The 41,051-nt window shown below is 73.4% G+C and carries 32 protein-coding genes and 1 pseudogene; 21 read left to right on the top strand and 12 right to left on the bottom strand.

Annotated features, from left to right (window positions below):
* Positions 1-739: pseudogene (locus tag VIB11_RS07340) on the top strand (hypothetical protein); the annotation flags it as partial.
* An 8-nt stretch (positions 740-747) separates the two neighbouring features.
* On the opposite strand, the gene VIB11_RS07335 reads toward VIB11_RS07340, so the two are convergent.
* Positions 748-1,797: an NAD-dependent epimerase/dehydratase family protein gene (locus tag VIB11_RS07335; RefSeq protein ID WP_332029836.1), complete on the bottom strand. Its 1,050-nt coding sequence runs from the start codon at positions 1,795-1,797 to the stop codon at positions 748-750.
* A gap of 287 nt (positions 1,798-2,084) precedes the next feature.
* On the opposite strand from VIB11_RS07335, the gene VIB11_RS07330 reads away from it, so the two are divergent.
* Together VIB11_RS07330 and VIB11_RS07325 are read left to right on the top strand one after the other, a co-directional pair.
* On the top strand, positions 2,085-2,990 hold the full coding sequence (locus VIB11_RS07330) for a hypothetical protein (RefSeq protein WP_332029834.1): 906 nt from the start codon (positions 2,085-2,087) through the stop codon (positions 2,988-2,990).
* A gap of 56 nt (positions 2,991-3,046) precedes the next feature.
* Complete coding sequence (locus VIB11_RS07325) at positions 3,047-4,501, top strand: wax ester/triacylglycerol synthase domain-containing protein (RefSeq protein ID WP_332029832.1); 1,455 nt, start codon at positions 3,047-3,049, stop codon at positions 4,499-4,501.
* Positions 4,502-4,505: 4 nt separating this feature from the next.
* Here the strand turns inward: VIB11_RS07325 and VIB11_RS07320 are convergent, their stop codons facing one another.
* The 4 genes from VIB11_RS07320 to VIB11_RS07305 are packed head-to-tail and all read right to left on the bottom strand — an operon-like array spanning position 4,506 to position 9,232.
* Positions 4,506-5,084 carry an ATP/GTP-binding protein gene (locus VIB11_RS07320; RefSeq protein WP_332029830.1) on the bottom strand — a complete coding sequence of 193 codons (579 nt, stop codon included), beginning with the start codon at positions 5,082-5,084 and terminating at the stop codon, positions 4,506-4,508.
* Positions 5,065-5,436 carry a DUF742 domain-containing protein gene (locus VIB11_RS07315; RefSeq protein ID WP_332029828.1) on the bottom strand — a complete coding sequence of 124 codons (372 nt, stop codon included), beginning with the start codon at positions 5,434-5,436 and terminating at the stop codon, positions 5,065-5,067. Before VIB11_RS07315 ends, VIB11_RS07320 begins: the two co-directional genes overlap by 20 nt.
* 3 nt (positions 5,437-5,439) lie before the next feature.
* Positions 5,440-5,841, bottom strand: coding sequence for a roadblock/LC7 domain-containing protein (locus tag VIB11_RS07310; protein ID WP_332029826.1), 402 nt, complete (start codon positions 5,839-5,841; stop codon positions 5,440-5,442).
* A gap of 4 nt (positions 5,842-5,845) precedes the next feature.
* Positions 5,846-9,232, bottom strand: coding sequence for a sensor histidine kinase (locus VIB11_RS07305; RefSeq protein ID WP_332029824.1), 3,387 nt, complete (start codon positions 9,230-9,232; stop codon positions 5,846-5,848).
* Positions 9,233-9,702: 470 nt separating this feature from the next.
* On the opposite strand from VIB11_RS07305, the gene VIB11_RS07300 reads away from it, so the two are divergent.
* The 11 genes from VIB11_RS07300 (at position 9,703) to VIB11_RS07250 (ending at position 25,559) form a co-directional block, all read left to right on the top strand.
* Positions 9,703-10,683, top strand: a complete 981-nt coding sequence (locus tag VIB11_RS07300; protein WP_332029823.1) for an NAD-dependent epimerase/dehydratase family protein — start codon at positions 9,703-9,705, stop codon at positions 10,681-10,683.
* A gap of 1 nt (position 10,684) precedes the next feature.
* On the top strand, positions 10,685-11,938 hold the full coding sequence (locus VIB11_RS07295) for a glycosyltransferase family protein (protein ID WP_332029821.1): 1,254 nt from the start codon (positions 10,685-10,687) through the stop codon (positions 11,936-11,938).
* A 2-nt stretch (positions 11,939-11,940) separates the two neighbouring features.
* Positions 11,941-13,284: an aminoglycoside phosphotransferase family protein gene (locus VIB11_RS07290; RefSeq protein WP_332029819.1), complete on the top strand. Its 1,344-nt coding sequence runs from the start codon at positions 11,941-11,943 to the stop codon at positions 13,282-13,284.
* Complete coding sequence (locus VIB11_RS07285; protein ID WP_332029818.1) at positions 13,281-15,449, top strand: aminoglycoside phosphotransferase family protein; 2,169 nt, start codon at positions 13,281-13,283, stop codon at positions 15,447-15,449. The genes VIB11_RS07290 and VIB11_RS07285 overlap by 4 nt, the downstream gene beginning before the upstream one ends.
* Positions 15,434-16,711, top strand: coding sequence for a glycosyltransferase (locus VIB11_RS07280; RefSeq protein WP_332029816.1), 1,278 nt, complete (start codon positions 15,434-15,436; stop codon positions 16,709-16,711). Before VIB11_RS07285 ends, VIB11_RS07280 begins: the two co-directional genes overlap by 16 nt.
* A complete protein-coding gene (locus VIB11_RS07275; RefSeq protein WP_332029814.1) occupies positions 16,708-17,970 on the top strand; it encodes an aminoglycoside phosphotransferase family protein in 1,263 nt (420 codons plus the stop codon). Before VIB11_RS07280 ends, VIB11_RS07275 begins: the two co-directional genes overlap by 4 nt.
* A complete protein-coding gene (locus tag VIB11_RS07270) occupies positions 17,967-21,308 on the top strand; it encodes an ABC transporter transmembrane domain-containing protein (RefSeq protein WP_332029812.1) in 3,342 nt (1,113 codons plus the stop codon). The genes VIB11_RS07275 and VIB11_RS07270 overlap by 4 nt, the downstream gene beginning before the upstream one ends.
* A complete protein-coding gene (locus VIB11_RS07265) occupies positions 21,305-22,768 on the top strand; it encodes a phosphotransferase family protein (protein WP_332029809.1) in 1,464 nt (487 codons plus the stop codon). The genes VIB11_RS07270 and VIB11_RS07265 overlap by 4 nt, the downstream gene beginning before the upstream one ends.
* A 204-nt stretch (positions 22,769-22,972) precedes the next feature.
* Positions 22,973-23,245: a DUF2795 domain-containing protein gene (locus VIB11_RS07260; protein WP_332029808.1), complete on the top strand. Its 273-nt coding sequence runs from the start codon at positions 22,973-22,975 to the stop codon at positions 23,243-23,245.
* A gap of 73 nt (positions 23,246-23,318) precedes the next feature.
* A complete protein-coding gene (locus VIB11_RS07255; RefSeq protein WP_332029806.1) occupies positions 23,319-24,863 on the top strand; it encodes a CYTH and CHAD domain-containing protein in 1,545 nt (514 codons plus the stop codon).
* A gap of 24 nt (positions 24,864-24,887) precedes the next feature.
* The gene (locus VIB11_RS07250; protein WP_332029804.1) at positions 24,888-25,559 is read left to right on the top strand and encodes a DedA family protein; all 672 of its coding nucleotides are present in this window, start codon (positions 24,888-24,890) and stop codon (positions 25,557-25,559) included.
* A 49-nt stretch (positions 25,560-25,608) separates the two neighbouring features.
* Here VIB11_RS07250 and VIB11_RS07245 read toward each other — a convergent pair whose 3' ends face one another.
* Positions 25,609-26,976 carry a pyridoxal phosphate-dependent decarboxylase family protein gene (locus tag VIB11_RS07245; RefSeq protein ID WP_332029803.1) on the bottom strand — a complete coding sequence of 456 codons (1,368 nt, stop codon included), beginning with the start codon at positions 26,974-26,976 and terminating at the stop codon, positions 25,609-25,611.
* A 393-nt stretch (positions 26,977-27,369) separates the two neighbouring features.
* Here VIB11_RS07245 and VIB11_RS07240 point away from each other — a divergent pair, with 393 nt between their 5' ends.
* The gene (locus VIB11_RS07240; protein ID WP_332029800.1) at positions 27,370-28,167 is read left to right on the top strand and encodes a hypothetical protein; all 798 of its coding nucleotides are present in this window, start codon (positions 27,370-27,372) and stop codon (positions 28,165-28,167) included.
* A gap of 104 nt (positions 28,168-28,271) precedes the next feature.
* Positions 28,272-29,870 (top strand): FG-GAP-like repeat-containing protein, encoded by a 1,599-nt coding sequence (locus tag VIB11_RS07235; RefSeq protein ID WP_332029799.1) that lies wholly within the window; start codon positions 28,272-28,274, stop codon positions 29,868-29,870.
* On the opposite strand, the gene VIB11_RS07230 is transcribed toward VIB11_RS07235, so the two are convergent.
* Positions 29,867-30,079, bottom strand: a complete 213-nt coding sequence (locus tag VIB11_RS07230; RefSeq protein ID WP_332029797.1) for a hypothetical protein — start codon at positions 30,077-30,079, stop codon at positions 29,867-29,869. The two genes, VIB11_RS07235 and VIB11_RS07230, sit on opposite strands and share 4 nt — an antisense overlap.
* Positions 30,080-30,265: 186 nt before the next feature.
* On the opposite strand from VIB11_RS07230, the gene VIB11_RS07225 reads away from it, so the two are divergent.
* Positions 30,266-30,871, top strand: coding sequence for an ATP-dependent endonuclease (locus tag VIB11_RS07225; RefSeq protein WP_332029795.1), 606 nt, complete (start codon positions 30,266-30,268; stop codon positions 30,869-30,871).
* Between the two features lie 27 nt (positions 30,872-30,898).
* Here VIB11_RS07225 and VIB11_RS07220 read toward each other — a convergent pair whose 3' ends face one another.
* Positions 30,899-32,995 carry a phage holin family protein gene (locus VIB11_RS07220; protein WP_332029793.1) on the bottom strand — a complete coding sequence of 699 codons (2,097 nt, stop codon included), beginning with the start codon at positions 32,993-32,995 and terminating at the stop codon, positions 30,899-30,901.
* Between the two features lie 196 nt (positions 32,996-33,191).
* Here VIB11_RS07220 and VIB11_RS07215 point away from each other — a divergent pair, with 196 nt between their 5' ends.
* Both VIB11_RS07215 and VIB11_RS07210 read left to right on the top strand, forming a co-directional pair.
* Positions 33,192-33,647 carry a DUF6325 family protein gene (locus tag VIB11_RS07215; RefSeq protein WP_332029791.1) on the top strand — a complete coding sequence of 152 codons (456 nt, stop codon included), beginning with the start codon at positions 33,192-33,194 and terminating at the stop codon, positions 33,645-33,647.
* 24 nt (positions 33,648-33,671) lie between these two features.
* A complete protein-coding gene (locus tag VIB11_RS07210) occupies positions 33,672-33,995 on the top strand; it encodes an SHOCT domain-containing protein (RefSeq protein WP_332029789.1) in 324 nt (107 codons plus the stop codon).
* Between the two features lie 217 nt (positions 33,996-34,212).
* Here the strand turns inward: VIB11_RS07210 and VIB11_RS07205 are convergent, their stop codons facing one another.
* Complete coding sequence (locus VIB11_RS07205; protein ID WP_332029787.1) at positions 34,213-34,599, bottom strand: SHOCT domain-containing protein; 387 nt, start codon at positions 34,597-34,599, stop codon at positions 34,213-34,215.
* 98 nt (positions 34,600-34,697) lie between these two features.
* Positions 34,698-37,418, bottom strand: a complete 2,721-nt coding sequence (locus VIB11_RS07200; RefSeq protein WP_332029785.1) for a LuxR C-terminal-related transcriptional regulator — start codon at positions 37,416-37,418, stop codon at positions 34,698-34,700.
* Between the two features lie 290 nt (positions 37,419-37,708).
* Here VIB11_RS07200 and VIB11_RS07195 point away from each other — a divergent pair, with 290 nt between their 5' ends.
* A complete protein-coding gene (locus VIB11_RS07195) occupies positions 37,709-37,963 on the top strand; it encodes a hypothetical protein (RefSeq protein ID WP_332029783.1) in 255 nt (84 codons plus the stop codon).
* 306 nt (positions 37,964-38,269) lie between these two features.
* On the opposite strand, the gene VIB11_RS07190 is transcribed toward VIB11_RS07195, so the two are convergent.
* Positions 38,270-38,767, bottom strand: a complete 498-nt coding sequence (locus VIB11_RS07190) for an RDD family protein (protein ID WP_332029781.1) — start codon at positions 38,765-38,767, stop codon at positions 38,270-38,272.
* 22 nt (positions 38,768-38,789) lie between these two features.
* Positions 38,790-39,533 (bottom strand): hypothetical protein, encoded by a 744-nt coding sequence (locus tag VIB11_RS07185; protein WP_332029780.1) that lies wholly within the window; start codon positions 39,531-39,533, stop codon positions 38,790-38,792.
* A gap of 254 nt (positions 39,534-39,787) precedes the next feature.
* Here VIB11_RS07185 and VIB11_RS07180 point away from each other — a divergent pair.
* A partial coding sequence (locus VIB11_RS07180; protein ID WP_332029778.1) for an MFS transporter occupies positions 39,788-41,051 on the top strand: 1,264 nt, incomplete at its 3' end.

Genomic DNA, 41,051 nt, shown 5'->3' with positions numbered 1-41,051 from the left:
GGGCCCCGCGGCGTTGTGGCAGGGCGTCTCCGCCGACGCAGCCTTCGCCACAGTCGCGGCCTGGGGCGCCGCTGGCCTGGCCTTGGCTGTGACCGCCCGCGCCCTCCACGGGCAGGTGGGCTGGGCCGCCCTGTCGGGTCTGCTGCTGGCGGCCTGTGTCTTCCTGTCCTACGGCCTGGTGCTCCTCGCGCTGCTCGCTGGAGGCGTGCTGCTGGCCGCCCGCCGCTGGCGACCTCTGCCCGTCGTGGTCCCTGTGGGGCTGGCCGCGGGGTTGGGCGTCGTGGCGGTGTTCGCCGGGCTGGGCTTCGCGTGGTGGGAGGCCTTTCCGGTTCTGCGAGAGCGCTACTGGGCCGGGATCGCCAGTCAGCGCCCCGAGGCGTACTGGCTGTGGGGCAACATCGCTGCCCTGGTGCTGTGCGCCGGTCCAGCGGTCGCGGCCTCCGTGCCCGCCGCGCTCTCGGCGTACCGGCAGCCACGGCGACCCGCCGGCCTCGGGCGCCTGCTGCCACCAGCCGACGGAGGTGCCGTGCCCGTCCTCGTCACGTCGGCCGTGGCCATGGTCGTCGTCGCCGACCTCTCGCTGATGAGCAAGGCCGAGGTGGAGCGGATCTGGTTGCCGTTCGTGCCGTGGCTGGTCCTGGCAGTGGCCGCGCTCCCCCCTGGCTGGCGCCGCGGTGCGCTGGCGGCCCAGGCGGGGTCAGCGCTGGCCCTGCAGCACCTGCTCTGGACGCCCTGGTGACGCCCCCCTCACCCCCGAAGCGGGTCGGTCGCGAAGCGCGCGAGCCCCTCGTCCGGGTGTACCGAGGCGGAGAACCCCAGCTCGGCACGGGCCCGGGCCGGCGAGGCGACGACATGACGCACGTCGCCGGGGCGGTACTCGCCGGTCACGACGGGGCGCAGGCGTGGGGCCAGCCCGGCCGTGATGCGCTGGGCGACGCCGAGGAGGCTCACCGGCTCCCCCGAACAGATGTTGTATGCCGTGTGGCCGCCGCCCGGCGCGCGGTCACCCACCTCCTCGAGGGCCGCCACGTTCGCCGCGGCGACGTCGGACACGTGGATGAAGTCGCGCAGCTGGGCACCGTCCTCGAAGACCGACGGCGCCCGGCCGGCCTCGAGGGCCGATCGGAAGATGGCCGCCACACCCGCGTAGGACGTGTCACGGGGCATGCCCGGCCCGTAGACGTTGTGGTACCGCAGGGACACGGCCACGCTGCCCGACTGACGGGCCCAGGCTGCGGCGTAGTGCTCCTGGGCGACCTTGCTGGCGGCATAGGCGCTCCGTGGGTCGAGGGGGGCGTCCTCCTCGACCGCAAGCCACTGCAGAGGGCGGCTGCACCACGGGCAGTCGTGGTCGAACCGTCCCCGCGCGAGGGCGTCCGGGTCCCGGGGCCGCGCGGGTTGTGGTCCGTGCGTCGCGCAGGCGTACCGGCCCTCGCCGTACACCACCATGGACGAGGCCTGGACGAGCCGGCGCACGCCGGCAGCGTGCATCGCCGCCAGGAGGGAGGCCGTCCCGAGGTCGTTGTGCGCGGCATACAGCGGGAGGTCTGCGGGACTCACGCCGGCGCCGACCATGGCGGCCAGGTGGCACACCACGTCGACGCCTCGCAGCAGGTGGCCCCAGTCGGCGGCGTCGCGAACGTCCCTGACCACGATGCCGGGCGGGGTCGGTGCCCCGGCCCGGTGCGCGAGGGGCAGCAGCACGTCGACCCCCACGACCTCATGGCCCCGCCCGGCCAGCGACGCCGCAGTGACGGACCCGATGAAGCCGGCAGCGCCGGTCAGCAGCACCCTCATGCCGCGAGTCTGGCGCGGCCCGCGTCGACGAACCACCACTGGAGCACCTCCTGGGGGGCTCTGTCACGAATCGGTAAGACTCGTCGCATCTGCCTACTGCAAACCGCGGGTGGCCCCCGCATGGCTTCACCATTTCGGGCGAGGTACGTGCCGGGGCGGTGCTGCAGGGTGGTGGCTGGTGGGCTCGGGTTCAACGCCTGGGATCGGACGAGTCGGGAGGCACGATGATGCGACGGCGATGGGCGGTAGCAGCACTGTTGGCGGCACTGGTCGGCTCGGTGGTGAGCGTGGCGAGTGGGACCAGCGCGGTTGCGGTCAGCGACCCGGTGGTCATGGCTGCGGGCGACATCGCGTGTGCCCCGGGCAGCTCGCGCGGGCGCAAGTGCCGCGACGACCTGACAGCCGAGCTGCTCGCGGACGCCACCCACGTGGTCACGGTGGGCGACAACCAGTACAACTGCGGCCAGCTGAGCGCCTTCCAGAACGCCTACGACAAGACGTGGGGCCAGTGGTGGGACAAGACCTACCCCGTGGTCGGTGAGGACGACTACTCCGGTGGTGGCTGCTCGACACCCGGCGCGGAGGGCTTCTTCACGTACTTCGGCGAGAGGAACGGCCAGCCGGCACGCCACCAGCAGGGCTCCTGCACCAAGTCCTGCCAGGGTTGGTACAGCTACGACATCGGCGACAACTGGCACGTCGTCGCGCTCAACACCAACTGCACAGGCACCGGCGTGGGAGGGTGCAGCGCCTCCAGCCCGCAGGTGAAGTGGCTGAAGGCCGACCTGGCAGACAACAGCAAGAGCTGCGTGCTCGCCGTGATGCACCGGCCCTACTGGGCGAACGGCAACACCGTCAACAAGTACAAGGCCATCGTCGAGGCCCTCTACGCCGGTGACGTGGACGTGCTGCTCACGGGCAACAGCCACCTCTACGCGCGGTACGCGCAGCAGACCCCCAGCAGCAAGGTCGACACCCAGAACGGCATCCGCGCCTTCATCGTCGGCATGGGCGGCAAGAGCCACTCCAAGCTGGCGTCCCCGCGCCTGCCCAACTTCCAGGCCGGGAACGACACCGCGTTCGGCGTGCTGGCCCTGACGCTGCACCCCGACAGCTACGACTGGGAGTTCAAGCAGGCCTACCCGGTCACCTCCAACCCGTACACCGACACCGGCACGACCTCCTGCCACTGACGGACGCCACTGACGGACGCCACTGACCGGGCCACTGACCGGGCCACTCCGAGGCCATGACCGGCCACCGCCGACCCAGCTCCCCCGACCGGGGGGCTGGGTCGACGGCGGGCCGGCCGGAACGGGCCACGCCCGGCGACCTCGTGGTCCTCGTCAGCGACACCGGCCCGGCGCCGATGAACATCGGGGCGGTCCTGGTGCTCGACGACGCCGAAGGACTCGACCTCCCCACCCTGGCCGCCGTGCTCGGTCCGCGCGTCACGCGGGTACCCCGGCTGCGCCAGCGGCTCGTGCAGGCACCGCCCCTGTGCGGTCGCCCGGTCTGGCAGGACGACCCGGCCTTCACCCTCGCGGCACACCTGGAGCACGCAGACGTCTCAGACGCAGACCCGTCACACGCGGGTACCGAGGAGTCGGGAGGCCGCGACGCACTGCTCGGCCTGGCCGCAGACGCGTTCTGCCGCCACCTGCCCCGCGACCGGCCGCTGTGGTCGCTCCTGCTCGTGACCGGCCTGTCGGGACGACAGGCGGCCCTGGTGATCGTGCTCCACCACGTCGTCGCCGACGGCATCGGGGGCCTGGCCGTCCTCGCGGCCCTGGCCGACGCCCCGGCGACGGGCAGCCTGACAGACACCCGTGCGGCGGGCGGCGCGGCCGACACCCCTGCGCGGGAGGCATTCCCGCGCCCGCCAGCCACCCGGCGCGAGCTCGCGGCGGACGCCCTGCGCGGACGGCTGACGACAGCGCGCGGGCTGTGGCCCGCGCTGCGCAGGGCCCTGGGCGGGCTGCGTGAGCTGGGGGTGGGGGCAGGCCGTCCCGTCTTCGCCGGACGCACCTCACTGAACCGGCCGACCGGCGCGCGGCGTCGCCTGACGGCGGTCACCCTGGAACGCGGACGGCTCGTCGATGCGGCTCACCGGCGGGAGTGCACGGTCAACGACCTGCTGCTCGCAGCGGCCTCGGGCGCGATGGCCAGCACCCTCCGCCGGCGCGGCGACGACCTGCGCACCCTGATCGTCTCGGTGCCGGTGGCCGCTGCGCCGGGGGCCGGCGGCCCCGACGAGACCCGCACCGGAGCCGGCAACCGCACCGGGGTACGCCCCATCGCCATACCGATGGACCCGGACCCCCGGGCCCGGCTGCGGGCGGTCGCCGCGTGGTCACGGCAGTGGCAGGCCGCCGAGCGGGCCCAGTCGGCCGCACCCCTGTCGCTCGCCTTCCGCGGCCTCGGCCGGCTCGGGCTGCTCGGGCCGCTCCTCGCCCACCAGCGGCTCGTGCACACCTTCCTGTCCAACGTCCGAGGACCCGTCGAGCCCCTCACCCTGGCCGGGCTGCGGGTCGCCGAGGTGCTCCCGGTGTCCGTGTCGCCGGGCAACGTCGGCGTCGCCTTCGACGCGCTGTCCTACGCGGACCAGCTCGTCGTCACGGTCGTCGCCGACCCCGACCTGCTGCCAGAGCAGGAACAGCTGACCGAGGAGCTCCGTGCGGAGCTCCTCGGCCAGCTGGCGTGAGGTCCTAGACGGGCACCGCTGCGAGCTGCGTGAGCGCGAACTCGGTGATGCGGACGAGCGCGTGCTTGGCCGACTCCCGGTCGCGGGCGTCGACGTTCATCATCGGCACGGAGGCCGGGATGGCGAGGGCCTCGCGGATCTCCTCGAGCCCGAAGCGCTGGGCGTCCTCGAACTCGTTGATCGCCACGATGAAGGGCAGCCCCCGAGCCTCGAAGTAGTCGACGGCCGCGAAGCTGTCGTCGAGCCGGCGCGTGTCGACGAGGACCACCGCGCCGATCGCGCCCTTGACCAGGTCGTCCCACATGAACCAGAAGCGACGCTGCCCGGGGGTGCCGAACAGGTAGAGCACGAGGTCCTCGGCGAGGGTGATCCTGCCGAAGTCCATCGCCACCGTGGTGGAGGTCTTCGTCTGGACCTTGTCGATGTTGTCGACGCCCTCGGAGACGTCGGTGACGAGGGCTTCGGTGCGAAGGGGGTCGATCTCGGAGACGGCACCCACGAAGGTGGTCTTGCCGACTCCGAACCCGCCCGCCACGACGATTTTCGTCGAGGCGCTGTTGCGGTTAGAGGGCGCGTAGTCCACTGAGGGTCCTTTCGATGAGGTCACGGCGTTCGTCGGTGGTGGAGGATTCGGAGATGGTTGCCTGGGTCTTCAGGTGCCCTGCGGAGATCAGGTCCCCCAGGAGCACGCGGGTGACCCCGAGGGGCACGCTCAGCTTGGCGGACACCTCAGCGACGGACTGCGGGGTCTCGCAGAGCGCGATGATCTTGCTGGACATCTCCCCCGCAGGCCAGGTCGCCTTGCGGGCAGAAGGCTGGATCTGGACCGTGGCCTCGATGGGCAGCTCGACGTCGGCCTGGGTGCGGCCCTTGGTCAGGAAGTACGGCCTGACCAGGTTCGGGCCCTTCGGCGCGGTGGTTCCCTCGGCGTCCATCGACTACCCCGTCATGTGGGACCGGGCGCCGGCGTCGATGACCCGGCCAACCCGGTCGACGAGGACGGCCATCTCGTACCCGACCTGCCCGATGTCGGAGTCCGTGCCGGTCAGGGCCGCCAGGTGCGAGCCGTCACCGACACTCATGAGCAGCAGGTAGCCGAGCTCCATCTCGATCACCGACTGGAGCACTCCTCCGCCCTGGAAGAGACGGGCGGCCCCGGCAGCGAGGCTGGCCATGCCCGAGGCGACCGCGGCCATCTGCTCCGCGCGGTCCGGCGGCAGCTGCTCGCTGGAGGCCATCGGGAGGCCATCCGCCGACACGAGGATGGCGTGTGACACGCCTGGGGTCTCCGTGACGAACTTGGCGACAAGCCAGTCGAATTCGCCCTTGGGCTGCGTCATGGCGTCAGTGGACATCGGCTTCCTCTCGGTGGGTCCCGTTAAGGGCGTCGGCGCGAGCGGACCTCACGCCTCGGGTGTGGCTGTTCAGGTTGCGGCGGATCGTCTCGGGGTCACGGGCCGGGGCGGCGGTGGGCACGGGCTCGGACACGGTGTCCTCGATGGCGCCCGGGACGAGGTGGTCCCCCGGTCGACGGATGGGCAGGCCCGCGGTCGACTCCTCCAGCGGCTCGTCGGCCTCGAGGCGGGCGGCGGCGTTCCATCCCTCGTCGGCAGTGGTGGGCGACCAGGTCGGGTTCTCGCCCTGGGCTGCGCCCGCGGGGTCCGAGAGCCAGCGCGACATCATCGAGCGGAAGATCGGGGTCTCCTCGACCACCGTCGTCGCCGTGTCGGCCGTCGTCCCTGCCTCAGGGGAACCGACCGGGGCAGGGTCCGCGTCCGACTCGGGCTCGCGGGAGCGGCGAGCGCCGAGGTATGCCGTGGCGCCACTGCGCCCTGTCGCTGTCACCGGTGTGTGGACCGGCTCCGCCGGGGAGACGACCCCGGAGGCTCCCGGCGTGCGCACCGGCAGGCCAGAGGCCGAGGATGCGGTCGGCGAGATCCCCGAGGCGCCGGGCTGGCGGCGGGGCAGCCCGGCGGGCCCCTCCTCCACCAGCGCGTCCTGCGCGAGCTGCTGCTGGGTCACGTCACCACCTGTCTGCTCGGTGCCCCCACGGGCGGGCTCCGCCTCGGCGGCGGCGAACTCGACGCCATCGGCGGTCGCCGAGGCCTGCTCGAAGACTCCGGACGAACCCTCGGTTCCCTCCTCCGCCGAGGTGGCAGCCTCGGCCTCGGCCTTGGCGCGCACCGCGGCCAGCTTGGCCCGGTGGTCCAGCCACGCGGAGAGGTTCGCCGGCATGCGGTGCTCGGCCGGAGCCTCCTCGCTCGCCGGGGCCTCCTGGGGCCGGGTGACGGGTCCGCCCGTGTGCTCCGTGATCCGGGTGGCCATCGGCTTGCGGACCGGGAGCCCGAACCGGCGCCCGCCCTCCTTCGCCGGCGAGGGGGTCTCCTCGCCGGGCCCGGTCGGGGCAGCGGCCGCGCCCTGGGTGGGCGTGACGGGGTGCGCCGGGGCGCTGTCGGCATCCTTGGCCGCCGGGGCGTCCTTGGCCGCCGGGGCGTCCTTGGCCTCCGTGGCCGCCGGGGCGTCCTTGGTCTCCGGAACCGCCAGGCCCCCCGCGACGGGGGCGGCGTCCTGGGCCGGGGCACCGGCAGGGGCAGGTGCTGCCGCCCCGTCACGTGCCTGCGGGGTGCGGCGCACCGGCAGGGCTCCGCCGCCGGTGAGCTCGGTGATGCCGGTCGCCATCGGCTTGCGCACGGGCAGCCCGTTGACCGTCGGCGCACCGCCGCCCGCCGAAGCCGGCGAACCGTTCAGCGGCGTCCGTACGGTGTCCGCGACCGGCGCGGCTGCCGCGCCGTTGGGGGCAACCGGCACCTGCGGGGCCACGGCCGCCTGGGGCGCCTTGGCCGGCACGGGTGCGGCTCCCTTCGCCGCAGCCGGCTTCGCGGCGGCGGGACGGGCGGCCAGCAGGTGGGCGGGCAGGTGGAGCGAGACGGTGATGCCGTTCTTGTCCGCGTCGCCGTTGCGGCGCAGGCGCACCGAGATGCCATGGCGCTGCGCCAGGCTGCCCACCACGAACAGGCCCATCCGGCGCGCGGTGTCGGCGGTGATGTCGGTGCCGTCCGCGAGCCGCTCGTTCAGGGCGGCGAGCTCGTTCGGCGGCATACCGAGACCGGCGTCGCGCACCTCGACCAGCAGGCCGCCGTCGGGCGTGCGGGCGCCGTGGATCTTCACCCGGCTGCTCGGCGGAGAGTAGGCCAGGGCGTTGTCGACGACCTCGGCGATCATGTGGATGAGGTCGGAGCCGACGGACGCCAGGACCTGGTCGTCCGAGGTCTCGCCGATGTCGATCCGCTGGTAGTTCTCGACCTCGGACACGGCGGCCTGCACGGCGTCCGACACGGACACCGACCCCGAGAGCCCCCGACGGGTGGACGTGCCGGCGAGCACCAGCAGCGAGTCGCTGTTGCGGCGCATGCGGGCGGCCAGGTGGTCGAGGCGGAACAGGCTCTGCAGCCGCTGGGGGTCCTCCTCGTCGCGCTCGAGCCGCTCGATGAGGCTGAGCTGCTGGTCGATGAGCGACGTGCTGCGACGCGACAGCGTCTCGAACATGCTGCCGACCTGGACCCGGAGCCGGGCCTGCTCCCCGGCGAGGACGAGGGCCTGCTCGTGGAGGTCGTCGACCGCGCGGGCCAGCTGGCCCATCTCCTCGGTGGTGTGGATCGGGATCGGCTCGGCCTTCGGCGGCTCCTCACCGTCGCGGATCCGGCGGACGGCGTCCGGCAGCTTGTGCCGGGCCACGTCGAGGGCGCCCTGGCGCAGGACCTGGATCGGCGTGAGCAGCGAGCGGAGCAGTGCGAGAACGATGACCAGTGCGGCCAGCAGGGCGCCGGCGACCAGGGCGGAGCTGACGAACGCCTGGGCGCGGTGCTCGCTGGCACTGGTGCGCAGGGCGTTCTCGAGGTCGGAGAGCTGGCGGTCGAACAGGCCGGCGTACGCGACGTTGCTGCGCTGGTACCCGTCGCCCACCAGCTGGCGGGAGGCGTCGTCGAGGTTGCCGCCCTGCAGGAACAGGCCCCGCCGGTCGTTCTCGTTGATCAGCTGCCGGACGTAGCTGCCGCGCTCCCCGCTCGACTGGTCCTTGAGGCGGCTGACGAACGAGGCCTCGGCGCCGACCTGCTCGATGGCGGAGAGGCCACCGCTGGCGTCGTCGGTGTTGGCGAGGTTGAGCTGCTGGGCGGTCATCGCACGCTGGGCCGCGATCGCGTCCTGCATGGCGACGAGGGTCTGGACCGAGGAGACGTCGTTGAGACCGATCCCGCCGACGATGGTCGACACCAGGCTGGACGTGGTGGCGGACTTGTCCATGGCCACGGAGCCGGCACCCTGCTGGGCGGTGGCAACCCGGACGGCCTTGCCGAGGCCGAGGGCACTGGTGACCTGGCCCCGCACCTCCTCGGAGACGTCCGCGCCGTCGAGGGCCTTGGTCACCGCCGCAGCCGCCGCGTCGTAGGTCTTCGTGGCGTCCTGGAGCCCGTCGCCGCCGAGAGCCTTCGCTGCGGCGAGACGCTGCACCGCGAGGTTGTACTCGACCACCGGTCGCAGCAGGACGGTGAGGTCGGCCGCCCGCGCGAACTGCTGGGCCTGGTCGACGTCGCTCTTCACGCGCAGGCCGCCGAGGGCGAAGGCGAGCAGGACGGGGAAGATGAGTGCTGCTGCCAGTTTGCGCCGGAGCGGCCACTGGCCGAAGGACCAGCTCCGAGAGGCGCGGCTCGCCGCTGACTGCCCTGTGGTCACAGCGTCACCTTCCTAGTGGGGGAATCCTCAAGCGATCGGCAACATACGAGTGATCAGGGTGACAATCCGGGCACCTGAACCCACTTCACACGTTCGGCGGGGAGGAATCGGCCGAAAGGACTAACCCGGTCACATGCGCCCAGGACGGCCGGAGCGACACGCGGAAGCCGCCCCCGTGGCCTCCCCCTGCGGTCCGCCAAATGCACACTCACGCTCCCGCCGTTTGACGCATCCCGGGAGGGGTGCGCTTACGCCAGAAGCCCGATGACCCCCGGGCTTGCTTTTGGTTGCCTTAACGGGAGGTAAATGGCCGTCTGTTCTTCACCTGCTGGACAGATGGGACGGGGAGGAAACGTCATGAAGACCTGCTGTGTCATGCCCACTGCGAGCGCGGAGTCCGACGCCGACGCGCCCGGTCACCCATCGACCCCGGTCGCGTCCCCCGGGGGGACGCCATGAGGTGCGTTCTCGTGACCGGAGCCGCCGGCTTCATCGGCAGCCACCTCTGCGAGGCGCTTCTCGCGCAGGGCGTCCTCGTGCGCGGGCTCGACGCCTTCACGACGTTCTACGAGCCGGGACGCAAGCGGGCCAACATCGCCCATCTGGTCAAGGACCCCCACTTCGAGCTCGTCGAGGGCGACCTCCTCCATGCGCGCCTCGACGCGGCCCTCGACGGCGTGGACGCCGTCGCCCACCTGGCGGGTGAACCGGGAGTGTCCACCTCGTGGGGACCCTCGTTCGACCGCTACGTCGACCGCAACGTCATGGCGACCCATCGCCTCCTCGAGGCGGCCGTCGCGCAGGGTGTCGGTCGCCTCGTCTACGCCTCGAGCTCCTCGGTCTACGGTGGCGAGGCGGATGCCCTGCGGGCGGAGGGCGAGCCCCGCCCCTACAGCCCCTACGGCGTCAGCAAGCTCGCCGCGGAGGCGCTGGTCGGCGCCTACGCCCTCAGCCACGGCTTGAGCACCGTCTCGCTGCGGTACTTCTCGGTGTACGGCCCGCGGCAGCGCCCGGACATGGCCGCGCACCGCTTCATCGAGGCGCTGCTGGACGGGCGTCCCCTGGAGGTCTACGGGGACGGCAGCCAGGTGCGCGACTTCACGTACGTCGGGGACGTCGTCAACGCCACCGTGCTGGCGCTCTCCGCCGACCTTCCCCGGGCTGCCGTGCTCGACGTCGCCAGCGGCCGGCCCACCTCCGTCGGGACCCTGATCGGCCTCCTCAACGAGCTGGTCGGCGCCGGGCCCTCGGCGATCGTGCAGTGCGACGAGCGCCTGGGCGACGTGCCGCGCACGGAGGGCAACACCCGCACCGCGCACACCCACCTGTCGTGGTCCGCCGACACCTCACTGCGCACCGGGCTGCAGCGCCAGGTGGAGTGGCACACGGGACTGCGCAGCCGCCTCGCGTCGGACGACGACCTCGTGCTGATGCCGTCGGCGGGGAGCTGACATGCCGGCCACGCGTGCGGGGGCGCGTCTGCTGATCTACTCCCAGGACGGCCTGGGTCTGGGCCACCTGCGGCGCACGACCCTGCTCGCCGCGGAGTTCCTCGCGGCCGAGCCCGGCTCGAGCGTCCTCACCATCTGCGACTCGCCGGTCGGCCAGTTCTTCTCCACGGCCGCGGGGCACGAGCACCTCAAGCTGCCCTCGATCCGCAAGCGGGGTCCGGGCGACTGGCAGCCCGTCTCGCTCTCGATGCCGTTCACCGACGTCCTGGCCGTGCGCAAGGAGATCATCCGGGCTGCCGCCCAGAGCTTCCGGCCGGACGTGCTGCTCGTCGACCACATGCCGCACGGTGCGATGGGCGAGCTCGTGCCGGCGCTCGAGAGCCTGCAGCGGCGGCGGGTGCGCATGGTGCTCGGCCTGCGCGACATCCTCGACGCCCCGGCCACCATCCGACAGCGGTGGCACCTCGAGGGGGCGTTCGAGGCCGTGGAGCACCACTACGACGACGTGCTCGTCTACGGCTCGCGCGACGTCTTCGACGTCGCAGCCCACTACGGGTGGCCCGCGGCGATCAGCAGCCGCCTGAGGTACTGCGGGTACGTCTGCTCCTCGGCGCCCGTGACCTCGCGCAAGCGGCTGCGCCGCAAGCTCCTGCGCGACAACCCCGAGGCGTCCCTGGTCGTGGCCATGGCCGGCGGCGGCGCGGACGGGGAACGCCTCTTCCGGACGCTGGTCGAGGCCGTCCCGCAGCTGCACGCCGAGCACCCCTGCGTGGTGCTGGTCGTCACCGGCCCCTTCCTCCCCCCTGCGGAGCGAGCACGGCTGAGGGAGCTGGCCAGCGGGCTGCCGGTGGTCGTGCGGCGAAGCGTGCCGGACTCGCTCAACTACCTCAACGCCGCCGACCTGGTCGTGGCGATGGCGGGCTACAACACGACGGCCGAGATCCTCAGCCTGGGCCGGCGGGCGCTGCTGGTGCCCCGATCCGGCCCCAGCGCCGAGCAGAGGCTGCGGGCCAGCGGCTTCGCCGAGCGCGGATGGGTGAACTGGCTCTCCCCCGACGTCCTGGCCCCCGACGCCCTCGCCGAGGCGATGGTGCGGGCGCTGCGCGCGGCCCCCGTGCAGCCGGAGGAGCCCCCGGACCTCCGCGGACGCGAGCGCGCAGTGCAGCACCTGCTGGCCCGGGGTGCCGACGTCGTGCGGATCCCCTCCAGCGACGGCGAACGGGCCAGCGCCAACGGGTTGGTGAGCGAGGCCTAGCCGTGACGTCGGGAACGGTGCGCGTGACGCACCGCCACGACCCGCCGAGTGAGCCCCTCCGCGCGGTCCTGAGCGGGTCACTGGGCGTCGAGGCGGTGCGCGGTGTGGCCCTGGCCCCGTGGCGACACGGCCTGGAGGTGACGCCCACCAAGGGAGCGCGCAGCCCCGGCGAGGATCTGGAGCTGCTGCGGACCAAGTTCAAGCCCCACCGCAAGCTGACCGCGTACTACCGCCGCGGCCGGCCCGACGGCACCCCTGCCGAGCACCTGGCGGTCAGCTGGCAGGCGGGCGCCTCCGTGGCCGACGCACCCCGCGTCTCGGTCACCACCTCACCGGCGGACCCCGCGATGCCGCACCTCTCCCGGCTGACGAGCCCCTCCTATCTCGCAGCCCTCCTCGCCCGGCTGGACCCGGGCCGCGGCCTGGCGACCGCCCGGCTGCAGGTCTCCACCATCCGTTACCGGCCGGGCCAGCGGCACGTCCTGCGCGTCACCGACCCCGACCGGGGCCGCGGCTTCGTCGTGAAGACGGACCGCGACCACTCGGGTCCGCGAGCCATCAGCGCCGCGCGCAGCCTGCGCCCGATGCTCGCCTCGCACTGCCCCGGGGCAGACGTCGTCGAGCCGCTCGGCCACTCCGCACTGGAGTGGGCCGCCGTGTGGCGGCTCTCCGGCGGCAGCCCGCTCTCCCAGCTGCTGGCCGGGCGCGGTGACGCCACGGAAGGAGCCGCCACGGTGGGTGACGCCACGGCATACGTCTCGCTCGCCGGGCGGGCGGCCCGGGCGCTGCACGACCACGGCCGCTCCGCCCTCGACCTGACGGGGCTGGCGCTCCTGCCGGAGCAGGGCCTCGACGCCGAGGCTGCGTCCACGCTGCGGGCCGGCGACCACCTGCGGGTGCTGCTGCCGGCGCTCGGCCGGCAGTACGACGAGCTGGTGACGGCCGTGTCGCAGACCGTGGCCACGATGCCCGCAGCCACACCGACGTTGCTCCACGGCGACCTGAAGTCCGACAACCTCCTGGTCGAGGACGGCAGAGTGCGCCTCCTCGACCTCGACCGGGTGTGCGTGGGCGACCCCGCCGTCGACCTCGGCAAGTTCCTCGCCGACCTGCGCTGGTGGTCGGGTGACGACGCCCGCGCCGCCGAGCTCGCCGCCTCCTTCCGCGCCGGCTACGGCGCCGGAGCCGACCACCGCTGGGCCCGCGCGGGGCTGCTGGCGGCGCTGTTCGAGGCGAAGTTCGCGGCGCGCCGGTGCGCGGTGCACGACCCTGCGTGGGAGCAGCGCGTCCAGGACCAGGTGGAGCGTGCCTGGGCCAGCCTCGACTCCGACCGGCGGTCGGCATGACGCCCCCGCCGATCCTCGACCAGCGCGCCGCGACCCGGCTCGCCGGGCTCGACCCGGCCCTCTCGGCGCTCGGCGCGGCACTGCCGCACGACGCCGGCGCGCAGTCCTGGGTCCTGCACGACGCGCGGTGGACGCCCGGCCAGGGCGCGCGGCTCGCCTACCGGGTCCCGGCGCGACGCGGCTCCGCCACCTTCGTCGACATCAGCGTCACACCGACCGGCTGGACCCGCCACGACTACCGGGAGGACGAGCTGCTGCCGGGCCTCGCCACCGCCGCCCGGGCGGAGACCGTCGCCGCCCGGCTCGGCGCGGTGCTCGGCGAGCCGGTCCTGCACTGCTCGGTCGAGCCCGTCAGGTACCGCCCCGGGCTGCGGTGCGTGCTGCGCTACGACGTGCGTACCGCGACCCGGGGCCTGACGTGCTTCGCCAAGGTGCTCCGTCCCCACGAGTTCGACACCGTGGCCCCGCTCGTCGTGGCCCTCGCCGGGCTCCCGGGCGGCCGTGAGCTGGTGCCCACCCTCACGGCGGTCTGGCCGGAGGGCCAGACCATCGTGGTGGGAGCCGTGAACGGCCGGTCGGTGTCCTCTGTGCTGCGCGACCCCGGTGTCCCGGCGTCGGAGAAGACCTGGGTCGCCGCGCGGCTGGGGCAGCTGCTCGCGCGCTTCCACGCCCAGGACGGCATCGCGGCCCCCTCGTGGTCGGCGGCGGACCAGCTGGCCGCGATCGAGGAGTCCGTCGAGGCCGCACGGCGTGCGGACGGGGAGTTCGCGGCACGGCTGCGCCTGCTGACCGACCGGCTGCGGGACGGCGCGCCCGCCCGCGGGGTCGAGGTGCTGGCGCACGGAGCCTTCCGGGCCGGGCAGGTGGTGCTCGGCGCCGAAGGGCGCCTCGTGGTGCTGGATGTCGACGGCACCTGCCGGAGCGACCCCGCCCGCGACCTCGGCACGGCCCTGGCCCACCTGGTCTGGCAGGGCCGGTGCCAGCCTGCCCAGCAGGGCACCCTGACGGCGGCCGGCGCCGCCCTGCTCAACGCCTACGAGGCACAGGCCGGGCCCCTCGACGGCGAGACGCTCAGCTGGTGGCGCGCCGCCGGGCTGCTCCAGGTCGCGGTGCGGCGCTTCCGGCGGCTCGAGACCCGCGACTGGGGTCGCGTGCCTGCCCTCCTCGACGCCGCCGCCGAGCTCCTCACCGACCGGCGGCAGCCCCCGCGCAGCGCCGCGGTGGACCTCCTCGACGTCCGGCACATGTCCGGCGTCTTGGCCCGGGCCCTGGCGCCCACCACCCCTGGTCGCGCGGACGCCATCACCGTGGAGTCGGCCACCGAGCTCGCCAGCGCCTCCGGCCGTCGTGCGGTGGTGCGCTACCGGGTACGGGGCCTCGACGGCCCGACCCCCAGCCTGGTCGTGGGCAAGGTCTTCGTCGAGCCGCGACGGGCCGTGCTGCTGCACCAGCACCTGCTGCTGCTGTCGTCGGCACCGGTCGGCACCGCGCCCTCGGTGCCCGAGCCGCTCGCGCACGTCCCCGACCTGGGCCTGGTCGTCTACCGGCACCGTGAGGGCACACCGCTCAGCACGGTCACCGACCCCGTGCGGCTGCAGGCAGGTGTCCGCGGGGCGGCCCGGTGGCTGGCGTGCCTGCACTCGTGCGAGGTCGAGCTCCCCCGCAGCCTCAGCCTGGACACCGAGGTCGCCAGCACCCGGGCCTGGGCCGCCCTCATCGGCCGGCTGCACCCCGACCTCGCCGAGCCCGCCCAGCGCCTCGCCGACGGGTGGTCGGCGGGGGCCGTCGCGAATGGCCGCGCGGTGCCCCTGCACAAGGACTTCCACCCCGGCCACGTCCTGGTCGGCGACGGCCTGCACGTGATCGACCTGGACGAGGCGCGCCAAGGTGACCCGGCCTTCGACCTCGGTCACTTCAGCGCGTATGCCGCGCTCCTGGACCGCGGGAGGCCGGCGGTGCTCGCGTCGGCGTTCCTCGAGGAGTACGCCGCGGCCACCGGGTGGGTGGACCGAGGGTCCCTGGCGTCGTTCCGGGCGTACGCGTGGCTCAAGATCGCGCGGCAGTGGGCTTCGGGGGCGGCACCGTTCCGGGCAGCGACCGCGGCACGGCGCCGCGCGGGGGTCGAACAGGCACTGGCAGGGGGACTGAGATGTCTGAGCAGGTGATCTACGTCGTACGCAGCTGGCCTCGGCTGTCCCAGACGTTCATCGTCAATGAGGTGCTGGCGCTCGAGCAGCAGGGCGTCGAACTGGCGATCTTCAGCCTCGCGCGGTCCGGCGAGACGCTGGTGCAGCCACAGGTCGCCCGGGTGCACGCGCCGGTGGTCTACCTGGAGGACCGCGCCCGGCTCCGCGGGCGGGCTCGCCTGTGGCCGTACCTCGAGGTGCTGGCCGACTCCCCCACCCGGTTCGTGAGGACCGCGCTGTTCGCGCTGCGCCACCGCGGGCTGGCCGACGGGTACGGCGAGTGCACCACCCGCGAGTGCTTCGCGCAGGCCGTCCTGATCGCCCGTGCGGTGACGCGGCGGAGGGCCTCCGGCGACCGGGTCGCGCACCTCCACGCCCACTTCGCGCACGACCCCGCACTGGTGGGCCTCTTCGCGTCCCGGCTCGCGGGGCTGACGTTCAGCTTCACCGCCCACGCACGCGACCTGCTGCAGATCCCTCCATCGAGCCTGGCTGCGCGAGCCGCCGGTGCGGTCGCCGTGGTGACCTGCTGCGAGGCCAACGCCGGCTACATCAGCTCGGCCGTGCCTGCAGCCGACCGGCCACCGGTCAGCGTGGTCCACCACGGCGTGGACCTGCGCCGTTTCGCCCCGGTGGAGCGCCGCTCCACGGGCGACGACCGCGCCCCGGCGATCACGTCCATCGGCCGGCTGGTGGAGAAGAAGGGGTTCGACGACCTGCTCCGGGCGCTGGCGCTGCTGGCCACCGGCGGCCTGCGCTTCACGTGCCGGATCTACGGCGACGGCCCGCTGCTGGAGCCCCTGACGCGGCTGCGCGACGAGCTCGACCTGGCCCCGTGTGTCGAGTTCATGGGGGCCCGGGACAGCGACGAGGTGGTGGCGGCGCTGGCCCACACCGACGTCTTCGCGCTCACGCCCAGGGTCACCGAGGACGGCGACCGGGACGGCATCCCGAACGTGCTGGTCGAGGCGATGGCGTCGGCCGTCCCCGTGGTCACCACGTCCGTCGGGGGCGTGCCGGAGCTGGTGCAGGACGGTGTCAACGGCGCCATGGTGCCCCCCGGCGACCCCTCCCTGATCGCCCAGGGCCTGGCCACCCTCCTCGCCGACCCCGACCTGAGGGCACGGATGGGAACCTCAGCCCGGGCCACGGTGGAGGACGACTACGACGTCAACGCCGCCGCGCTGCGACTCGCCGGCATCTTCGGGACCCGAACCGCAGCGGTGGGGGTGGCCCCATGAGGACGGCGCCACGGCAGACCGACGCCGACCGCTTCACCGAGGCCCTGAGCCCGCGGCTCATGGGTCCCCGGCTGGCGGCGGCGCTCGGCGCCGATGGGCCGACCCATGTGCTCGACGCGAAGTTCGAGCCCGGGCTGCGGGCCGAGCTGCTCTACGAGCACGCAGGGCAGCTCGTCCGTGGTGACCTGCTCTCCCCGGACGTGCTGCCCCCCGGCGGCGCCGGCGTCGTCGAGCCGGGGGTGGTGCTCTCCCCCTTCCCGCACGACCCCGACCTCCCCGGGCTGCCGACGGTGATGGACCCGGCGGCTCTGGCGGACGCGCTGGCCGGTGCCCTCCCCCTGACCGCGACGGGCCGACCGGCGCCCCGCTGCCGGGTCCGGTTGCTGCGCTACCGGCCCGGGAAGAGGGCGACGGTGCTGGTCACGATCGGGGGCGCACGCTACGTCGCCAAGGTGTACCACCAGGAGCGCAAGGCGGCGGCGGTCGCCGAGGAGGCACCCCGCCTGCTCGGTGCGGCACCACGCCACGGCGAGCTGGCGTTCGCCCCGGTGGCCGGGGTGGTTCCCGGGCTGCGCGTCGTCGTGCAGGACGTGGTGGCGGGCGCTCCCCTCGACTCCCTGATCGGCTGCCGGGGCACGACCGCGGCGGGACTGGCCAGGGGCGTGCAGCGAGCCGCGCAGGCCCTGGCCGAGCTCCACTCCCTGCCGCTGGTGTCCGGGCGAGCGCGACCCGTCGACGCCGAGCTGCACCGGTTCACGCTGCGGGCCGACCGCATCGCCACCGTGGACCCCGTCGTGGGCCGGGCCGCCATGCGGCTGGCGCACCGGCTCATGCGCGTCCACGACCGCCTCCCCGCCCAACGGACCGGCACCGTGCACGGCGACTGCAAGCCCAGCCAGTTCCTGCTCTCCGCCGACCGCGTCCACCTGCTCGACCTCGACCACTGCGGCACCTCGGACCAGGCCGGCGACGTCGGGACGTTCCTGGCGACCCTGCGCCAGCTCGAGCTCCGCCACGGCCTCGCCGGCCGGTTCCCCTCCGGCGCAACGGCGTTCGCGGACGCCGCCGAGCTGTTCCTGTTCGCCTACCTGCGCAGTGCCGGGCCGGGCCACGACCTCGCGCGGATCCGCTGGCAGGAGGCCGTCGCCCTGGAGCGCAAGTCCCTGCGCGCCTTTGCGCGGGCGCCACGGTCCCCCTTGGCGGGGGCCCTCATCAGCGAGGCAGAGCGGTGCCTCGACAACCTCAGGGAGGCAGCGTGACCACGCCACGCGGACAGCATCGGCGGCACCGGACCCCGCCCGGGGACCTGCGACGAACCGTCCAGCTCTTCCGGCGGTTCAGGGGGGACCGCAAGGTGTACGTCCTCGGTGTGCTGTTCCTGCTCATCGAGGCGGTGAGCGCGGTCTTCGAGGCCTACCCCATCGCCGTGCTCATCGACTTCCTCCAGGGTGCCCACCCCGGCGTACGCGATCTCGGGTTCCCCTCCCTCCTGGACTCCGAGCGCATCGAGACCATCCTCGTGCTCACGACCGCGATCATCCTCATCGCCGCGGTCAACAGCGCGGCGGACTCCTTCACCGAGGTCTGCATGGCCCGTGGCGGACGGTCGCTGGGCTACAGCATCCGGGTCGCGATGTACTCCCACCTGCAGCGGCTGCCCCTGGGCTACCACGACAAGAAGCGGACCGGCGACGTCCTGACCCGGGTCACCGGCGACGTGCTGGTGGTCGAGGACTTCGTCGTGAAGTCCGTCAGCAACATCCTGGGCAGCCTCATGGTGCTGGTCGGCAGCTTCGTGTTCCTGCTGTTCAAGTCCTGGAGTGTGGCGCTGGTGGCGATCATCGTCGTCCCGGTGCTCTCCGTGGTGTCGAACCACTTCTCGCGGCGCATCAAGACGGCGTCGAAGACGCAGCGTGACCGTGAGGGCGACCTCGCCTCGACGGCACAGGAGATGCTCGCCTCGATCCGGCTCGTGCAGAGCTACGGGCGCGGCACCGTCGACCTCGAGAAGTTCTCCGACCAGACCGGCAAGAGCATGTTCGCCTCCCTGCGGGCCGCGAACATCCAGGCGCAGTTCAGCTTCGTCATCGCGATCGTCGAGGCGCTCTCCATCGCCGCGGTGATCTGGCTCGGTGTGTGGCTCGTCGACCACGGCACGATCACGGTCGGCACGCTGGTCCTGTTCGTGCTGCTGCTGCAGAACATGTTCAAGCCGGCGCGCAAGATCGTCAGCGAGTGGTACAAGATCGGCAAGGTCTTCGCGAGCGTGGAGCGCATCGACGACCTCCTCGACCGCGAGGTGGTCGTCCAGGACCTCCCGGGGGCGCTGCCGGCCCCGCCCCTCAAGGGCCGCCTGACCTTCCAGCACGTCAGCTTCACCTACCCGGCCGAGCACGAGGACGGCACCCGGCAGGAGCAGCGGCCGGCTGCGCTGCGGGACATCGACTTCGACGTGGCACCCGGAGAGGTCGTGGCGCTGGTCGGCTTCAGCGGCGCGGGCAAGAGCACCATCGCCCAGCTGGTGCCGCGGCTCTACGACCCGGACCAGGGCACCGTCCTCGTGGACGGGCTCGACCTGCGCAGCCTCACGCTCGCGTCGCTCCGGCGCCAGATCAGCCTGGTGCTCCAGGAGACCGTGCTGCTCAGTGGGAGCGTGGCGGAGAACATCGGCTACGGCGTGGAGGACCCCACCCGGGAGCAGATCGAGGCGGCCGCGCGGATGGCCAACGCCCACGACTTCATCATGGACCTCCCCGACGGCTACGAGACCGCGCTCGGGGAGCGCGGGTCCACCCTCTCCGGGGGCCAGCGCCAGCGCCTGGCCATCGCCCGCGCCTTCATCCGCCGAGCGCCGATCCTCATCCTGGACGAGCCGACGACGGGGCTCGACGCCGAGTCCGCCGCGACGGTCGTCAACGCCCTGAGGGACCTGATGCGCGGGACGACCACGGTGGTCATCTCCCACGACCCCGGGCTGGTCAAGAGCGCCGACCGGGTGATGGTCGTGGCGGGTGGGCAGATCGTGGAGTCCGGCACGCACGACGACCTCGTGGCAGCGGGCGGGGCGTATGCCGCGCTCTACCAGACCGACCTCGCCGCCGGTGCCGCGGCACGCGCCACCGCCGCCGACGTGGCCGACGAGCGCCCCTCCCTCACCGCGGCCCCGCCGACGGCGGCACACGCCGACGTGCCGGGGGGCCTCGGCCTCGCCGAGCGCCTGGCGGACCGACTCCCCGGACTCGCGTCAGTCCTGGACGACACGCAGGCTCGCGACCACGTGGGCCACCTGCTTCCCGCCGACGGCCCGGCCGTGGAGAGCGCCCGCGCCGGGACGTTCTGGCTGCGCGCCGACGGCTCGTGCAGCCTGCGCTACCGGGTGCACGTCGAGGACGACCCTGCTGAGCGCATCGTCCTCGGCCGCCTGTTCGAGAACGACGACTCCGCACAGCGGTACCTGGCCGAGCGCGTGGGCCGGGCGGAGGCGGCACGCCCGCGGCACACCGGCCCCTGGTCCACGACCAGCGCGGTGGTGCCGGGCGCGGCGCTGGCCCTGCACTCGTTCCCCATCGACCCAGACCTGCCGACGCTCGAGCGCGCCATGAACCCTGCCACGGTGTCGCTGCTGGCGTGCTCACCACGCACCGGGGTCCCGCCGGTCGTCGAGGTCGTGCACCACCCCCGGGAGGGTGCCTGCGTCCTCCGGTACACGTTCCCCGAGCCCGCGCAGGACGCATCGGCCGGGCCCGCGAAGATGTTCTACGCCAAGGTCTACCCCGACTCCGGTGGAGACGTCGTCGAGGTGTTCCTGGAGGCCCTCGCCGCGCAGCAGGCCGGCCTCGAGGACGGGGTGGCGCCGTGGTTCCCCCGGCCGGTCCTCTACGCGCCGTCGCTGCGGCTGCTCGTCACCCAGGCCCTGCCCGGCCGGCCGCTGATCCCCGATCTGCTGCGGACGGTCCTCCAGGCACCGCCCGACCGGGTGCTGGAGGACGAGCGGGCTGCGCTCCGCGAGGCCGTCCGTGCCGCGGGCATGGCTCTCGCCTCACTGCACGGCAGCGACCTGGCCACCGCCCCGGTGCGCTCGCTGGTCAAGGAGCAGGCGACCCTGCGCCGCGAGCTCGCCCTGGTCGGGTCCTACTGGCCCGAGGTGGCCCTCACCGTCGGGAGTGCGGTCGACGGGGCGCTGGCCGCGGCCCCCACGGCGCCGGACCTGGTCCTGTCACACGGGGACTTCACCCCGTCGCAGGTGCTCCTCGACGCCGGCGGAACCGCGGTCGTCGACCTCGACACCCTGTGCTGGGCCGACCCGGCCCTGGACCTCGGCCGCTTCCTGGCCCACCTGGAGCTGCTGGCGGTCAAGCAGGGTGGCGCGGCGGCCACGCCGGTGGTCCACGACCTCTCCCGAGCGTTCCTCGACGGCTATGGCGACGCCAGCCCCCGGACCGCCGCCGCGGCCGAGGCCACCGAGCGGGTGGCGCTCTACCGCGGCACGACGCTCGCCCGTACCGCGCTGCGCGCCTGCCGCCAGCTCAAGGAGTACCGCGTCGGCCTGGCGCTGTCCCTGCTCGACTCGATCACCACCCGGAGGGTTGACCTATGACACTCATCTCGGACACCGACCCCGTCGTCGCCTCGCTGGACCCCTTTGCAGAGCTGCCGCGCTGGCTCGCCGAGCCGATGGACGGTGCCCGGGTGGGCGCCAGCCTCACCCAGCAGGTGCCGGAGCTCGCCGACGGCCGGCTGGAGCTCCTGTCCTGCCGACCGGAACGCCTGCGCGCCAAGGAGTCCGAGTGGCTGGCGCGCTACCGGCTGAGCGTGCGGGGTCCGGATGGGGAGCCCCGCGACGTGGTCCTGGTCGGGACCCTCTGGGCTCCCACGCAGGACCACCCGGGCCCGGACGCGAGCAGCTCGGCCGGCGCGGCGTTCGGCGAGGAGGGGTGGTCGGGCTGGCTGCCCGACCTGCGCCTCGAGCTGCAGCACGAGGTGAGCGACGAGGCCCTCCCCGCCCTGCCGATGCTCACCGAGCCGGGTGCCGCGGCCGAGCTGCTGCAGCCGGTTCTGCGCGCGGCAGGCTACGACCGGGCCAGCATTGCCACCTGTGACCCGGTGGTGGTCCGCTACAAGCCGGGCAGCCGGTGCACGGTGGTCGTCGGGGTCACCTACGCCCAGCCCAGCACTCCCCCGCCGCCTCGCACGGTGGTCCTCAAGACGCACCAGGGCGACAAGGGGCAGACCGCCTGGGAGGCGATGACCGCCCTCTGGGAGACCCCGTCCTGGCGCGGGGTCCTGGACCTGGCCGAGCCGCTGGCCTTCCTCCCCGAGGAGCGCATCCTCGTGCAGGGCCCGATCCGGGAGGAGCTCACGCTCAAGGAGCTCGCCCGCCAGGCCTTCGCCGACGGCGGCCCCGAGGCGATGGACGCCCTCCGGGGGGCACTGTCGGACACCGGTCGGGCCCTGGCGACCCTGCACCAGACGGGCGCGGTGTACGGCCGGACGGCGACGTTCGAGGACGAGCTCGTCGAGGTGCGCGACGTCATCGACCGGCTGGGCCTGACCGTGCCACAGCTCCAGGGCGCCGCCGCTCCGCTGCTGCAGCGGCTGGAGGAGCTGGCGGCGGAGCACCCTGCCGACCCGATCGTCCCGGCACACCACGACTTCCGGCCCGCACAGGTGCTGCTGCACCCCGACGGGCTGGGCTTCATCGACTTCGACGGCGCCTCGATGGCCGAGCCCGCCCTGGACCTCGGCAGGTTCCGGGCCAAGCTGCGCGACATCGGGATCAGCTCCCTCCTCTACACCGGGCAGCCGTTGGTCGGTGAGCCACTGGCGGAGAACCTCGCGCTCCTCGACGACCTGTGCGAGCAGTTCCTCGCGTCGTACCTCGAGCACGCGACGGTGTCGCGCCAGCGCGTCCTGATGTGGGAGACGTGCGACCTGGTCACGGGCATGCTGCACGCGTGGACGAAGGTGCGGCTGGTCCGGCTGGAGCCGCGGCTGGCCATCCTGCGGCACCAGCTGCAGGCGAGCGGCCTGACGGGCTCAGCCGGGCGAGCGGCCTGACGGGCTGGGCTGGGCGAGCGGCGTGACGGGCTGGGCTGGGCTGGCCGGGTGTGCTGGTGGTGCGCAGCCCGCCGTGGCGGCCTCCGGCCCGTGGAGATGCGGAGCAGGCCGGGCAGGGGCATGGTGGTCCCACATCACCGTCGCGGCAGCCCGCAGCGCCTGACCGGCCCCGGGCGCGCCCGACCGTCGCAAGGGGGCTTCACCATGACTGCATCGGCTCCGTCCGGGCCTGCGACCCACACGCCGTCGCGCACCACCGCCGACTGGCGCGCAGAGCTCGCCACCCTGCTGCGTCCGCACGTGTTCCCGGCGAACCAGGACGAGCTCCTCGCCGCCCTGATCCGGCGGGGGGCGCCCAGCGAGCTGCTGTGGCGCCTGACGTGCCTGCCTCGCACACGCCGGTTCACGTCGGTCGAGGAAGTGTGTGGCTTCGTCGCCGCCCATGGCCCCGCCCCCGTCGTCGCCGAGCCCATGTGACCCGACGCCGGGCACCCGCCGCCGGCGTCCGCGAACGGACGTCACGGCGGGCCCGCGTGGAGGATGATGAGCCATGGTCACCGCGCACGTCGAGGTCGAGCGCAAGTACGACGTGCCGACCTCCACCACCGTGGAGTCCGTGACGGTGCCGGGTGGGCTCGTCCTGACCCAGCCGGGCGCCGAGGTCGGCCTGGTGGCCGTGTACCACGACACCGCGAACCTCGACCTCGCACGCCACGGAGTCACGCTTCGACGCCGCACCGGCGGCGCCGACGCCGGCTGGCACCTGAAGCTGCCCGCGGGCCCGGATGAGCGCACCGAGGCCCACCACCGGCTGGGCGACGACGACGAGCCCGTTCCCGACCCCCTGCTGGCGCCGATCCGCGCGCTGGTGCGCGACCGGCCCCTCGTGCCCGTGGCGCGGCTGAGCACCCGCCGGGTGGAGCACCCGCTGCGCGGCCCGGACGGGCAGGTCGTGGCCCAGCTCTGCGACGACCGAGTGACCGCCGAGCGACTGCTCGCCGGGGAGCCCGAGGTGCAGTGGCGAGAGTGGGAGGTGGAGCTCACCGACGGCGACCGCTCGGTGCTGGACGCGGTCGAGGCCGCGCTGCTCGCTGCCGGCGCGACCCCCGCCACGGCCCGCTCGAAGCTCCAGCGGGCACTCGGCCGCGAGGGCCCCACCGCGGCGGCCGTCGGCTCCGCGGCGGCGGCCGGTGCCACCGCGGGCGAGGTGCTCACCGCCTACGTCGCCGCACAGGTCGAGCGGCTGGTGACCAACGACAGGGGGGTGCGGGCCGACGCCCCGGACTCGGTCCACCAGATGAGGGTCGCCGCCCGACGCCTGCGCTCGGCCCTGGCGACCCACCGCCGCCTGCTCGTGGACCGGGCCCGCACCGAGCGCCTGCGCGCGGAGCTGAAGTGGTTCGGCCAGGCGCTCGGGCGCGCCCGGGACGCCCAGGTCCTCCAGGCCCACCTCGACGGGGTCCTCGGCGCCGAGCCGCCGGACCTCGTGATCGGACCGGTGGCCGAGCGCATCGACGCGGAGCTCACCGCTGAGTTCCGCGCCGGGCAGGCCGAGGCGCAGGCGGCGTTGGACTCCGAGCGCTACTTCCGCCTCCTCGACGCCCTGGACGACCTCGCGGACGCACCGGAGTACACCGAGGACGCAGGCCGTGCCGCGAGCGAGCTCGAGCCGCGGCTGCTGGCCAGGGACGCGAAACGGCTGCGCCACGCGGTGCAGGCGGTCGACCGTGCCGAGGACCCCGCCTCCCGGGACGCCGCGCTCCACGAGGCGAGGAAGAAGGCCAAGAGGCTCCGGTATGCCGCGGAGTGCGCCGAGCCTGCTCTCGGCCCCCGGGCCGCGAAGCTCGCGCGGCGTGCGGAGGCCCTGCAGGAGGCGCTCGGCGAGTTCCAGGACTCCGTCGTCGCGCGCAGCCGGCTGCGCGAGCTCGGGGTGCAGGCCCACCTCAGCGGTGAGAACGCCTTCACCTACGGCCGCCTGCACGCCCTGGAGCAGCAGCGGGCCGACAGGTCGGAGCGGGTCTTCCGCAGCGCCTGGCGCAAGCTCCCGCACCGCCGGGTCAGGCGCTGGCTGGGTCGGGCGCGACCGCGTTCGTGAGGCTCGGTCCGTAGGCTGGGGCCCATGGACAGCGTGGTCGAGGCCGCCCTCGGCCTGATCGAGAGCATCGGCGAGGTGGGGGTCGGCCTCCTGATCGCCCTCGAGAGCGTGGTCCCGCCGATCCCGTCCGAGGTGGTGCTGCCCTTTGCGGGGTTCGCTGCGGCCCAGGGCCGGATCAACCCCTGGCTGGCCTGGCTGGCCGCCACCCTCGGTGCCCTCGCGGGCGCCTACCTGCTGTACGGACTCGGTGTCCTGCTGAGCTATGAGCGCCTCCACCACCTCGCGGGACGCCGGTGGTTCCTGCTGTTCGGGCAGCGCGACCTCGAGCGCGGGCACCGCCTGTTCCTCGAGCACGGCGAGGTGCTCGTGCTCGTCGGCCGCTGCGTCCCGCTCATCCGCTCCATCGTCTCGGTGCCGGCCGGGCTGACCGGCATGCCTCTCTGGCGCTTCACCCTGCTGACCGCCGTGGGCAGCGGGGTGTGGAACGGCGTGTTCATCTTCCTCGGGTACCGGCTGCAGGAGAACTACACCGCCGTGGAGCGGTATGCCGCGCCGGTCAGCCGGGCGGTGGTGGCAGTGGCACTGCTCGCGCTGGTCTGGCTGGCCGTGCGCAGGGTCCGGCAGCGCAGGCGGGGGGAGGACGAAGCGCCCCTGCCCGAGGAGACGCCCTCGTCCCCCGAGGGAGGCCACGGCTGACCGTCCCGCGGGCCGCTCGGGCGCGGGCTCGCGGCGGGGCCGGCTCGGCTCAGAGGGCCTCGGCGACCCGCCGGACCGCCTCCAGGGTGCGATCCACGTCGTCGGGGGTGGTCGCCCAGCTGGACACCGAGCACCGCTGCACCGCGCGCCCCCGCCAGCTGGCCGGGGTGAACGCCGCCGTGCCGTCGGCCAGCAGCCGGCGCCCGGCCTCGACCGTGCGCGCGTCGTCACCGAAGGCTGCGAGGACCTGGGTGAAGGCGACGTCGTTGACAACCTCCACCCCCGGGATCCGTGCCAGCCCCTTGGCCATCCGTGCGGCACGGTCGCAGAGCTGCTCGACCAGGGCCGCGAGGCCCTCCGTCCCGAGGCTCCTCAGGGCCGCCCAGACGGGGAACCCGCGTGCCCGGCGGGAGAGCTCCGGCACGCGCTCCATCGGGTCACCGGTGCCCCCGATGAGGTAGTCGGCCTCCACCCCGAAGGAGGCGACCAGCGCTGCCTCCTCGCGGACCAGGGCGAGCCCGCAGTCATAGGGCACGCTCAGCGTCTTGTGCGCGTCAGTCGCCCACGAGTCTGCCTCGGCCAGGCCGGACGTCAGGTGGCCGAACCGCGGACTGGCCGCGGCCCAGAGCCCGAAGGCGCCGTCGACGTGCACCCAGGCCCCGTGGCGGCGAGCGACCTCGATCGCCTCGTCGAAGGGATCGAAGGCCCCGGTGTGCACCTCCCCCGCCTGCAGGCACACGATCACGGGCCCGGACCCGTGGTCGAGCGCGGCGGCGAGTGACTCGGGCCGGAGCCTGCCCTGCTCGTCGCTGTCCACCTCGACGACGGCCTGCTGCCCGAGGCCGAGGTAGCGCACCGCGAGGTCGATCGTGTCGTGGCGGTCCCGGCCGACCGCGACCCGCACGGGAGGAGCCCCGCCCAGCCCGCGGCGGTTGACGTCCCAGCCCTGCCGCGCCAGCACCGCGTGGCGAGCGGCGGACAGACAGGTGAAGTTGGCCATCATCGCGCCGGTGACGAAGCCTGCCGTCGTGCCGGCGGGCAGGCCGAGCGCCTCGACGACCCACTGTCCGGCAACGCTTTCCGCGGCCGCCGCGGCGGGGGTCAGCGAGTTGAGCCCGGTGTTCTGGTCCCACACACCAGTCAGCCAGTCGGCCCCCAGCGCGGCAGGCAGCTCGCCCCCGATGACGAACCCGAAGAACCGGCCGCCGGGAATGCCGGCCAGCCCCGGGTCGGCTCGTCGCGCGAGCTCCGCCAGGACCTCGACCGGGTCCGACGGGGCCGCGGGAAGCGGACCGCCGAGCGCTTGGCACATCTGCTCGTAGCCGGCCCTCGGCCAGACGGGGCGACCGTCGAGCGAGTCGAGGAACGAGATCGCCAGGTCGTGCGCCGCGCCCAGCACCCTGCGTCGATCGTCCATGGCCGGCTCCCTTCTCCTACCCGGACCGTAGCCCCCGCGGCCCTTGGAGGACGACCCGTTGGACAGCACTCCACCAGCGGGGTTGCCTCGCCTCCTCCGGATGGAGGGGACCGGCTCCCACCGACTGCTGTCCATGTCCTAGAACCACGGTCGGTGTCGGCCCGACGCGCCGCTGCCTAGCCTCGAAACACTTTGAACGCCAGCCCCGTTCGTCGTCCGCGGACAGGGCGGAGGAGAGAGGGAACCCGGTGGCACGGACACCCGCCGGGCCCGAGTCCGGGCTGCGCCCACAGGCGGTGAGCTCGTCGGCGGCTGCCCCCCGGTCCGCCCTCGCGTGACCCGTCGGGCGCGGACGCCACCACCCAACGCCGGTTCTCCCCGAGAGGCTCGCCCGTGCTGCCGACCCTCCCCACGGACCGCCGCGCCGCAGCGGTGCTCGTCTCCGGTGCGGTGGCCGCTGGACTGGCCGTCGTCCTCACTCTCGGCGGGGACCCAGGTCCCGGCCAGGGGCTGGTGGCCGGCACGCCCACGGGCACGGCGCCACCGACGACGCCCAGGCCGCGCACCGCCCCTGCTCCACCGGTCAGCACGGCCGCCCCGGAGACTCCGGCGACGAGGTCGACGCCGACAGCGGCGACATCCCCGCCCCGGGCGACCACCACGCCCCGCGCCCCCGCCGCCACCAGGGCCCGACCACCGACGAGACCGACTGCGACCAGGCCTCCGGCCACGCGACGGGCTGCCCCCACGCCGAAGCCGGCACCGCGCCCACCCTCGGCCAGCCGGGGCCCCACGGGCTGGGCAGCCCTCAACGCGGCGATCAGCCGCATCCCGGGCTACCGGTCGTCGGGGATCACCTGGACCGTCACGTCGCGCTACGGGCACTACGGAACGACGGACCTGGCCACCAGCGACATCTACATCTCTCCCACCGTGCCGGTGTCCCTGCTGGACTCCGTCGTCCGCCACGAGTACGCCCACGTGGTGACCGTGCGCGTGTACGGGGGGCAGTGGCGACTGGCCAAGAGCGCCCTCAACGCGGCGTTCGGCGGCTCGGGGATGACGGGTGCGGAGCGGGCGGCGGACTGCATGGCGAGGTTGATGGGCGCCTCGTGGACCAACTACACCTCGTGCTCGAGCAGCGCGTGGCGCAACCACGCCCAGCGCCTCCTCGCCGGACGCCGGGTCTGAGCTCCTCCTGGGCCGAACGGACGCACTTCACCACAAACGCGGGACAGAAGGTGCGAATCGGCCCTACCGTGAGCGGGCCCGCACCGCTTCGCCTGGAGACCGACATGCCCTCCGCCCCCCGTTCCACTGCCCGCCTCGTGCTGCTGCGCCTGCTCGCGGCGGCCGTCACGGTGACGACCGCCGCGGCCACGGCGACGGCCTCGCCCGCCTCCGCTGCGCCGGTGCCGCCCACGCCCACGGGCCTGCCCGCCGGCGTCGAGGCCTTGGCCTCGTACGTGGGTGCCAACTCGTGCGACGCTGCCGCGAAGCCCGGGGCCACCGCGCTTGGCGCGCTCCTGACGAGCACGTACGCCGGCACCAGCTTCCACGTCGCCCGGCCCTGCGGGTCGGACTCGCTGGCGACGACGGAGCACTACGACGGCCGTGCCGTGGACTGGATGGTCAACGCCCGGAACACCACGCAGCGCGGCTACGCCTCGGCGGCGCTGAGCTGGATGCTGGCGAAGGACGCCCGCGGCAACGCCCACGCCGTGGCCAGGCGCCTGGGCGTCATGTACCTCATCTGGAACAACAAGACGTGGTCCGCCTACCGGCCTGAGGAAGGGTGGCGGGAGTACAGCGGCTGCCTCAGCACGGCGAAGGCGGGCACGGCCTACGACACCGCCTGCCACCGCAACCACGTGCACATCTCGCTCTCCTGGGCCGGTGCGATGAAGCGCTCGTCGTACTGGTCCAAGGCCGTCGCGCAGCCCGAGTACGGCCCCTGCCGCACGGCATACCTGAACTGGGCACCACCGCGGACCTCCGCGAACCTCACACGGTGCACCACTCCCGCCAAGGTGGTGGCGAAGCCCGGCGCCTCGTCGCTCGGCCGGCAGCTCGTGGGCTACTCGGGCATGTACCTGCGCCAGGGCTCGACCGGGCCGGCCGTCTCCGCGCTCCAGCGTGCGCTCGGCCTCTCTGCGTCCGGCTCGTTCTCCTCGACGACCCGCACGTCGCTGCTGTCGTGGCAGGGTCGCCAGGGCCTGCGGGGCACGGGGGTCACGGACGCCCTGACGTGGTACCGGATGACGCGGCCCCACTCGGCCGAGCCTGCGTCGAAGGGTCTTGACGGAGACGCCCGGCCCGACCTGCTGACCCGGCGGACCAACGGGGACCTGGCGCTCCACACCTCGGCCGCGGATCCGGGAGGACGGGTCGTCGGGCTGGGCTGGGACGTCTTCGACACGGTCATCGGCGCGGCGGACTTCTCCGGCGACGGGTCCGGCGACGTGCTGGCGCGCAAGCCCGACGGCACCCTGTGGCTCTACGCCGGGACGGGTGCTGGGACCTTCCGCGCCGGAGTCCGCATCGGCCTGGGCTGGCAGGTGTTCACGGAGATCCTCTCGCCGGGTGACTTCACCGGGGACGGCGCGGCCGACGTGCTGGCCCGCAAGCCGGACGGCACCCTCTGGCTGTACGCCGGCAACGGCCGGGGTGGCTGGGCCGCCGCGGGCCGGAGGGTCGGCCTGGGTTGGCACGTGTTCGCGCACGTCGTCCCGGGAGGCGACCGCACCGGGGACGGCCGTTCGGACGTGCTGGCGCTGCGGCCCGACGGCAGCCTGTTGGTCTACGCGGGCAACGGGCGCGGCGGCTGGGCGGCCGCCGGCCAGACCGTGGCCCGCGGCTGGGACGGCTCGGCCCCCGTGGTCGGCGTTCGCTAGGGCGCGGTGCCGTCGGCGGTCGCCACGCCCTCGAGCGCCGCCGACCCGGCCCGCGTCTCGTCATGGCCCACACCGAGCGCCGTGTCGAGCTGCTCGTCTGTCAGCGGCCGGTCGGCATCGGTCGCCGCTGTGATGATCTCCCCGAGGAGCTCGATCTCCGCACCCAGAGCCTCGTCGTTGATCTCGGGGTCGTCCGGCATGGTCACCATGCCGTGCCAACGTCTGGCCACGACCGGGGTCACGGCACCACGGCCGTTGGTCGCCGGTCAGGATCCACAAGCACCCGAACGACCCATGCGCCCCTCGGCCGTTCAGCCGATGTCGCAGACCCGGCCTGACCACTGATCGACGCGAAACCCGCTGCCTCGCCTCGGGCTGGTCTGCCATGATGCGCCATGGCCGCGTCACCCGAGCTGCGCGCCGCCGAGGCCCTTGCTGCCGCTCGCCTCGCCCACTCCGTCGTGCTGGTCGAGGGGCCCAGCGACCAGGTCGCCGTGGCGACCCTGGCTGTGCGCCGTGGGCGTGACCTCGAGGCGGAGGGCGTCGCGATCGTGCCGATCGGCGGGGCCACGAGCATCGGACGCTTCCTCGACCTGCTCGGGCCCGATGGTGCGGGGCTGCGCCTCGCCGGGCTCTGCGACGCCGCCGAGGAGCGCCACTTCCGGCGCGGTCTCGAGCGGGCCGGGCTCGGCCGGCACCTGACCCGCGAGCAGATGGAGCGCCGTGGCTTCCACCTGTGCGTGGCCGACCTCGAGGACGAGCTGATCCGGGCACTCGGTGTCGCCGCCGTCGAGGCGGTGGTCCACGACGCCGGTGAGCGGGCAGCGCTGCGCACGTTCCGCCAGCAGCCGGCGCAGCAGGGCCGCTCCCCCGAGCAGCAGCTGCACCGCTTCATCGGCACGCGGTCCGGCCGGAAGGTCGAGTACGCCCGGCTGCTCGTCGAGCGCCTCGACCTCGCCCGCGCGCCTCGCCCCCTCGACGGAGTCCTGTCCCACGTCTGATGACGCGCGGCCGCCGCGGTGTGCGCGCTACGCGACGTCGTCCGCCCGCGGCACACGCACCGAGGGCAGCTCGGCTCGGTGGCCGAGGTGCTCGAGCCACCCGACCAGGACCCGGTGCAGGGCGTCGGCGCCGACGATCGGGCCGCGCGGGTCGGGCAGGTCGGTGGGCCAGACGAGCATCGCGCGGTCCTGCCACCCCCCGAGGCCGCCGTGGCAGCCGACGAGCCCCTCGAACGCCGCCACCTCGCCGAGGTCGTCGAGCAGGCTGTTGACGTAGAGGTCCGGCGCCTCGGGCATCAGGGCCGCCCGCAGGACGAACTCCGGTGCGTGGGGTCCGAACCGGGCCAGCGGGTCGTCCCCCACGACGACGCCGTCCCGCACGCGGTGCTCGCCCGTGCGGCCGAGCGCCACGGGGCCGTGCTCCTCGGTGTCGACGACGACGAAGCCCACCCCGGGGTGGGCGACCAGCCCGGGTACCAGCGCGGGGAAGCGCGACGACAGCTCCGCGAGCGTCACGCGTCGGGTCTCGCCGGCGACATAGACCAGCCCGAGGTTGCCCGACCCGAAGACCACGAACCGCTCGTCCTCCGCCGACGGCTCGACGGCGGCACCGGCCCGGGCGTCCACCGTCCCCTCCACCGGCTCCGGGGGGGCCAGCCGCACGGAGGCTCCCGCCAGGGCGCGGGCCAGGACCGACTCGCTGCCGCCGGTGGACGCGAGGAAGGCACTGAGCTGGCTGGATCCCTCGGTGTTGCGCTCGGACGCGAGGACCTCGGTGTCCGAGAGGCGGCTGACGAGTCGCGCGAGGTCCTCGCCGTACCGGTCGGCGAACACCGCCCCCTGGGACTGCCCGTGGTCCGACAGGACGACGATGCGGTACGGGCGCGGAGCCACCTCGGCCACCTTCTCGAGCTGGGTGAGCACCGCGTCGATGCCCTCGAGTGCCGCCAGCGACTCTGGCTGCATGATGCCCGCGTGGTGGGCCACGGCGTCGTAGTCGACGTAGTCGACGTAGATGGCACGCCGCCCGCGCAGCATGGAGTCCGCCACCAGCATCGTGTTGAGGTCCCGCAGCACGCCGTTGAGCCCGGCGCGCTCGAGCGCGAAGCTCCAGCCGCGGTGCACACGCGGGCGGATGCCGCGACGGCGCGCCCGGCTCGCCTGGAAACGCTCGCGGACCACCTCGCTGAGGGTGCGCGACAGCCCTCGGGCCAGACCCTCCGGCCGGGCGAGGAACTGCGAGATCGCCAGCCGTGACTCGCGCCCCTCCTGCGAGCGACCCACGGCGCTCATGGTGGCGAAGACGGTCGGGGCGTCGCCGGTGAAGAGGTTGCTGATGGAGACGCCGTCGTCGGCGAGCAGGCCGTGCCCGGTCGTGCGTGCCGCCTCGATGGCGGCGGCGTCGCTGGGCCGGTTGGCCACGAAGATCTTGCCTGTCGCGCGGTCGATCCAGCGGAAGGCCGGGATGCCCTCGATCGTGCCGTGCAGGATCCCCATCTGGCTCACCGGAGTCGTGGCAGGCAGCTTGGGCGTCCACTCCACCATCCGGTGCGAACCGTCGCGCACCCAGCGCGAGAGGGTGGGGAGGGTCCCAGCACGCACTCCCCACTCGAGCAGGGGAAAGGGCACTCCGTCAGCCTGGACGAACACCACACCGGGCATTCCCGGATCCTCCACCCGGTCTCGCCCGACACGGCGCCGCCGGCGCAGCAGCGTCGCGGTCACGGCCTCGTCGGTGCCGGCGGTCCCCACCCACACGAACAGGGTGGACACCGCGGCGACGATCCAGGCGGCCAGGACCGAGGTCCACACGGTGACCTCGGCCTCGAGGGAGTAGCTGAGGATCAGCCAGACGACCAGCGCCTGGCCGAAGAGGCCCAGGAGGACAGCGCCGACCCACCCCAGCAGGACGGCTCCGTGGACCAGCAGGGGGCGCAGCACCGCCCCACCGACCATGATCAGGACGGCCGCGACGAGCGCCTGGACCCAGCCGCCGACGTCGAAACCCGGTAGGAGCCACGAGGCAATCTGGAGACCCAGGCTTGCCCCGAGCAGACCGAGCAGGGCCCGGCCGAGGTCGCCCCGCCGGAGCCGCGGGCGGAGGTCGGGCCGCCCCGCTTCCATGCCTCGGACTGTACCGGCCGGACGCACACCACCGGGGCGGGATCCGCGCATCACCCATGCCTAGGCCCTCGGCACGCCGCCAGCCTCATCCCGCGCGGGTGATGAACGCCGGCGCCTCTCGCGCAAGGCTGGTGGCCACTGGGGGACCGCCGGAGACCGGCGTGCGACCCCCGTCCTGAAGGAGGGTGAGAACCACATGAACGATGCATCCGGCGTCGATGTCCATGGCCCCATCGACTTCGTCGTGATCGAGTTCACCGGCAACCGCCTGACCGGCCGGACGGCGCAGGAGCTGGTGAACCTCGTGGAGCGCGGGATCATCTGGGTGTACGACCTCCTCATCGTGGGCAAGGCGGAGGACGGCTCGGTCTACGGCCTCGAAGTCGCCCCGGGCTCCCAGGACCAGGTCGGTGGTTTCGCCGACCTCTCCTGGGCCCGCTCCGGCCTGCTGAGCGAGGACGACATGCGTGAGGCCGCCGGCGCGATGCGCCCGGGCACGGTCGCCGCCCTCATCGTCTACGAGAACGCCTGGGCCATCCCGTTCGTGGCAGCCGCCAGGGAGGCCGGCGGCGAGCTCATCGCGGGTGGACGCATCCCCGCGCAGGACGTCATGGCTGCGCTGGAGTCCTTGGAGCTGGAAGCGACACCCTGAGAAGCCACATCCTGAGGAGGAGACATGCCAGGACTCATTCGAGGCATCGCCAGGACGGCGGCGATCGCCGGCACCGCCTCCGCGGTCAACGGCCGTGTGCAGCGGCGCCAGGCTGCCAAGTTCGCCGAGCAGGACGCGCAGACGGCAGCCGCGCGTCAGGAGGCCTACCAGCAGCAGTTCGCGCCGCCTCCACCCGCGCCGGCCCCCGCGGCGCCAGCGGCGCCAGCGGCGTCGGGCGGCACCAGCGACATGCTCGAGCAGCTCAAGGCCCTCGGTGACCTGAAGGCGCAGGGCGTCCTGACCGAAGAGGAGTTCGCGGCCCAGAAGGCCCGGATCCTCGCCGGGTGACGCATCGGGACGGCGAGCAGCTGACGCATCGGGACGGCGAACAGCGCGCCTGGACAACGCCGCCCGCGTGCGTGGGCTTCCGCCTGTGAGCCCGGCCTGCAGCGGCATGAGACGGCGATGCACGCACGCAACACTTGCCCGTACGCAACACTTGCCCGCACGCAACAAGGGTCTGGCCCTCCGTTGGCCGGAGGGCCAGACCCATCGCGAGCGGGCGTCAGACCAGGGCTTTGGCCTTGAGCTGATCGTACTCCGCCTGCGAGATCGCCCCGGAGTCGAGCAGCTTGCGGGCCTGGGCGATCTGGTCCGCGGGGGTGTTGGCCGATGATGAACCGGCGACCTCGCGGATGTAGGCGTCCTGCTGCTTCTTGATGAACTCGGCGTCCCTCTGTGCGCGCTCGGTCATGCCCTTGCCGCGGACGATGAGGTAGATCAGCGACGTCAGGAGGGGCAGGAAGATCAGGGCGATGATCCACACCGCCTTGACGAAGCCGGATGTCTCACTGTCGCGGAACAGGTCGGCCATGATGTGGAACAGCACCATGAGGTAGGCCATGAACGCGAACGTGATGATGATGAACCAGACGATGTCCCAGAATGACATTCCAGATCCTTCCCTTGTCGCAACCGCTTCAAGGGAAGTGTCATGGCCTCAATGCCCCACCACGTCATCTCCAGCGGATGACTCTGCGGGCCGGCTCCTCACGCGGCGTTCGGCGACGGGAGCAGCCGCAGCTCCCACGCGCGGCGCACCGCCTCGTTGCGCCGGGTCACCCCGAGCTTGCGCAGGATGCTGCGCACATGGCTCCGCACGGTGTTCACGGACACGAACATCGTGCTGGCGATCTCCTCGGTGGTGAGCAGCTCGGCCAGGTAGCCGAGCACCTCCTGCTCCTTCTTGGTCAACGGGATCACGATGGGGGCCTGTCCTGCCGCGACGTCGCTCTCCCTGGGCTGTCGGTGCTCGCCGGGCTCCGGTGCTGCCGACGAGGCAGACCCCGCCCGTGCCGCGGGGACCCTCACCTGGAGCCACCGGTGACCGGCTGCCAGCTTGCCGCGGTCGAGTAGCTGGCGGATCTCGTCCGGCGCCTCGAGGAAGGGCCTGCGGAGGTGCTCGGGAGCGGCCAGGTGAAGGGCCGACTCGAGGCAGCCCTGGGCAGCCGCTGCGTCCCCGTCGTGAAGCTCGCTCATCGCCCGGGCCAGCCAGCTGCCGACACGGACGGCGAGAGGGTCCGCCCTGCTCTGCGCCGGACGGGACGGCATCGCCACCTCCGCGCCACTGCCAGCAGCGAGCCACGCCCGGCGAACGGCGAGGGAGCACTCGATGTGGTCGCACCCGCCGATGTCGCCCAAGGTCGCCAGGGCGCCCTCGGCATCACCCTGGGCCATCAGGAGCGCTGCCAGGTCCGCCAGCAGCGAGCGGTCCAGCCAAGCCCTCACAGGGGCGTCGAACTGCCCGGGCAGCACTGCCTGGAGCTCGGCGCGCGCCAGGTCGAGCTCGTCCTGGGCTGCCAGCAGCCGTGCCTTCAGCAGAGTCTCGACCTGGTGCAGGACCTTCGCGTCGTAGGACGGCGCCAGCTCCTCAGCGCAGCGGAGCAGGTCGTGCGCAGCGGTCAGCTCGTACTCGTCCAGGCGGACCCACGCGAACGCGAGGGCAGCCGCGCGAGACGAGCAGACCAGTCCGTTCCCAGCACCGTCCGCGGTCGTGACAAGGCGCCGTACGACCCCCAGGGCCTCGCGCAGGTTCCCCGCCATCGCATTCACGAGGGCGGCCAGGCCCTGCAGCTCTGCGACCGCGCCGTCGAGGTCCTGCGCGTGTGCTGCCTTGACACCCGCGGCCAGGACGTCATGAGCCGGCCCGAAACGCCCCAGCTGCAGGAGCATCCGCGCCTTGCACCCGGCGACGATGGCGGCGAGCTCCGCATGGGCGACCGGGTCGTGGACGGGCTGGAGGTGGAGCGCCGACTCCGCCGCGACAGCAGCGGTCAGGCCTGCCTCCGGGTCCTCCCCCAGGCCGGCCACCACCGCGTCCAGCACCACCACGGCCAGTGCGCAGGGCTGCGGGAGGTGACGCCCGTCCCGTTCCAGCAGCTTCCCAGCCAGGGCGAGCTCGGAGGCCGCGCGGTCAGCGTCGAGCTCCCGCAGCGCGAACAGGGCGCGCGTCACCCCCGCCTCCGGCACCTCGAGGTCAGCGGGAAGGTGCGCGAGCACGGTGGGCAACGGCGTGGGCTGGCGACGCGACAGCTCGCTGGCGTAGCAGAACCCGTTGACCACGAACCGCGCCGCCATGGCCCAGTCCTCCCCCAGCGCCGCGTGGCTGATGGCCGAGGGCAGCTGTCCGTGCTGGGCGTACCACTCGGCCGCAGCGCGGTGGAGCTCCGGCACGAGCGCGGGCCTCTCGAAGGCCAGCTGGCTGCGGAGGAACTCCCTGAAGAGCGGCTGGTAGTGGTATCGGTCGTCACTCCCCTGCACCGGCTCGATGAACGAGTTGCCGTGCGCCAGGAAGCGGAGCACACGCGCGTCACAGTGGTCACCCGTGAGAGCCTCCACGACACCGGGCTGCAGCTCGTCCACGACACACGTCCGCAGCAGGAGCTCCCGCACCGCCGCCGGCTGCGTCGCCAGGACCTCGCTCATGAGGTACTCGGCGACGTTGTCGGTGTCCCCTCGGAACGCGTCGATGGCGTGCTCGATGTCGGCGCGGCCCGCCAAGCTCATGGCCGCGAACCTCAGGCCGGCAGGCCATCCGCCGGTGCGGGTACGCAGCTTGTCGACGTCCCTGGGCGCGAGGGCGAGCCCGGCCTGCTGCATCAGCGCGGACGTCTCGTCGGCGCTGAAGGCCAGGTCGGCCGCCCGGATCTCGGTGATGGCGTCGTCCAGCCGATAACGGTGGAGCGGCAGGAGCGGGTCGATCCGGGTCGTCAGCACCAGGTGCAGCGCACCGCCAGACAGCGACATGAGGCGGTCCAGACCGTCCGTGACTGCACGGGGCAGGGAGTGCTCGCCGCAGTCGAGAACCCAGACGAGGGGGCGCCCGTGGGCGCGGATGCGCTCGGCCACGCGGGCGAGCGTCCTCGGACCGCTCCGGTCCCCTGCTCCGGTGGCGCCGTCGCGCTGGAGGTCGACACCCGCGCGTCGCATCTCCTCGATCGCCATGGCCCAGAAGTACGCCGCGGACGAAGGCGCCTCTGTCAGTCGGGTGTGGACCACGCCGCTCGGCCGGTCCTCCGCTTCCCACGCGCGCACGAGCACGGACTTGCCGTAGCCGGCCGGTGCGGTCACCAGCGTGAAGGGCCCGCGAAGCCCACGACGCACGAGCTCGACCAGCCGGGGCCGCTCGACCACACCGGCGACCCCGGCCGACCCGGGCCCGCTGTGCACCGCCGGGATGCCGGCCGTCGGGGACGATGGTCCCCCGGTCATCCTGGTCGCTGATGTAGGTCGTGGTGACACGAATGTCCTCCCGAGCACGGACACAAAGACGCGCATCCCCACGCCACCACACGCCGCCGTTCCTCCAAAGGGTCGAAGGTCCTGAACAGGCAGGGCGGGTCTCGTCACAAGAGACGAGGCGACCGGTCTCGTCGACGCCGGTGGGCAGCTGTCCCGGCGATTCACCGCCGTGCCACGCGTGGTTCACCCCTCAGGGATGACGCTGCGAACCCGTCCCTTTGCGAGCGTTCGGGTACGACGCTTTTGAACGGAGTACCTCCATGGCTCAGTCGATGTACGAGATCCGCGTGGCGGGAACCGTACCGGAGGAGGACCTCAGGGACATGGGAGCCGTCAGGGTCGCCCAGGACCAGGTCAACACCGTCCTGTACGGAGTCGCCGACCAGACGGCGCTCTACGGCCTGCTCGAGCGGCTGCGGGCCCTGGGCCTCGATGTCGTCGAGGTCCGCCGCGTCCCCGATCTCTCCCTCGGCGTCGACGAGGCCCCAGAGCCCGAACGAGGAGACAGGGCATGAACCGTCGAACGGGCTTCTCCTACGAGGTTGCCCTGCCGGGCGAGTTCGGGCAGGCCTACCTCGCCACGTTCGCCGACCTGGGGGTCCGTCGCGCCACCGCCTCCAGCGTGTTCCTCCTCGCGGTGCACGGCGCCGAGGCCGTTCCCGAGATCGCAGCCATGCTCCAGGCACGAGGTCTGACGATCCTGGGCATTCGACGGGTGGGCACCCGGGACGACGAACCCGCCTCACGGACACGTGTCCTGACGACGCAGCCGTCGGACGCGCCTCGTCAGCCCGTGCTCGTCGACGACGGGCCGTGCCTGTTCACGGCGAGGAACCGGGTTGGGGCTCCTCTCGGTGCGCCGACCGTGGCTGCCAGTCATAGACCACCGAGGTGCGCAACAGCACGTCCTGCACCGACCGGTTCTCTTGGTTGACGGCGGCCCACAGCAGCCCGACCGGGAACACCGAGCAGCAGAGGGCGCGCAGCAGGGCCCCGACGAGGCGGAGGTTCTCTCCCTCGCGCCCCACGACTCGCAGACCCATGACCAGCCCCCCGTAGGTGCGCCCGCTGATCCACCAGGAGATCGTCAGGTAGATGACGAGCACCACGAACGCCGACGTGAGGCTGAGGAACAGACCCATCTCCGGGAAGCTGAACCCGCGCGGGTCGATGAGGAAGAGGAAGCCGGCGAAACCGGCATACCCGAGGAGCAGCACGAGGCCGACCAGCAGGCCGTCGATCCCCGCGGCCACGATGCGCGTGACGAGGCCCGCCCGCTGCCCCTGGTGGGCGCGCGCCTCAGGCGGGAGTGGGGACACCCCGCCCTGCGACATCGCCGCCTCAGCGGGTTCCGTCGGGCGGCCGGGGCGTCGCGCCCTCCACGGGCTCGTGGCCGCTCGGCCCCCCGAGGACGTGCGCCGGGTGCCTGCTCTTCCGTCGAAGGAGCAGCCGGTCCACCGCTCGTCCCACAGCCTCGTCCGCCGCGATCCCCTGCAGGCGGGCGCCCCGGACGGCGTCCGAGGCCATCGAGCCCGTCGACTCGCGGATGATCTCAGGCAGGTCCACCCCGTCGATGACCTCCTCCGCGAGGCCGATGAGGTCAACGTGCGCGATGACGGCGTTCACCAGCGCGTCGAGGTCCACCCGCTGCAGCACCACCGCGGTCAGGTCCACCCGGTCCAGCACCGCCTCGACGTCGACTGCGGCGACCACCGCGTCGAGGTCGACGTGCTCCAGCACCACGTCGGTCAACCTGAGGCGACGCAGCGCCTGGTCGGCGGCCCAGGGGACGACGGCATCGAGCACACGGGAGAGATCGGCCCCCAGGGCCGCACGGCGCGAGGCCCCCCGCGAGGTCACCGAGGACAGGAGCCGCTCCGGCTGGAACCGTGGTGGCACTCCGGGCGCCGCGCGGGCAGCCCGGCGGACGACGGGACGCGCCACCGAGCCCATGCGTCGCGCGGCCGTCGTCGCCAGGGCCACGGACAGCGCGGAGGCGCCGAGGACGAGGTCGACCGGCAGGGCGGACGGGTCTCGCCGGGCCGAGGGGTCCGGCGGTGCCGACGACGGCTCGATGGGCGCCACGACCACATCCTGTGCGGTGGCCTCCCCCCTGGCATCGCCTGCGGCGGATGAATCCCCCCGGCCTGCCACGGGCAGCCCGGGTGGCCCGGGTGGCCCCTACCCGTCATCCCCCGCGGTGGGTGAGGCAGGGCCCCTGCGGCAGGGTGCACTCTGGGTCGCAACCACCGCGTGCGCCTCGCACTCGAGCGGACCCTGCGACGCCTGGACGGTCGCTGCTCCTCGAGACGCGCGCACCGGTCGAGAGGAGCCTGGTCGTGGACACCGCCACTCCCCCGCCGGCCGCAGAGGTGGCCGCTGCCGCCGCGAGCACGGTCCTGGTGACGCTGGCCTCCGCCCAGTTCCTCATGACGCTGGACAGCTCGGTCATGAACGTGTCGATCGCGACGGTCGCCGAGGACGTCGGCACCACGGTGACGGGCATCCAGACAGCCATCACGCTGTACACGCTGGTGATGGCATCGCTGATGATCACCGGCGGGAAGATCGGGCAGATCCTCGGGCGCAAGAGAGCCTTCGCGATCGGCTGCGTCATCTACGGCGCCGGCTCGTTCACCACGGCGCTCGCCCCCAGCCTGCCGGTGCTGCTGCTCGGCTGGTCCCTTCTCGAGGGCATGGGCGCCGCGCTGATCATGCCGGCCATCGTGGCGCTGGTGGCGTCGAACTTCGGCCGCGCGGACCGGCCCCGCGCGTACGGCCTGGTCGCGGCCTCGGGCGCGATCGCCGTGGCAGCCGGGCCCTTGATCGGCGGCCTGATGACCACGTACGCCTCCTGGCGATGGGTCTTCGCCGGTGAGGTGGTCATCGTCCTGGGCATCCTGGTCCTGGCCCGGAGGATGGCGGACGTCGAGCCGGACCGCAGCGCGCACCTGGACCTCACCGGCACGGCGCTGTCGGCGGCCGGCCTCGGACTGGTCGTCTTCGGCATCCTCCAGGGCGGCAGCTGGGGCTTCGTCAACCCCAAGCCGTCCGCGCCGTCCTGGCTGGGCCTGTCGCCCGTGGTCTGGCTCGTCATCGCCGGCGGCCTCGTCCTGCGCGGGTTCCTCGCTTGGGAGCGCCGCCGACTCGCACGAGGTGAGGCAGCGCTGATCGACCCCGCGATGCTCGAGAACAAGCTGCTGCGCGGTGGCCTGACGTCGTTCTTCTTCCAGTACCTCCTGCAGGCGGGCCTGTTCTTCGCGGTGCCCCTCTTCCTCTCGGTGGCCCTCGGGCTCTCGGCCATCGAGACCGGACTGCGGATCATGCCCCTGTCCGTGACCCTGCTGCTGGCCGCGGTCGGAGTGCCGAAGTTCTTCCCCCTTGCCTCACCCCGGCGGGTCGTGCGACTGGGGTTCCTGTCGCTCTTCGCCGGGGTCGTGTCGCTCATGCTGGCCCTCGAGGTCGGCGTCGGGCCCGAGGTGGTCACGGGGCCGATGCTGCTGGCAGGCCTGGGGATCGGCGCCCTGGCGTCACAGCTGGGCGCGGTCACGGTGTCGGCAGTTCCTGACGAGCAGAGCGCCGAGGTGGGCGGTCTGCAGAACA

The organism is Pedococcus sp. (assembly GCF_036554925.1).
Taxonomy (GTDB): Bacteria; Actinomycetota; Actinomycetes; order Actinomycetales; family Dermatophilaceae; genus Pedococcus_A.
Note: the sequence above shows the minus strand (reverse complement) of the source record. Positions and strands in the feature narration are given on the sequence as shown.

Bases quoted from the DNA above. Each gene is read 5' to 3' on its own strand.
- VIB11_RS07335 (WP_332029836.1), bottom strand. From the start codon at position 1,797: ATGAGGGTGCTGCTGACCGGCGCTGCCGGCTTCATCGGGTCCGTCACT.
- VIB11_RS07325 (WP_332029832.1), top strand. From the start codon at position 3,047: ATGACCGGCCACCGCCGACCCAGCTCCCCCGACCGGGGGGCTGGGTCG.
- VIB11_RS07315 (WP_332029828.1), bottom strand. From the start codon at position 5,436: ATGGACGCCGAGGGAACCACCGCGCCGAAGGGCCCGAACCTGGTCAGG.
- VIB11_RS07310 (WP_332029826.1), bottom strand. From the start codon at position 5,841: ATGACGCAGCCCAAGGGCGAATTCGACTGGCTTGTCGCCAAGTTCGTC.
- VIB11_RS07295 (WP_332029821.1), top strand. From the start codon at position 10,685: ATGCCGGCCACGCGTGCGGGGGCGCGTCTGCTGATCTACTCCCAGGAC.
- VIB11_RS07285 (WP_332029818.1), top strand. From the start codon at position 13,281: ATGACGCCCCCGCCGATCCTCGACCAGCGCGCCGCGACCCGGCTCGCC.
- VIB11_RS07280 (WP_332029816.1), top strand. From the start codon at position 15,434: ATGTCTGAGCAGGTGATCTACGTCGTACGCAGCTGGCCTCGGCTGTCC.
- VIB11_RS07275 (WP_332029814.1), top strand. From the start codon at position 16,708: ATGAGGACGGCGCCACGGCAGACCGACGCCGACCGCTTCACCGAGGCC.
- VIB11_RS07265 (WP_332029809.1), top strand. From the start codon at position 21,305: ATGACACTCATCTCGGACACCGACCCCGTCGTCGCCTCGCTGGACCCC.
- VIB11_RS07260 (WP_332029808.1), top strand. From the start codon at position 22,973: ATGACTGCATCGGCTCCGTCCGGGCCTGCGACCCACACGCCGTCGCGC.
- VIB11_RS07255 (WP_332029806.1), top strand. From the start codon at position 23,319: ATGGTCACCGCGCACGTCGAGGTCGAGCGCAAGTACGACGTGCCGACC.
- VIB11_RS07250 (WP_332029804.1), top strand. From the start codon at position 24,888: ATGGACAGCGTGGTCGAGGCCGCCCTCGGCCTGATCGAGAGCATCGGC.
- VIB11_RS07245 (WP_332029803.1), bottom strand. From the start codon at position 26,976: ATGGACGATCGACGCAGGGTGCTGGGCGCGGCGCACGACCTGGCGATC.
- VIB11_RS07235 (WP_332029799.1), top strand. From the start codon at position 28,272: ATGCCCTCCGCCCCCCGTTCCACTGCCCGCCTCGTGCTGCTGCGCCTG.
- VIB11_RS07230 (WP_332029797.1), bottom strand. From the start codon at position 30,079: ATGGTGACCATGCCGGACGACCCCGAGATCAACGACGAGGCTCTGGGT.
- VIB11_RS07225 (WP_332029795.1), top strand. From the start codon at position 30,266: ATGGCCGCGTCACCCGAGCTGCGCGCCGCCGAGGCCCTTGCTGCCGCT.
- VIB11_RS07220 (WP_332029793.1), bottom strand. From the start codon at position 32,995: ATGGAAGCGGGGCGGCCCGACCTCCGCCCGCGGCTCCGGCGGGGCGAC.
- VIB11_RS07215 (WP_332029791.1), top strand. From the start codon at position 33,192: ATGAACGATGCATCCGGCGTCGATGTCCATGGCCCCATCGACTTCGTC.
- VIB11_RS07210 (WP_332029789.1), top strand. From the start codon at position 33,672: ATGCCAGGACTCATTCGAGGCATCGCCAGGACGGCGGCGATCGCCGGC.
- VIB11_RS07205 (WP_332029787.1), bottom strand. From the start codon at position 34,599: ATGTCATTCTGGGACATCGTCTGGTTCATCATCATCACGTTCGCGTTC.
- VIB11_RS07200 (WP_332029785.1), bottom strand. From the start codon at position 37,418: ATGACCGGGGGACCATCGTCCCCGACGGCCGGCATCCCGGCGGTGCAC.
- VIB11_RS07195 (WP_332029783.1), top strand. From the start codon at position 37,709: ATGGCTCAGTCGATGTACGAGATCCGCGTGGCGGGAACCGTACCGGAG.